The 57,671-nt window shown below is 45.7% G+C and carries 47 protein-coding genes, 6 rRNA genes and 1 riboswitch (1 of these 54 running past the window's edge); of the genes, 4 read left to right on the top strand and 49 right to left on the bottom strand.

Annotated features, from left to right (window positions below; genetic code table 11):
- The 4 genes from NYE35_RS00265 to pth all read right to left on the bottom strand — a co-directional run.
- Positions 1-309, bottom strand: partial view of a peptidylprolyl isomerase gene (locus NYE35_RS00265; RefSeq protein ID WP_036678785.1) — the beginning only. It extends 732 nt beyond the left edge of the window; 309 of the gene's 1,041 nt are visible here — the first part of the coding sequence; the start codon lies at positions 307-309; its stop codon lies beyond the left edge, outside the window.
- Positions 296-3,820, bottom strand: coding sequence for a transcription-repair coupling factor (gene mfd, locus NYE35_RS00260; RefSeq protein ID WP_341122413.1), 3,525 nt, complete (start codon positions 3,818-3,820; stop codon positions 296-298). Before mfd ends, NYE35_RS00265 begins: the two co-directional genes overlap by 14 nt.
- A gap of 131 nt (positions 3,821-3,951) precedes the next feature.
- Complete coding sequence (locus NYE35_RS00255; protein WP_036678789.1) at positions 3,952-4,182, bottom strand: anti-sigma-F factor Fin family protein; 231 nt, start codon at positions 4,180-4,182, stop codon at positions 3,952-3,954.
- Positions 4,183-4,266: 84 nt separating this feature from the next.
- Complete coding sequence (gene pth / locus NYE35_RS00250) at positions 4,267-4,827, bottom strand: aminoacyl-tRNA hydrolase (RefSeq protein WP_036678864.1); 561 nt, start codon at positions 4,825-4,827, stop codon at positions 4,267-4,269.
- A gap of 125 nt (positions 4,828-4,952) precedes the next feature.
- Here pth and NYE35_RS00245 point away from each other — a divergent pair, with 125 nt between their 5' ends.
- Positions 4,953-5,153: a hypothetical protein gene (locus NYE35_RS00245; RefSeq protein WP_341119875.1), complete on the top strand. Its 201-nt coding sequence runs from the start codon at positions 4,953-4,955 to the stop codon at positions 5,151-5,153.
- 88 nt (positions 5,154-5,241) lie between these two features.
- Here the strand turns inward: NYE35_RS00245 and NYE35_RS00240 are convergent, their stop codons facing one another.
- The 13 genes from NYE35_RS00240 to NYE35_RS00180 form a co-directional block, all read right to left on the bottom strand.
- A complete protein-coding gene (locus tag NYE35_RS00240; protein WP_036678796.1) occupies positions 5,242-6,195 on the bottom strand; it encodes a ribose-phosphate diphosphokinase in 954 nt (317 codons plus the stop codon).
- A gap of 87 nt (positions 6,196-6,282) precedes the next feature.
- Positions 6,283-7,683 carry a bifunctional UDP-N-acetylglucosamine diphosphorylase/glucosamine-1-phosphate N-acetyltransferase GlmU gene (gene glmU, locus NYE35_RS00235; RefSeq protein WP_036678799.1) on the bottom strand — a complete coding sequence of 467 codons (1,401 nt, stop codon included), beginning with the start codon at positions 7,681-7,683 and terminating at the stop codon, positions 6,283-6,285.
- A gap of 272 nt (positions 7,684-7,955) precedes the next feature.
- Positions 7,956-8,243: a septation regulator SpoVG gene (gene spoVG / locus NYE35_RS00230; protein WP_020425826.1), complete on the bottom strand. Its 288-nt coding sequence runs from the start codon at positions 8,241-8,243 to the stop codon at positions 7,956-7,958.
- A gap of 209 nt (positions 8,244-8,452) precedes the next feature.
- Entirely contained in the window at positions 8,453-9,280 is an 828-nt protein-coding gene (gene purR, locus NYE35_RS00225; protein WP_341119874.1) for a pur operon repressor, read from the bottom strand.
- A 75-nt stretch (positions 9,281-9,355) separates the two neighbouring features.
- Positions 9,356-10,210 (bottom strand): 4-(cytidine 5'-diphospho)-2-C-methyl-D-erythritol kinase, encoded by an 855-nt coding sequence (gene ispE, locus NYE35_RS00220; RefSeq protein WP_036678809.1) that lies wholly within the window; start codon positions 10,208-10,210, stop codon positions 9,356-9,358.
- A gap of 140 nt (positions 10,211-10,350) precedes the next feature.
- On the bottom strand, positions 10,351-10,527 hold the full coding sequence (locus NYE35_RS00215; protein ID WP_036678812.1) for a small, acid-soluble spore protein, alpha/beta type: 177 nt from the start codon (positions 10,525-10,527) through the stop codon (positions 10,351-10,353).
- Between the two features lie 143 nt (positions 10,528-10,670).
- Positions 10,671-10,946 (bottom strand): biofilm formation stimulator Veg, encoded by a 276-nt coding sequence (gene veg / locus NYE35_RS00210; protein WP_019914493.1) that lies wholly within the window; start codon positions 10,944-10,946, stop codon positions 10,671-10,673.
- Between the two features lie 276 nt (positions 10,947-11,222).
- The gene (gene yabG, locus NYE35_RS00205) at positions 11,223-12,125 is read right to left on the bottom strand and encodes a sporulation peptidase YabG (RefSeq protein WP_036678813.1); all 903 of its coding nucleotides are present in this window, start codon (positions 12,123-12,125) and stop codon (positions 11,223-11,225) included.
- 165 nt (positions 12,126-12,290) lie between these two features.
- Complete coding sequence (rsmA, locus tag NYE35_RS00200; RefSeq protein ID WP_036678815.1) at positions 12,291-13,175, bottom strand: 16S rRNA (adenine(1518)-N(6)/adenine(1519)-N(6))-dimethyltransferase RsmA; 885 nt, start codon at positions 13,173-13,175, stop codon at positions 12,291-12,293.
- On the bottom strand, positions 13,172-13,723 hold the full coding sequence (gene rnmV / locus NYE35_RS00195) for a ribonuclease M5 (protein ID WP_036678817.1): 552 nt from the start codon (positions 13,721-13,723) through the stop codon (positions 13,172-13,174). Before rnmV ends, rsmA begins: the two co-directional genes overlap by 4 nt.
- Before the next feature lie 175 nt (positions 13,724-13,898).
- Positions 13,899-15,065: a 3D domain-containing protein gene (locus NYE35_RS00190; protein ID WP_036678820.1), complete on the bottom strand. Its 1,167-nt coding sequence runs from the start codon at positions 15,063-15,065 to the stop codon at positions 13,899-13,901.
- A 285-nt stretch (positions 15,066-15,350) separates the two neighbouring features.
- Positions 15,351-15,580, bottom strand: a riboswitch (cyclic di-AMP (ydaO/yuaA leader).
- 198 nt (positions 15,581-15,778) lie between these two features.
- A complete protein-coding gene (locus NYE35_RS00185) occupies positions 15,779-16,549 on the bottom strand; it encodes a TatD family hydrolase (RefSeq protein ID WP_036678823.1) in 771 nt (256 codons plus the stop codon).
- Positions 16,550-16,600: 51 nt separating this feature from the next.
- Positions 16,601-17,884, bottom strand: coding sequence for an HD domain-containing protein (locus tag NYE35_RS00180; RefSeq protein WP_038568006.1), 1,284 nt, complete (start codon positions 17,882-17,884; stop codon positions 16,601-16,603).
- Positions 17,885-18,179: 295 nt separating this feature from the next.
- Between NYE35_RS00180 and NYE35_RS00175 the strand changes: the two genes are divergently transcribed.
- Positions 18,180-18,434: an AbrB/MazE/SpoVT family DNA-binding domain-containing protein gene (locus NYE35_RS00175; RefSeq protein ID WP_036678829.1), complete on the top strand. Its 255-nt coding sequence runs from the start codon at positions 18,180-18,182 to the stop codon at positions 18,432-18,434.
- A gap of 419 nt (positions 18,435-18,853) precedes the next feature.
- Here NYE35_RS00175 and rsmI read toward each other — a convergent pair whose 3' ends face one another.
- The 10 genes from rsmI to NYE35_RS00125 form a co-directional block, all read right to left on the bottom strand.
- Entirely contained in the window at positions 18,854-19,765 is a 912-nt protein-coding gene (gene rsmI / locus NYE35_RS00170; RefSeq protein ID WP_076147596.1) for a 16S rRNA (cytidine(1402)-2'-O)-methyltransferase, read from the bottom strand.
- Positions 19,762-20,535: a tRNA1(Val) (adenine(37)-N6)-methyltransferase gene (locus NYE35_RS00165; protein WP_036678833.1), complete on the bottom strand. Its 774-nt coding sequence runs from the start codon at positions 20,533-20,535 to the stop codon at positions 19,762-19,764. Before NYE35_RS00165 ends, rsmI begins: the two co-directional genes overlap by 4 nt.
- A gap of 109 nt (positions 20,536-20,644) precedes the next feature.
- A complete protein-coding gene (gene yabA, locus NYE35_RS00160) occupies positions 20,645-21,010 on the bottom strand; it encodes a DNA replication initiation control protein YabA (RefSeq protein ID WP_036678835.1) in 366 nt (121 codons plus the stop codon).
- A 30-nt stretch (positions 21,011-21,040) separates the two neighbouring features.
- Entirely contained in the window at positions 21,041-21,841 is an 801-nt protein-coding gene (locus tag NYE35_RS00155) for a PSP1 domain-containing protein (RefSeq protein ID WP_036678838.1), read from the bottom strand.
- 139 nt (positions 21,842-21,980) lie between these two features.
- On the bottom strand, positions 21,981-22,955 hold the full coding sequence (gene holB / locus NYE35_RS00150) for a DNA polymerase III subunit delta' (protein WP_076099912.1): 975 nt from the start codon (positions 22,953-22,955) through the stop codon (positions 21,981-21,983).
- A gap of 17 nt (positions 22,956-22,972) precedes the next feature.
- Positions 22,973-23,416 (bottom strand): YaaR family protein, encoded by a 444-nt coding sequence (locus tag NYE35_RS00145; protein WP_036678842.1) that lies wholly within the window; start codon positions 23,414-23,416, stop codon positions 22,973-22,975.
- A 51-nt stretch (positions 23,417-23,467) separates the two neighbouring features.
- Positions 23,468-23,797: a cyclic-di-AMP receptor gene (locus tag NYE35_RS00140; RefSeq protein ID WP_036678844.1), complete on the bottom strand. Its 330-nt coding sequence runs from the start codon at positions 23,795-23,797 to the stop codon at positions 23,468-23,470.
- Positions 23,798-23,923: 126 nt separating this feature from the next.
- Positions 23,924-24,565 carry a dTMP kinase gene (tmk, locus tag NYE35_RS00135; protein WP_076099910.1) on the bottom strand — a complete coding sequence of 214 codons (642 nt, stop codon included), beginning with the start codon at positions 24,563-24,565 and terminating at the stop codon, positions 23,924-23,926.
- A complete protein-coding gene (locus tag NYE35_RS00130) occupies positions 24,566-26,104 on the bottom strand; it encodes an aminotransferase class I/II-fold pyridoxal phosphate-dependent enzyme (protein ID WP_339824248.1) in 1,539 nt (512 codons plus the stop codon).
- A 208-nt stretch (positions 26,105-26,312) separates the two neighbouring features.
- The gene (locus tag NYE35_RS00125) at positions 26,313-26,498 is read right to left on the bottom strand and encodes a sigma factor G inhibitor Gin (protein WP_036678851.1); all 186 of its coding nucleotides are present in this window, start codon (positions 26,496-26,498) and stop codon (positions 26,313-26,315) included.
- A gap of 209 nt (positions 26,499-26,707) precedes the next feature.
- Here NYE35_RS00125 and NYE35_RS00120 point away from each other — a divergent pair, with 209 nt between their 5' ends.
- Positions 26,708-27,232 (top strand): hypothetical protein, encoded by a 525-nt coding sequence (locus NYE35_RS00120; protein ID WP_076105826.1) that lies wholly within the window; start codon positions 26,708-26,710, stop codon positions 27,230-27,232.
- A 60-nt stretch (positions 27,233-27,292) separates the two neighbouring features.
- On the opposite strand, the gene NYE35_RS00115 is transcribed toward NYE35_RS00120, so the two are convergent.
- The 16 genes from NYE35_RS00115 to gyrA form a co-directional block, all read right to left on the bottom strand.
- On the bottom strand, positions 27,293-27,706 hold the full coding sequence (locus NYE35_RS00115) for a hypothetical protein (protein ID WP_076225109.1): 414 nt from the start codon (positions 27,704-27,706) through the stop codon (positions 27,293-27,295).
- A gap of 258 nt (positions 27,707-27,964) precedes the next feature.
- A 5S ribosomal RNA gene (gene rrf, locus NYE35_RS00110) occupies positions 27,965-28,081 on the bottom strand.
- A gap of 128 nt (positions 28,082-28,209) precedes the next feature.
- A 23S ribosomal RNA gene (locus NYE35_RS00105) occupies positions 28,210-31,136 on the bottom strand.
- 262 nt (positions 31,137-31,398) lie between these two features.
- Positions 31,399-32,956, bottom strand: a 16S ribosomal RNA gene (locus tag NYE35_RS00100).
- The 16S, 23S and 5S rRNA genes sit together here, the layout of an rRNA operon.
- A gap of 425 nt (positions 32,957-33,381) precedes the next feature.
- Positions 33,382-34,533 carry an amidohydrolase family protein gene (locus tag NYE35_RS00095; RefSeq protein WP_094903847.1) on the bottom strand — a complete coding sequence of 384 codons (1,152 nt, stop codon included), beginning with the start codon at positions 34,531-34,533 and terminating at the stop codon, positions 33,382-33,384.
- A 2-nt stretch (positions 34,534-34,535) separates the two neighbouring features.
- Positions 34,536-35,594, bottom strand: a complete 1,059-nt coding sequence (locus NYE35_RS00090) for an aminotransferase class V-fold PLP-dependent enzyme (RefSeq protein WP_341119873.1) — start codon at positions 35,592-35,594, stop codon at positions 34,536-34,538.
- A gap of 21 nt (positions 35,595-35,615) precedes the next feature.
- Positions 35,616-36,365, bottom strand: a complete 750-nt coding sequence (locus NYE35_RS00085) for an ABC transporter ATP-binding protein (protein ID WP_341119872.1) — start codon at positions 36,363-36,365, stop codon at positions 35,616-35,618.
- The gene (locus NYE35_RS00080; RefSeq protein WP_341119871.1) at positions 36,356-37,120 is read right to left on the bottom strand and encodes an ABC transporter ATP-binding protein; all 765 of its coding nucleotides are present in this window, start codon (positions 37,118-37,120) and stop codon (positions 36,356-36,358) included. Before NYE35_RS00080 ends, NYE35_RS00085 begins: the two co-directional genes overlap by 10 nt.
- Positions 37,120-37,986: an ABC transporter permease gene (locus tag NYE35_RS00075; RefSeq protein WP_341119870.1), complete on the bottom strand. Its 867-nt coding sequence runs from the start codon at positions 37,984-37,986 to the stop codon at positions 37,120-37,122. Before NYE35_RS00075 ends, NYE35_RS00080 begins: the two co-directional genes overlap by 1 nt.
- Positions 37,983-38,972, bottom strand: a complete 990-nt coding sequence (locus NYE35_RS00070) for an ABC transporter permease (protein WP_063829812.1) — start codon at positions 38,970-38,972, stop codon at positions 37,983-37,985. The genes NYE35_RS00075 and NYE35_RS00070 overlap by 4 nt, the downstream gene beginning before the upstream one ends.
- A complete protein-coding gene (locus tag NYE35_RS00065; RefSeq protein ID WP_076101044.1) occupies positions 38,969-40,585 on the bottom strand; it encodes an ABC transporter substrate-binding protein in 1,617 nt (538 codons plus the stop codon). The genes NYE35_RS00070 and NYE35_RS00065 overlap by 4 nt, the downstream gene beginning before the upstream one ends.
- Before the next feature lie 154 nt (positions 40,586-40,739).
- A 5S ribosomal RNA gene (rrf, locus tag NYE35_RS00060) occupies positions 40,740-40,856 on the bottom strand.
- Between the two features lie 128 nt (positions 40,857-40,984).
- Positions 40,985-43,911 (bottom strand): 23S ribosomal RNA (locus NYE35_RS00055).
- A 262-nt stretch (positions 43,912-44,173) separates the two neighbouring features.
- A 16S ribosomal RNA gene (locus NYE35_RS00050) occupies positions 44,174-45,731 on the bottom strand.
- 380 nt (positions 45,732-46,111) lie between these two features.
- A complete protein-coding gene (locus tag NYE35_RS00045) occupies positions 46,112-47,209 on the bottom strand; it encodes an HD-GYP domain-containing protein (RefSeq protein WP_038567989.1) in 1,098 nt (365 codons plus the stop codon).
- A gap of 256 nt (positions 47,210-47,465) precedes the next feature.
- Positions 47,466-50,030 carry a DNA gyrase subunit A gene (gene gyrA, locus NYE35_RS00040; RefSeq protein WP_339824258.1) on the bottom strand — a complete coding sequence of 855 codons (2,565 nt, stop codon included), beginning with the start codon at positions 50,028-50,030 and terminating at the stop codon, positions 47,466-47,468.
- Between the two features lie 356 nt (positions 50,031-50,386).
- On the opposite strand from gyrA, the gene NYE35_RS00035 reads away from it, so the two are divergent.
- The gene (locus tag NYE35_RS00035; RefSeq protein WP_076282221.1) at positions 50,387-51,262 is read left to right on the top strand and encodes a YheC/YheD family protein; all 876 of its coding nucleotides are present in this window, start codon (positions 50,387-50,389) and stop codon (positions 51,260-51,262) included.
- Positions 51,263-51,342: 80 nt separating this feature from the next.
- Here NYE35_RS00035 and gyrB read toward each other — a convergent pair whose 3' ends face one another.
- From gyrB to dnaA, 6 genes are all read right to left on the bottom strand, one after another.
- Positions 51,343-53,253: a DNA topoisomerase (ATP-hydrolyzing) subunit B gene (gene gyrB, locus NYE35_RS00030; RefSeq protein WP_036677726.1), complete on the bottom strand. Its 1,911-nt coding sequence runs from the start codon at positions 53,251-53,253 to the stop codon at positions 51,343-51,345.
- Between the two features lie 47 nt (positions 53,254-53,300).
- On the bottom strand, positions 53,301-53,549 hold the full coding sequence (gene remB / locus NYE35_RS00025; RefSeq protein ID WP_036677731.1) for an extracellular matrix regulator RemB: 249 nt from the start codon (positions 53,547-53,549) through the stop codon (positions 53,301-53,303).
- A gap of 17 nt (positions 53,550-53,566) precedes the next feature.
- Complete coding sequence (gene recF, locus NYE35_RS00020; protein WP_036677733.1) at positions 53,567-54,685, bottom strand: DNA replication/repair protein RecF; 1,119 nt, start codon at positions 54,683-54,685, stop codon at positions 53,567-53,569.
- Between the two features lie 23 nt (positions 54,686-54,708).
- Positions 54,709-54,936: a S4 domain-containing protein YaaA gene (yaaA, locus tag NYE35_RS00015; RefSeq protein ID WP_036677736.1), complete on the bottom strand. Its 228-nt coding sequence runs from the start codon at positions 54,934-54,936 to the stop codon at positions 54,709-54,711.
- 48 nt (positions 54,937-54,984) lie between these two features.
- On the bottom strand, positions 54,985-56,127 hold the full coding sequence (dnaN, locus tag NYE35_RS00010; RefSeq protein WP_036677739.1) for a DNA polymerase III subunit beta: 1,143 nt from the start codon (positions 56,125-56,127) through the stop codon (positions 54,985-54,987).
- Between the two features lie 197 nt (positions 56,128-56,324).
- Positions 56,325-57,671: a chromosomal replication initiator protein DnaA gene (gene dnaA / locus NYE35_RS00005; protein ID WP_036677741.1), complete on the bottom strand. Its 1,347-nt coding sequence runs from the start codon at positions 57,669-57,671 to the stop codon at positions 56,325-56,327.

Genomic DNA, 57,671 nt, shown 5'->3' with positions numbered 1-57,671 from the left:
TTCTTTCTCCGCTTGCTTTTTCGCTTCATCCGTTGCTTGGGAAGCCAAATATTCAAAGCCCACTTCTTGCTTCAGAATGGACTCCTTAAACGCATCAATCTCTAAATATTGCGCTTGTTGTGGAGATAGGAATTTCATGATTTTTTGATCCATTGCAAATTCCTTTTGTGTAATCGTTCCACCTTTATAAGTGGCTACAGCTTGATTATCATCAGCACTATTTCCACATGCTGCTAGCATAGAAAAGGAAACTGCCGCTGCCAATGAAACGAGCAGCACTTTCCATGATTTTGTTTTATTTAACGACATTGTGTAGTTCTCCCTTCGATTTAAAAGACTGTTTAGCTTCCTTAAGAAACTGTTCAAGCAAGTCAAGCAGATGTTTATCACTTAAATCTTTCGATTTGACCCGGATACTGGCTTTCGCATCCCTATCAAATTGTACACGTCTTTCGAAGCTATTTCCAACTTTGGCGAGTTTCGCTGTGTCTAAAGCGCCGAGACTTCCCTCATAGAAATTCAAGGTAACATCATCTCCGCGTCTAATCATGGAATCAATTCCATACATTTTTCCATACACTTTCAAACGAGCAACCGATAGTAGATTCACCACGGCTTCAGGTAACTCACCGAACCGATCCAAGAGCTCATCTTCAAGCTCGGAAGCATCATCGAAGGAGGTTACTGCCGCAACTTTTTTATAAATTTCAATTTTTTGGATACTGTCGTAAATATACTCTGACGGCAGATACGCGTCAATCGACAAATCAATGACTGTATTGCCTTCTTTCAGGGATGTATCTTCCTCCCCAAGCACAGTAACCTTACGCTTACGAATTTCCTCCGCCAGCATTTGTGAGTACAGATCAAACCCCACGGATGCGATAAAGCCATGCTGCTCTGCACCCAGCAAGTTGCCTGCACCGCGAATAGACAGATCTCGCATCGCTATTTTGAAACCAGAGCCCAGCTCCGTAAATTCCTTAATAGACTGCAGACGTTTCTCTGCAACCTCTGTCAGAACCTTGTCCCGTTGATACGTGAAATAAGCGTAAGCGATCCGATTGGACCGGCCTACACGTCCACGCAGCTGATAGAGCTGAGACAAGCCCATTTTATCCGCATCATGCACAATAAGTGTATTAACGTTCGGAATATCTACGCCCGTCTCAATAATACTTGTGCTGACGAGCACATCGTATTCTCCGTCAAGGAAATCGAGAATGGTCTTCTCCAACTCAGATTCCGACATTTGACCATGTCCGATGCCAACTCTAGCCTCAGGAACAAGCATAGAGATTTGAGCAGCCATTTCTTGAATGCCCTGCACACGATTATAGAGATAATAGACTTGACCACCACGAGCTAATTCCCGCTCTACAGCTTCCCGCGTAAGGGTCTGGCTATGCTCCACTACATACGTCTGTACAGGGAATCTGTTCTCTGGCGGGGTCTCAATGACAGACAGATCCCGCACTCCGAGCATCGACATATGTAGCGTACGAGGAATTGGAGTTGCAGTCAGCGTAAGAACGTCTACATTCGTTTTCAGCTTTTTCAGCTTTTCTTTATGAGTTACGCCGAAACGCTGTTCTTCATCCACAATTAATAGCCCCAGATCCTTGAATACAAGGTCCTGAGATAACAGACGATGTGTACCGATAACTACGTCGACAGTTCCTGCCCTAACGCCTTTAATCGTCTCGTTCTGCTCTTTACGGCTGCGGAAACGACTTAAGACCTGAATATTAAGCGGGTAATTAGCGAAACGTTCCCGGAAGGTCTCATAATGCTGTTGAGCCAAAATCGTTGTCGGGACTAGCACCGCCACCTGTTTACCTTCAATCGCTGATTTAAAAGCCGCCCGAATAGCCACTTCAGTCTTACCATATCCAACATCACCGCAAAGCAATCGGTCCATTGGCCGGTTTTGTTCCATATCCTTCTTAATCTCTTCGATAGCCCGAAGCTGATCTCGGGTCTCTTCGTAAGGGAACATTTCTTCAAATTCATGCTGTTCCTGTGTATCCTTTTCAAAACCATATCCTGCGGCACTTTGGCGCTCAGCATATAGTTTTATCAAATCATCAGCAATATTCTGAACGGAGGAACGAACCTTATTGGTGACTCGTGTCCATTCATTGCCGCCTAGCTTATATACTTTCGGCTCTTTATCTTCGGAACCGACATATTTCTGAATCAGGTCAATCTGCTCAATCGGAACTGAGAGCTTATCGCCGCCAGCATACAGAATATGCATGTAATCACGGTGAATACCGCTGACCTCAAGCGTGCCGATTCCCATATATTTTCCGATACCATGGTTCTGGTGGACGACATAATCACCGATTTTCAGCTCTGTGTAACTCTTGATCCGTTCAGCATTATCTATTCCTTTGGAAATCTTCCGTGCCTTCCGCTGCTTCTGAGAGAACATTTCCCCCTCAGTTATAACTGCTAGATGAATAGAGGGCAGCTCAAAACCAGAACCCAGATTTCCTTGTACAATCATCGGCTCGTTAATGCCGTAATCATAAAGAACTCTGCGCACTCGTTCAATCCGTTCCTCACTGCTCGCAAGCATCATTACCTTAACACCGGACTTCTGCCAACGCTCCATCTCCGATTTCAGCACATTCATCTGGCCATGGAAATCCTGCATTCCACGACTGATAAATCCAAGAATGTTCTGAGGCTGAATATGCGGAACCTGACGTAAAAAGATTGACATAAACAGACTTTGGAACGGGCGCTGATACATAACAACATCCGTATCGACAGAGAGATCTAGATCCGGTAAAGATTTGCCGTTTTGCAGCAAATGCAGGTTCCATTCCGATTCATCTCGTTCAAGCTGTCTCGCCGTTTCGAGCAGTCTTGTCGGCTCATCTAGAATAAGAATGGTATCCTGGGCCATGTAATCAAATAAATGAGAGCGTTCAGGATATAAAAGACTGATATATTTATAGATCTCCGGGAAATAAGTACCTTCCCGCAGCATTTCCAGCTCACGGCCAATTTCTTCCCGCAGCCTGAGCTTCGCCTGGCGATCCGCCATCTTCTCCAACTGTCGCTCCATCATAGCTGAGGCTTCAGCAGAAGCAGATTCCTGGCGCAATCTACTAGCTATAATCTCTTTAGCCGGTGTAATCTTCACACTACGTACCTTATCAATAGAACGCTGATCCACTGGATCAAAAGTTCTTATGGAATCAACCTCATCGTCAAATAACTCAACCCGATAAGCCAAAGGAGATGTCATTGGATAAAAATCAATTATTCCACCCCGTACGCTCAGTTCACCACGATTTTCAACCCGCTCTACTCTTTCATAGCCCATTTCAATCATGGACATCAAAAATTCATCCAGAGCAAGCGTTCCATCTTGGGAAACGGTGACTTGTGCCTCTGCCATAACCTCTGGGGCTGGCAGCAATCTACGCACTCCTGAGTAAGGAACTACAACAATACCACGGAAGCCCTGAGCACATTTGGTCAGCACATCTATACGCTGAGCCAGTGTCTCTGGGCTTGATACAGCCGCTTCTGCAGCCACTAGTTCATTGGCGGGATAGAGCAGAACCCGGTCAGGAGAAAGCGCTTCCTGCAAATCATCGGCCATCTTCTGGGCCGAAAACATATTATGAGTCACTACAAGTAAGGGACGAGTTGTCTCTTCATGTAATGCTGCAAGCATAATCTGTCTAGCAGAACCTGTAAGCCCCGATATGAGCTGCTCTTTCATACCTGCAGCAACACCATGGGTGATAGACTGGAAATCGGGATCCTTGGAAAAAGCTTCTATAAGACCTTGTAACAACAGGCGCACCTCTCTTACTAAACAGGCTAACGGTGGCATAACCACCGTCACCTATTATGATTGGAATCGAAAAGAAGCCTCAGCTGTAACGCCAAGGCTTGCGGATGACGATAGAGACAGGCGCTTCCACCTTACTGAAGCGGACTTGTCAGCAGGCTAAGCTCCGGATTGTTCTCTAAAGCCTCCTTGCAATAGTCGCAAGTAACCTTTACCGTGATTTCACCTTCTGAATTATACGCTATTATATCTCTGCGCTCCGCAGGGGTCAAGGAATGAAGGCCCAACTGCATTTCTGTAACATCACTTCTATTAATACTGCCTAGAGATGTCTTACAGTGCCTACAAACATAGTTTATTGCCATCTATATGCCTCCTGAAGGTACTATATACCTTCAGTATGTCCGGGCAGCTTCATCTTTAGCCTTAAAAACAACAGGGTTTACAGATTAACCATTGAACTTAGCCATCGTCTGCTCGAATGAATGCTGTAAGCTGTATTCCAGTGCATCACAAGTATTAAGGATCATTTGCTTAAGCGGATCGCTTTCCTTCTTAGGAAAAGTAGAAAGTACATAATCGACAATAGCAAAACCTGGCTCAGGACGAGAAATACCCATTCGTACCCGATTGAAATTCTGTGTTCCTACATGCTGGATGATGGATTTAATTCCATTATGTCCACCAGCGCTTCCTTGATAACGCAAACGGATTTTTCCGATTTCTGTATCCAAATCATCATAAACGACGATCATATCTTCAAGTTGAACTTTGTAATAATCCATATAAGCGCGAACGGCTTCACCGGACAAGTTCATAAAGGTCATGGGCTTAATCAATACGGTTTTGACGCCACCAATGACCCCTTCACCGATGACGGATTTACATTTGCTCTGGTTGAAGGCAATTCCGTTCTGGGCGGCAAGCTCATCCAAAGCCATAAAGCCAACATTATGCCTTGTTTTCGCGTACTGTGTTCCGGGATTTCCCAATCCGACAATCCATTTCATTATCGAACCTTTCCTTTCCATTCGGGCTCTCCGGCAAGAGGAGTCCGTTTTTGGTACAATAGATCTAATCTACATATCTCTGTGCAACCAGAGCGAAATTATACTCCGAAGACAGGTGATAACCCATGCCGCACAAAGGCGAATTATTGACACATCAACGCCATTTTCAGTACCACATCCAATATGCTGTGCCCGTGGAAATATATAAGGGCGACGTGCATATTGATGTCGGTGTATTAACAGCGGTAGACGAAGCTTTCGTGGAGCTACAAGGGACACTCTATAACCGCAGTTTATTCACCTTTGTCTCCCGCCCCGGATATTGAATCCAGTAGTTCTACCTGTAGCACGCCGATAAGGGTTACATCTCCGAGAACGGAGGTGTAACCCTTTTGTACTATTCATTCGTTATATTTATTCAATCTCGAACAATTTACTAATCGACAACTCTTCATGAACGCGGATAATTGCCTCACCCATAAGTGGAGCCACGGACAACACCTTGAGCTTAGAGGTTGGATTCGCGCTGCGAATTGGAATGGTATCCGTCACGATAATTTCTTTGATTGGAGAATTCTCCAGACGCTCGTGTGCAGGACCAGACAATACTGGGTGTGTACAGCATGCGTATACTTCCTTCACGCCGCCTTCCATCAAAGCATTAGCACCAAGTACGATAGTTCCAGCGGTATCGATGATATCATCGATCAGGATGGCTGTTTTGCCTTCGATATTACCGATGATGTTCATAACTTCGCTGACGTTAGGTTCTGGACGACGCTTGTCTATAATAGCCAGCGGAGCGTTCAGGAAATCAGCAAGCTTTCTTGCACGTACTACCCCGCCATGATCCGGCGATACGACAACTGGGTTCTCGATTTGCTTGGAACGGAAATACTGAGCCAGAATCGGTACACCAAGCAAGTGATCCACTGGAATATCGAAGAATCCTTGAATCTGCATGGCATGAAGATCCATCGTGATTACACGGTGAGCGCCAGCCTTTTCAATTAGATTCGCTACCAGCTTAGCGGTAATGGGGTCACGGGAACGGGCTTTACGATCTTGACGGGCATATCCGTAGTAAGGGATAACCACGTTGATGCTTTTTGCAGAGGCACGTTTAAGCGCATCTACCATAACCAAAAGCTCCATCAGGTTATCATTTACAGGGCCACAAGTGGATTGAACAATATAAACATGACATCCCCGAACGCTTTCTGACAGCTTGACCTGAATTTCTCCATCGCTGAAACTTGTGGTGTGTGATTCACCCATCGGAATCCCGATGTAATCAGCAATTTGACTAGCTAGCTTAGGATTGGAGTTACAGGTGAAAATCTTTAACTTGGAATCACAATAAGTCATAAAATATAAACCCTCCGTGACGGAATTTAGCTTTCCAAAGGCGCCGGCGCGGAAATATAAGTCCGTCCGGCGCTTCTTAGCAACGCTTTACGATGGACTCGAGTGGTCTTTCTTCGCTTTAGCACGGGAACGGATCTTCTCTGCATATCCCGGTTTGTTCTCTTGTCTTACTCTAGCTACAGCCAGATCGTTCTCGGAAACGGAACGTGTAATTGTCGAACCTGCTACAACAAAAGCCCCTTTACCCACAGTGACTGGAGCAATAAGATTAACATTACTGCCAATAAAGGCATCGTCTGCGATTGTTGTCTTGAATTTATTATACCCGTCGTAGTTAACGGTAATCGCACCGCACCCGACGTTTACATTCTTACCTACAGATGCGTCGCCGACATAACTAAGATGTGACACTTTTGAACCGTCACCAATAGTAGCATTCTTGATCTCGACGAAATCTCCAACCTTAACTTCTTCTCCAAGCACAGAGCCTGGACGCAAATAGGCAAAAGGCCCAACGGTTGTCCGTGCGCCGACTTGAGCTTGATTCAATACGGACTGCTTAATCGTCGCATCATCCATAATCTGACAGTCTTCGATTTCACTAGCCGGTCCGATCACACAATTGTCCCCGATTACAGTCTTCCCTTTCAGGATGGTTCCTGGATAAAGCGTTGTATCTGATCCGATAACTACATCTGCTCCGATATAAGTGGAGGCTGGATCAATGATGGTTACACCACCGAGCATGTGTTTACGATTAATACGTTGACGCATAAAGGCTTCCGCTTCAGACAAAGCTAAACGATCATTAACGCCGATAGACTCAGCTGCGTCATGGGTCTGATATCCTAGTACGGTATCCCCTTGTGAACGAAGAATCCCAATCACATCAGTCAAATAATACTCCTGCTGGTTATTACTGTTCGTTACCTTTTCGAGTGCAGCAAATAATTTAGCATTATCAAAACAATAAGTGCCTGTATTGATTTCCTGAACCGCATCTTCTTCCGTAGTGCAATCCTTCTGCTCTACAATCTTCAGAACGCCGCCATCTTCACCACGAATAATTCTTCCGTAGCCTGTAGGCTTTTCCATAACTGCTGTCAATACGGTTGCAGCCGCATTACGCTGTTCATGAAGCGCCATGAGTCCTTCCAGGGTCTCCGTGGTTACGAGTGGTGTGTCTCCACAAATAACTATAGTTGTTCCTTCTTCGCCAGCAAGTAAATCCTTTGCTTGTTTGACAGCATGGCCAGTGCCGAGCTGAGTTTCCTGCAGAACGTATTCCGCTCCATCACCTACATAGGCCTTAACTTTCTCTGCGCCATGCCCAACAACAACAACGGTGCGCTGGCATCCGGTCGCTTTTACTGTATCAAGCACGTGCCCTACCATCGGCTTACCGCAAACGGGGTGCAGCACCTTATATAATTTAGATTTCATTCGCTTGCCTTGACCTGCGGCAAGTACTACAGCCATTCTTTTCAAGAATGCCAACCTCCTACTCTTGAACTCACTACTGAATATATCTCATTCCGGGCAAAAAGAAAAGAGAACCATGAAGTCATGGTTCTCTTTTCTATAAACCCCAAGTTAGAAAAGCATTTATCGCTGCCTTTCGAAGATGTCGTCAAATCCTTCACCAGCAATAGCTTTTCTTGCAAGATCAGGCTGCTAATTCATGAAGTGTATGTCGGTGTGATCTTATCAAAAACGGCGGATCCTACGCCACCCAAAAGGTAGCAGTCTTCCGAGGAAGCCTAAGCTCCCTCTTCAATAACTTCTTCTTCTTCCGTAGCGGCGCGATCGTACTCGGCCAGAACCGCGGATTGAATCTTCTCGCGTGTTCCCGAAGAGATCGGGTGCGCGATATCGCGGAATTCGCCGTCCGGTGTACGCTTGCTGGGCATTGCAACAAACATCCCATTATTGCCATCGATGACGCGAATGTCATGAACAACAAACTCGTTATCGATGGTAATGGATGCGATTGCTTTCATTCTCCCCTCAGAGTTAACGCGGCGGAGTCTGACATCCGTAATTTGCATGTGTGTGTTCACCACCTTTTTCCATCAGAGACTTGGTGTATAATTCCACACAGCAAAGCGAATTCCTTCTTTTTCATTCCATAAAATACCTAAAAAAGAAATATATTTTTTGGGATATGTTGTTTTCGACATACATCGAGTAGTTTTCTTAATATTCCTTACGTTTTCGACAATTTCCACGCTTTTTGAAAATGTAAGAGAATGGCTAATCAAGAGGAAAAGTAGTTGCCCGGATGCGCCGAAATTCTCCGCTCTTTGGAGTCTACTTCACTTAGTTTTACCAAAGACACGTAATCGTGCAACAGACGCTCTTCCGTCTCTACAGCGCCTGATTCCACTAAAACGCCTACCCCAGCAACCTCGGCATTAAATTCACCGAGCAGATCGACCATACCACGTACAGTCCCTCCCGCCTTCATGAAGTCATCTACGATAAGTACTCGCGATTTCTCCTTGAGTGCCCGTCTGGAGAGAGACATTGTGTGTATGCTTTTATGAGATCCTGATACGTAGTTAATACTTACTGCTGATCCCTCTGTAACCTGATGGTCACGTCGCACAAGCACTACCGGCAAGCCTAGCTGTGCTGCTGTTGCATAGGCTAGTGGAATGCCTTTCGTTTCAACGGTCATCACCACATCGATTTCCGATCCGTAAAAGGCCGTTGCGATGATCTTACCCGCCTGTTCCATCAAAGACGGCAACCCAAGTAGATCCGACATATACAAATAACCGCCAGGCAATATCCGGTCAGTCTGCTCTAGCTGCACACATAAGCGCTGCACAAAGATTAGCGCCATATCTTTAGGCATAACTGGGATATAACGAACTCCACCCGCTGCACCAGCTAAAGTCTGCAGCTCTCCGATGCCTTCACCTTCAAATACTTCTTTTATGATTGCCAAATCTTCACTGATGGAGGACTTAGCCGCTCCATAGCGATCGGCAAATATAGACAGCGGCAGTAGTTCATGCGGCCGCTCAAGTAAAAACTGAGTCATGTCTACCAAACGTTGGCTTCTTTTTAATTTCTTCACGGAATGCTCCTCGCCAAAACCGAATATTTTAGAAAAATATATCACTTTTGTACGGGTTTACACAAGAGAAGCAGACTAATTCAGTGATCTCACTGCGTAGACTTCCTTGCAGAACCCTCGCAGTCCGTTGTAAATCCTTGCTACTTTAGACTGCTTGGACACTAAACCGAATACGGTAGGTCCGCTGCCTGACATCAACACCCCATCTGCTCCGAGCTTTATCATCGCTTCCTTGAGCTGCTGAACCTCTGGATGCAGCCTTAGGGTAACATCTTCAAGCACGTTGCCTAGATGGTTGCATACGCCCCCAAAGTCTCCTGCTTCAATCGCTTGCTGCATCTTTCGAGCAGAAGGATGCACAGCTATATTATTGCTCCGAACGCGTCCATACACTTCTGCAGTCGATACATTGATCGGTGGTTTCGCCAACACAACCCAACATTGTGGCGGGTTGTTGATTGGCGTAAGCTTTTCGCCTCGTCCTGTAGCTAAGGCTGTGCCGCCTGTGACGCAGAAAGGCACATCTGAACCCAGCTCAGCGCCAAGCTCCTGTAGCTCCTGCGCAGGAATACCGAGACGCCACAGACGGTTTAGACCGCGTAGCGTAGCTGCGGCATCACTGCTGCCGCCAGCTAGGCCAGCCGCAACCGGAATTCTTTTATCCAGATGGATATGTACCCCACTCTTCACGTTATAACGGTCTTTAATAAGCCTTGCCGCCTGGAAAGCTAAATTTTTCTCGTCCAGGGGAATATAACCAGCCTGACTTGATATTATAATAGTATCCCTTGGCAGCTCAGACAGCTCTAAGCGGTCTGCTAAATCTACCATGGTCATAATCATTTCCACCTCATGAAAACCGTCAGCACGTTTGTGCAGCACATCCAGCATCAAATTAATTTTAGCTGGTGCCTTTTCATACATTTTCAAGGCGTTCACCCACCTTCAGCTTTTCCCGTAAAAACAACTTAACATATTATATGAGAAACTTCTAATGAAGTCCAATAATAAAAGGGTGTCGCCTTTTAGACGCACCCTTTTTCAGTAATATTCACTTTATAGCCTAAAATTTAAGATTTCCGCGCGGCCTGTTCAGCAAGCTGTATCGCTTTTTTCACCATGTTGCCAGCGTCTTGAGTTGTAATTCCACCCCAGCCCTCACGTTCTACGGTTTCATAAAAACCCAGCTCCTTGGCTAACTCTGTCTTCAGTTCCTCCGACATCATGCCTCGTTTTCTGCGGCTCATTACGGAATTCCTCCCTTATGAAAATAAATGATTAACCCGTTGCCCAATTAGTATGCTTGCTTAGAACACGGATCATGCACCAAATATTTGTCCCAAAAAACGCAAACAAAAAACAGCCTCCAAAGGAGACTGTTCGTGAAACATTAAGCTTTAATATACATAATCCGCATCTGCCCATCGTCTTCACAAACTGTGATTTCCACAGATTCAGTAAGTATATCGGCATAGCTATAGGAGACTCGCTTAAAAGTTTGCTGCTCCTGATCCAGTTTGACAATAAATACAGAAGGGTACGTTTCTTCCAGGACACCTGTGCGTTCAACGGTTTTACGACGACCTCCGTTTGCACGCAATGTGATCTTATGACCGACGTGAGCTTCAAGACTGCGTTTGATTTCCAACAGCGCGTTATTAGCCATTACCTGACGACCACCTCTTTTCTTGTCCATTATACAACTTTTTCAGGACAATGTCAAAGCAAATAAATAATTAATTATAGTTGATGCATATTTCGTTGTCAACGGAATTTTTTTGCGAGAAATCAGCGCCGGACTAATATCCTTGTTATCTGTAATATAGGCATCACAAAGAAAAAAAGAAAGGGTTAAGCTCAGCGCTCACCCTTTCTTTTGGATATTCTATTCAGCCCATTCAAATTACCTATATTCCTGAAACCATAGACCTATCTCTGCCGCTTAAATGGCTGATGGTGTCACTTTTAGCGCCGACAGATTCTGCAGCCGCGGCATTCCGATACGGAAGCTGCCACGGGTCTCAACACCACCAATACCCTGATTACCGCTGATGGTATTATTCAGAACATCACTAAGATTTACAGTATCCCTGATGGAAGTAAAGGATGATTTTGCTGCTACATAAACGGGATCCAGAGCATGGATCAAAATTCGACCAGGTGAACTGGCAAAATTAGCCCCAGCTCCAAGTAATGCCTCGAAATGAGATTGGCAAGCACCGGCAACAATAGTCAACGCATCAAAATTCCGCTCATACTCCCTAGCTACCCTAATAGCAGCTATAAAGTTTTGCGAATTTTTGTAGCTATTCAGACTATATAGATCGTAAGTATGCTGTTGCTTCAGTACCCCATCATGACCAGTGATCACTACAATGTCTGGGCGTACACGGGGCAACAGCCGGTATAACGTATCAGCCATTGCAGATTCATGAACATGATGCCCTTCAGCGGGAATCCGCAGTTGCTCGTATAAGCTAAGGCTCTTATTCAAATATGCCGGATCGCCATCCAGATGCAGTACTTTACCCGGCACTTCAAAATAAGGAGCTTCCTTAGACGGTGGAGCCCATGTCCCCTCTGTTAGGGTTCCCCCGCTCCGCTGACTTTGCTCCTGACGGTCCTTCCGCAGCTGTGTCAGTGATTCCTTCGCTTTGATCTGTGCTTGCTGTCCCCGTTCCGTTATTCGGGTAGGAGGCACTTGAACCAGGTCATCCAGAGGAGAATCCGCCAACAGGCGGAAATCTGTGCCTTTAATGACGGCTCTATCCTGCACGATATTATCTACACGAAATGTTAAATCACCGCCATAAGATTTGCGAACGACCAAGTCTCCTAAATTCATTACAACCACCACCTCTACCCCATCGTATGGGCAAAGGCCTCAGTTGGTTCATAACTCGCCATATTTTTATAATATAAGAATGTATAATGCTCCACCAGAATAACATCCTTATATTTCTACGAGAAACGGTTGTCGTCCTTTAAGACAACAACCGTTTCTTATTGCTTATTCAATTCCAGCGGCTAGCAAAACACCGCTTAAGCGGGCGTATTCTTCAAGACTGAGTGTTTCTCCGCGACGGGTCGGTTCAATACCCGCTTCTGCGAGTAAAGCCTCCAGCTGCTCACGTCCTTGTTCAGGGAAGTAACGAGCCTTCAGATTGTTAGCAATCGTCTTGCGGCGCTGTGTGAAAGAAGCGTGAACCACTTCAAAGAAATGCTTCTCACTCTCCACCTTTACCGGAGGATGCTCTCTAACCTTCAGACGGATAACAGCAGACTCCACATTAGGTTGAGGGATGAATACCGTACGCGGCACGATACAGACGAGCTCAGGCTCGCTGTAGTACTGCACGGCAATGCTAAGACTTCCGTATTCCTTTCCACCTGGAGATGCAGCCATACGCTCCGCAACCTCCTTCTGAATCATTACAACGATGTTATCAAGGGGAAGCTTCTCTTCAAGCAGCTTCATCAGAATCGGAGTAGTCACATAATAAGGCAGGTTAGCAACCACACTGACCTTGTTCACAGTGGTGAAATCTTCCTTGAACATTTCCTGCAAGTTCACATTGAGGACATCATCGTTACGAACCTTAACATGGGGATAAGGGGAAAGTACGTCTTTTAATATTGGAATCAGTCTACGGTCAATCTCTACGGCAGTTACAGCACCGGCTGTTAGTGCCAGACGTTCCGTCAGCGCTCCAATTCCCGGCCCGATCTCCAGCGCCCCAGAATCGCTATCTAGTCCAGCAGCGTCTACAATCTTGTCCAAAATATTTTGATCAATCAAAAAATTCTGTCCCAGGCTTTTCTTAAACTTGAATCCATAACGTTGAATAATCTCTTTGGTCCGTTTTGGAGTCGAAATTTCCTCTCTACCACTCATGAAGTAATGCCTCCCTGATCAATTTGGGCGAGAGCCCCGGCAAATTCCTCCCGCGTAATCCCAAACATCGCCAGCCGCTTGTACAGCTGTTTGCCGTTACAATATCCGATTCCAAGCAAATTACCAAGCGCCATACGTCTTTCAGCAGCCCGAGGGTGTACAAGCATTCCAGCGGCCATAAGGTCATCAATACCAATCAAAGCAGGTGCTCCTTCAAAAGAGGTATGTACATTACGCAGCGCATGACGAATCGCCTCTGGCGATGCATTCTCTACACCGATATCCCCTTTTCGAGTTGCGTCCTTCTCCGGAATAAAAGCATGCTTGCAGCCCGGCACCTTCGCTGAAACGATTTTACGAATTCGCTCCCCGGCATGGTCCGGGTCCGTAAGAATAATAACCCCTCTGCGTTCCATAGCTAGCGCAATCTTCGCAATTACAGTCCGGTTTACAGCAGAGCCGCCTGTCTCAATCGTATCTGCTTCCACAGCACGCTTAATGGCTACGGTATCGCTTTTGCCTTCAACGACGATTAATTCCTTAATCATATTTCTTGACTCCTTCCAAAAAAAGCAAAAAGAAGAGGATTCGCTCCTCTTCTTTTGGTTAAAGAATGTATAAGTGATGAGCGGTTGCTCTGCGATCAACGAAATGATCATCCAGCGTTCCTTACGGTTATCATCACTATAGCTTATCAAAGGATTTTTTGCAAAAGCTTCAGTTCTAGTTAAGCTCTGGTTTCACAGGTCCAATCACATATACGGTACGTGATTTACGGCCGAAATTACGAGCATGGCTCAGGGAATCATAATAGACATCCACTTTATTGCCTTTAATGGCACCGCCAGTATCCTCTGCACGGCGGAATCCAAGCCCATCGATATAAACCCACCAGCCAATAGGAATTACATTCGGATCTACTGCAATTGTACGACCTTCCGTTACGCGTGTTCCGGAGGCAGTTTTAGTACCTATTCCTGGCTCTTCTGACGAATAAGCTGTCATGGAGACGTTCTTAATCATCTTCTTGTACTCAAAGTCTACGCCAGCCTTGCTTGTGACGTTCTTAGTCTTAGCGCTAACTTTAGTCGTTTTGGAGGTAGTGCTTGATTTGGAAGTTGTTGTAGCTTTAGCAACTACAGTAGGCTTAGGAAGTGCTTTAGTACCAACGGCAATGATCTTATCTTTTGTTACCGTTTGTACTTCCTTGCCGATCATGCGCATAGAGGCCAGTTCTCCGTCTTGATAGATCTTTTCAATATGCTGAACCATGACGCCTGGTTTGCCTGCCTGTGCCACTCTAACTGTTCCCACAGTAAGGGAGGGATCTGCTGTCTTAATAACACGGAAAGGTAAGTTAGTTGTTCGCTGTACCGTTTGCTTGTTGATACGAACGATCTTAATCTCCATGTCAGCAGAGATGGTGGTGTCTAACGAAGGAAAAATCTTATCATAGCCTTCTAGGTTGATACCCAGTTTGTCAATCGCCTGACCGATAGTGTCTTCGGTCGTATATAACGTTTTTGTTGCTCCGTCCGCAGTAAGGCTAAATTTCTGCGCACGATTGATAACGACACGGTCACCGTCTTTTATTTCATCACTCAGACCTAAAGATAATTCATCATGCGGCTGCAGCGAAATTTGCTCTTTCTCCAACACATCACCAAGAAGTGCTTCTCGCGTTTCAAGTGTCTGTGTTTGCCCGTCTATTACTAAAACAAATTGTTTGTTACTTTGACCGTGTACGTACAGCAGAATTAACAGCGCGATTGCGATTGAAATCACACCTGCAAGTAAAAGTACGCGAGTATTTACTTGCTCCCACCGTAATGCGAAAGACCTGCTGGATGACTGCGAATCATGGGATACCTCTGGTTGGAATAAGCCCATTCTCTCCATCCTCCTTACATAGCCTCGTCGTCAATTTGTATATCATGAGGACTGAATTTCTTTGACGAAACTATTTGAGATTGTCACAGGATACGCACGTATTAACTTAGCGTCTCCTGCTCATGGATCGCCTGCTCGGCACAGCTACTCCCACACCTGTTATATAACAGTATGCGGGCAACATTCAGTTTATTCAAAAATAAAGAAGCCTAAAAAGAGTTCTCTTGAGGACTCTTTCGTGGCTTCTCCGATGTCAGAATACGCGGGAATGTTTGTGCACGAGGTTGCCTCTCTTACTTGCGCTTACGGGGTTAGCTGTCGGGTTCGGACGAAAGAGAGACGCCCTATTTCAGGTCACCCGCTCACGGCGGTTGCCCTTAAATTCACCCCAAAGACCACGTGAAGAAATCAAATATTGTTCTGCGGCAATTCCTAGTCGTATTCAAGATACAGGCATGCGGCAGTTCAATATTGGTTCCCCCGTTCTCCATACGGAGACTCAGCGAGACGATCCATGAATCAATGGCTGTCACAATAACAACAGCTCACATCACTGAAAAGATGATATCCTGTTTTGATGCATGTTGTAAAGGACGATTCAACCACGTTTAAGCAAATATATGGTTAAAATATTGTAATAATCAGCCGTTTTTATATTAAAAAAGTTTAATATATCGGCTATTCTCTATTTTTCACCCGTTTTACTCCTGTTTTCAGACAATCCCAAATCGTTCCAGTGCGTTCGCATACGTAATTTTAGCCAATTCTTCCCATGTTAACCCTTTAATTTCAGCCGCAGCCTCTGCTACTAACTTCACATGAGCACTCTCATTTCGCTTGCCACGGAAGGGGTGTGGAGTCAAATATGGAGCGTCTGTTTCGATCAATAATCGGTCCAATGGCGTCTGTGCAAGCACCTCTTTAGGCACTCTGGCATTTTTGAACGTTATCGGTCCTCCAAATGACAAATGAAATCCAAGGTCTAGACACATTTTTGCTGTTTCCCAGCTGCCTGAGAACGAATGCATCACGCCACCAATTTCATTTGCTTTTTCCTCCCGTAAAATCCGTACAACATCTTCATGAGCATCACGGTCATGTATACAGATTGGCATTTTTAGTTCACGGGCTAGTCCGATTTGTTTGCGGAAGACCTCCTGCTGCACATCCTTGGGAGAGGTATCCCAATAATAATCCAATCCAATCTCTCCGATGGCCACCACTTTTTCATGGCTGCAAAGAGAGGCGATCCAATCGAGGTCCCCCTCTTTCATATCAATCGCATCCTGTGGATGCCAGCCCACCGCTGCATAAATATAATCATAAGATTCAGCCAGCTTCATCGTTGAAGGGATCGTTTCCCGATTAAATCCAATATTGATCATCTTGCTAACTCCGGCCTCTACTGCACGAGCAATAACTTCCTCGCGATCCTCGTCGAATTGAGGCGCATCTAGATGTGTATGTGTGTCGAACAGATACATTTTAAAGCTCACTCCTTGTTGTTTTTATCAATAGTTCCATAAATATTTGTATTATTTTGCAAAAATCTCTGCTACAGAAGAGGGCAAGCGTGTAAGGGCTTTTTTCAGCTTGTCCTGTGGGAAATATAGATGATATCTGCCACGATGAATTCCGCTTATTGAGCGCACAATATCCGATACCTCTGAAATTTCCCGCAATTGCTCATTCCGATCAAGCAGTAAAATTTGATTATTGTCGAAGGCTGCTCCTGGACGGAACACATCATAAGGCAAATCTGTCGGATAATCAATCTCTAGGTCATATTCTGGGTTAAGTCCCACTCCCGCAAAACTGCTGCGGATTTCCGTAATCATATCTGTATCCAAATTCTCGATCTCTACATATTTATACAGTTTACGATGAATAAAACGGGTACACAAGTCGCTTAATAACTCATCTTCTTCAAGTGTCCATTGCATAAAAGCAGTCTGTACCAGTGCCTCATCAAGCATTAAATATTGCTTCACTGTTACTTCTCCTCGAAAGAGATCTTCCAGCGGAGCGATCATAAAGCGAAATTTGTATCCCTCTTGGAACAATTCTTTAGCTCTACGGAAGATTTGACGCAAAATAATTTCAGAGCTGCGCGTCACCGGATGAAAATATACCTGCCAGTACATTTGATAACGTGACATTAAATAATCTTCAATGGCATGCATACCTGATTCTTTTACTACAATCCGCCCATTATAAGGACGAAGCATTCTCAAAATCCGATCAATGTCGATGGTTCCATAGTTTACACCTGTATAGTACGCATCACGCAGCAAATAATCCATACGATCAGCATCCAGCGGACTGGAAACCAAATTGACAACAATTTCATGCTCATAAGTCTTAGAGATAACTGAAGCTACTTTACGAGGAAAATCTTCCTCCACATCACGCAATATTTCGGTAATCTCCGTGTCCTCCAAAATAATCCGGCAGGTCCAATCCTCATGGTTCATTTCAAAAGCTTCTTCTATAGAATGGGAAAATGGGCCATGCCCTAAATCATGCAGCAAAGCCGCACACAAAGTAAGCAAACTTTCTTCCGGAATCCAATCCTTATACCCGCTGCGCTCAAATTGCGAAATGATTCTTCGTGTAATTTCATATACTCCTAAAGAATGAGAAAATCGACTATGCTCTGCACCATGAAAAGTGAGATATGAGGTACCTAACTGGCGAATCCGGCGTAAACGCTGAAATTCTTTTGTATTAATTAGTCGCCAAATAATCGTGTCCTGTACATGAATATAATTATGAACGGGATCCTTGAAAACCTTTTCTTCCGTGAGCGGCTGCTTCATGAGATCAACTCCTTCTAATAATTTAATATGATTTTAACTAATATCAGTATATAATAAGTAATTATGTCGTACTTTGTCGAAAAGTATCATTTTTGGTCTTGGTAAATCGACAAAATGCTTTCAGGGTAATTCTTAATTTTTATAGGGACATTCAAAGTTCTTATGGAAATTTTCTTATTCAGCCTATGAAAAAAGGTTGACTGATTTGGGAATCGTTGGTATTATAAGTATCATAAAACAGTGAACAATGTCGAATAATGACGTTTTTGGAACATTGAGAGGAGTAACGATTGTTATGATGAAATCAACAGGAATTGTAAGAAAAGTAGACGAACTTGGACGGGTTGTTATTCCTATTGAATTACGCCGTACACTTGGCATTGGCGAAAAGGACGCACTGGAAATTTACGTTGATGGCGAACGGATTATGCTTAAAAAGTATGAGCCTGCCTGCATTTTCTGTGGCAACGCTGAGAACGTAACTTACTTTAAAGGAAAAATAGTTTGTCATGAATGCATTTCTTCCATCCCTACCCCTGTGACAAACTAAATTAAATAGTATATAATAGAACTAATCAAATTGTTAATTCTAACCTTTTCATATCTCCTTGACCTCCCGTGACCGCGGGAGGTATTTTTTATGTCTGGGTTTGCCCTCCCGGTTATCCCCTCCCTAAGGGCAATGTGCTTCAAGACGGAACCAGTAATACTTAGTTGTATTTCTTACAGTAATTTTAAATGATTTTTACCATTAAACGAATTAATTGTATTTTGTACACTTATATTCCCTATATCTCCGTGAAATCAATCATTTCCACCTTTATAACTGTATGAAGTACAACTAAACGAACAAATACATAAAAAAATTCAAAAATAACTGTACAAAGTACATTTAACCCACAGATAAATCATTCAAGCTCGGGCCGTTTCCAAGAATCCTTAGTTATTCTAAGAGTTCGTCTACAACACTTACTCTTCTGCTCTATCAAGCAACGCATTATAAATATCCCGTTTGGCTACACCCCGGTCTGATGCCGCTTTTTTCATAGCCTCTTTACGTGGCACATCCTGTGCTTCGTAATGAGCTACATGTTCTTCAATGCTTAACTGACGCCACCACGCCGATTCTGCGATTTCAGCATCTTCCTTGCTCTCCCCTTCTACGACAATAACATATTCGCCTAGCGGAGGATGTTCAGTAAGCCAAAGTGTACATTCCTCAATTGAACCGCGTAGAAACTCCTCATATCTTTTCGTTAATTCACGTGCCAACACAATCTGGCGATTGCCGAATGCTTCTTGAAGATGAGCAAGTGTCTTAACTACGCGATGGGGAGATTCGTAGAACAACAAAGTTCCTTGAGCCGAACGAAGTGGACTTAATACTGCTCGGATGTCCTTACGCTCTCGGGGAAGAAAGCCGATAAAAGTGAACGTATTCGTAGATAGACCAGAAGCGATCAAAGCTGACAACGCTGCGTTAGCTCCAGGGATAGGAATCACCGGAATTCCATGACTTATAGCAAGGGCTACAAGATCCGCTCCAGGGTCAGAAATCGCTGGTAAACCGGCATCGCTGACGAGTGCCAAATTTTTTCCTTCTATTATATAGCGTACAAGCTCAGGTCCACTGGCGGCCTTATTATGCTCATGATAACTAAACAACATCGAAGGTGAAATCTCAAAGTGGCTGAGTAATTTCCGGGTCTGTCTCGTATCTTCCGCGGCAATAATATCACATTCCTGTAAAGTGCGGACTGCACGATAGGTCATATCCTCCAGATTACCGATAGGTGTAGCCACCAGAAAAAGCGACCCTGTTGTCTCCTGAGTACTGGTATTGGTCTTGTTTTGAAAACTGCTTTGGCATGATATCGTCATGATTTACCCTCTTTAGCACCATAGTAGATGTCCATAATCTCTGGACAGTATTGATTGTCCTCATTATATACGATGAGCGGTGGTTGTAAACGAACCTCAGGCTTTCCATCACGTGCAGCTTCGATTAATACCATATTAGCCTCTAGATGGGCACGTGGATGCACAAACCGAATAATCTTTGGCTCGAGTCTATATTGTCTCATAAGACTGATAATATCAACCAACCGTTGTGGTTTATGAACCATACTTACCTTTCCGCCCGTCCGAACCAATCGCACACAAGCCTGAATAACCTCCTCCAGAGTACAGCCTATCTCATGACGAGCCATAGCCTGATGGTTGTTCAGCTTCAGATCACTGCCATTAAGCGGCATATAAGGAGGGTTCACCGTTATTGCATCATACACACCATGTCCTGCGGTAGTATATAACTCGCGTAAATCACCTTCATGAATTACAACCTGATCCTGAAGGCCATTGAGAGCCACACTACGACGAGCCATATCAGCTAAACGAGGTTGTATTTCAATACCTTCTATAGAAGCTTTTGTCCGGGTAGTCATTAAAATCGGTATTACACCATTTCCCGTACAAAGATCGAGGACTCTTCCACGTGGCGGAACACTGGCGAAACGAGCAAGCAATACAGCATCCATAGAAAAGCTAAATACTTCATCACTTTGAATAATGCGCAGGTCATGCGTTAGTAAATCATCCACCCGCTCCGTCGGTAACAAGGGGACAGATATATCATTAAAAGAATTCGTCATGTAATAATCTCCTAAAGGTTTTGTTGAAAAAAACTTGCTTCAAATGCATATGCCTATTGGCCAAAATTCAAAAAAAACCGTAGGATTAATCTCCTACGGCTGGATATCCTCATTTATTAAGAAAAGAAAGACAGAACAGACAGTCACCTTCCGTGCGTAAATGTCCAAAATAAACATTACAGATGTGAAAGCCTTCGTGGTAAAGTCGAGCCAAGTTGTCATAACCTTCCCCGACAACCTCTTCTGTTCCCTCTCCGGTAGCTAAAAGAGCTTCCGCCTCCGCAGAATCTACGGTAGGATCCAAAGGTGCATCCCGCTTTAAAATTTTGCGAAGCTGTTCATTCTCCAGAGTTAACCTCTGGTTAGCTTCCATCAGTTCTTTTACCGTCTGTTTCCATTCTCCAAGATTGGCGCGCATCGTTTCCATCTGCGCTTCCATATCCTGCATGTGTGCAAATATATTTTTCTTCTCCAAGTTTCCACCCCGAAAGTAACCTTATATGGTTTACTTGACGACAACATCATCCATTGGAAGTTCCTTAACTTTGCCCACTTCAAACAACTGTACATGAACCGTACGGTTTCCGGCATTGATTCCTACTACTTTGCCATCCCCCAATGAGGTCACGACAATCTTGCCGACCGCTGGCATTTCTTCCTTTACACTCTCATAATTGTCATGCTCAAATTTCAAACAACACATCAGACGTCCACAAAGTCCGGAAATCTTGGTCGGATTAAGTGAAAGGTTCTGATCCTTGGCCATTTTTATGGATACGGGTTCAAAATCCCCTAACCAAGAGGAGCAGCAAAGCACTCGTCCACAAGGTCCAAGTCCACCTAGCATCTTTGCTTCATCACGTACCCCAATTTGCCGAAGCTCAATGCGGGTCCGAAAAATACTTGCCAGATCCTTAACCAATTCTCTAAAATCAACGCGTCCTTCGGCCGTAAAGTAAAATATAATCTTATTACGGTCAAAAGTAAACTCTACATCTACGAGCTTCATTTTGAGACCGTGGTCGCGTATTTTATTTAAACAGGTGGTAAAAGCCTCCTTAGCGGCGCTTTTGTTCTCCTCAACTACGCGTGCGTCGGTTTCTCCGGCAATACGCATCACTTTTTTGAGGGGTAGTACAACATCGGACTCCTCCACCTCTTTTTTGCCTACGACAACCTTACCGTATTCCACCCCACGTGCTGTCTCAACAATAACACATTGATCTCGTTCAATCGGAAAATCAAGTGGATCAAAATAATATATTTTACCCGCTTTTTTAAAACGGACACCTACTACGCTGTACAAAAATTAACCCCCTTGTTTGCCGGTAAAAGGAACCTATGGGCATGTCCGCTCCCTGATGATCCATGCTTGTCCTTCCTCGTCTGTTAAAACGATACTTCCAGGTAAAGCGACATCCGGAGGATATATCATTGCTAATCCTTTAACTTTCCAGTCGGATTAAGAACTGCTCCAGACACAACTGGGCATTGGCATTGGAACGCAGCTTCTTAGTACTCTCTGCTGCATATCCCATATAAGCCACCCATTGTTCCGCACTGCGCCCACGGGCATGCCTGGAAATAAAGTCTAACTGATCTATAAAAACGATACTTTCATGCTTGCGGTACAGGAAGTAGAGCATATCTTTAAACCATAGATGGAACATGCTGAAAAGGATATCCAAATGTTCAGCGAGCCCAGTCTTGAACAGCTTCTGCCCGGCAGTTGCTACCGTGGAGCTGCCCTTGCTTAAGGACTCCTTAGCTAATTGTAACACTAGATTTCTCATTTCTGCAAACCAATTCTGTTCCAAAAGTTCCCTGCAACCATCAAGTCCCGAACTAAGTGATACTGCACATCGAGCTAAGGGGATCGGCACACCCTCACTTGCTAGCGCTTGAAGCATAATATCCGGATTTAACGGACTAAATGGAATCCGCTGAGTCCGTGACTGAATCGTCGGCAATAAAGAACGACTATTATCAGATATTAGGATTCCTACTGCCGGAGCTGGCGGTTCTTCCAGAAACTTCAACAAACTATTGGCAGCTTGTACCGTCATTTTGTCTGCCCCATCTATAATATAAACCTTTGGATTCACACCCTCAGATCGATAGGAAAAGACACGCTGCAGCTCACGGATCTGATCTATTTTTATGCTTGCACCGTCGGGCTGCAGCAATGACAAATCAGGATGGTTTCCATGCTCAACCTTTCGGCACTCTAGACATTCGCCACAGGCGTCATCCTTGCTTTCAGTGCAAAAAATTGCTTGGGCAAACATCAGCGCCGTCTTCATTTGTCCACTGCCTGCTGGTCCTGTAAATAAATAAGCATGGCTCACAGCGTCCTTGCGCAAGGCATTTTGGAGTAGCCGTTTAGCATGCTCCTGGCCTACTATATCATGAAAAGGCATAATTTCCTCCCAAAACTTTAAAAAGAAAGGTTGATTAACAACCCGCGAATTTCTCCAACACGTCCCAACAGATCTATTCGGCCCTGCTCACTATTCAGCAGATCGTCTGCCATAGATAGCAAAGCCGCATCAATTTCCTCAAGCAGCTTGTAACGCTTGCCCCGCCCACGTCTATCCCATCCACGTGTCTCTTTCAGTATAACGCCTCTACGAGCGGTTTCTTCCAGAAACCTTTTGATCATCATCCGGTAAATGGTGAGTTCACGAATGGTCATAGACTTAGATAAACGGTCGCCTTGTGACTGTATTTCTTTGATCTGGCGGTTTAGTTCATCTTTGGTTTTCTGTTCACCTTGCTGCTGAAAAACGTCAGAGAACGATTTCTGCTGAACAGGCTTATTAGCCCCTTCTGCATTTGGAAGCTCACTCTTTAAGGGCCTATATCCCGGATTGATCTTCAAAGGTTATCTACCGCCCCTTTTTTGTAAATGACTTGCTCATTTATATTATACTTAATAATGTTCGAAACGATCTACAGGAAGCACGAATACAGTAGCGCCACCGACCTGTACTTCAACAGGGAGCGGTAAATAGGAATCCGTCGTGCCACTCATCGGAGTTACTGGAGTGACTAGTTGTTCACGCACTTTACAGCTGTTACGGATAACGTTTAGTACAGCTTCGATCTGACTGTCTTCTACCCCAATCATAAATGTCGTATTTCCCGCCCGCAGAAATCCACCTGTACTTGCGAGTTTGGTAGCACGGAAATTGGCTTTTACTAGCTCACTGGATAACCGGTTACTGTCTTTATCCTGGATAATTGCAATGATCAACTTCATCTTCGCATTCCCTCCCAAAAAAGTTTTATGGAGTATTACTACTTAATGTGTTCTTAGTAGTAACCTCACTTCATAAGCAAACGCTTAGTTATATGCCACTTCTCTTATTATATTAGACAAAACACCCTAAAAACCCTTTAATACTCTCTCTTCAAGAGTTCTCACGATATCTTGTTCTACCAGATGAATAGGGCGGTTTGCATCAAGAACTACTATTCTCTCCGGATTCGCCTTAATTAATAAATGATATCCTTCACGAACCTTCTGATGAAAGGCAAGACTCTCCATATCCAGACGATTGACTTCGCGATCTTGATTGGCCGCAATCCGTGATAATCCAATCTCAGGTTCTACATCCAGATAAAAGGTTAGATCGGGCATGCGATTTCCAATAGCAAAGCGGTTAATACTCCACACCTCTTCCATACCTAATCCTCTTGCATGTCCTTGATAAACGAGACTACTGTCTACAAAGCGGTCACAGAGGACTGTAAGCCCTTCTCTAAGAGCCGGCTCTACTACTTCAGCGAGATGTTGGCTTCTTGATGCAGCGTACAGCAATGCCTCTGTACGTGCATCCATTGCAGTATGGGCAGGATCCAGAATAATAGAGCGAATTTTTTCGGCGATTTCAATGCCTCCAGGTTCACGTGTAATTCGATAGGGCATGGACCGATTCTGCAAATATGCTGCTACTCTGCCCAGTACCGTTGTTTTTCCGGAGCCTTCGCCCCCTTCTAATGTTATGAAGAAACCTTCTTTGCCCACTTATACTTCTCCGCCCTTCTGAATGTTGTATACCTTAATACGCTGCAAGACCGGATCAGCACAAGCCTGGAACTTCGCGCCTCCATAAGCTAAACCAGTCAGTCTTTGCTGTATCTGATCTGTGATGACCTCACCCGGATATAATAATGGAATGCCTGGTGGATAGGGAATTACCATCTCTGCAGCTACTCTCCCCACGCTGTGTTCAAGATTAATACTTTCTACCTCATTGGCTGTCACCGGCTTCAAAGAGAAGGGAACGGGTGCTGAGATTTGTAAAACATTCAAATTGTTCCACGTGGAAATATTTCGAGATTCTGAAATGGCAGCGGTGTGCGGTGATTCGGATGTATCCTCCGACTCTATTTCCCGCAGCGCCTGCAATAACCTTGCTGCATCTTCAGCCTTCGAACCGAGGCTGAACAGCAGCACTACGTGCCGGTCGTCACTCATCTCCGGCACACAGCCCTTAGCTTCGAGCCTGCGCTGCAGCTCGAAACCGCCTAGGACCCCGGTGGCGTCATAAATGACGACTTTGAAGGGGTCCTGCATCTCGTACGCCGCCTTATGCAGCGGCGTACCGTCGTGCAGCGGCTCTGCCGGCTGCACCAATCCATAGCGCGGCAGCTCGGCAAGGCCGCGCCGCAGGACATCCACGGCGGCCAGCCCCGCCGTGAAAGCATCGCTGCCCCGGCTGTGCAGCAGCCGCCGGGCAAGATCAAGCGACGCCATCATAGGATATGATGGGCTGGAGCTCTGCACCATGGCGAGCCGCTGCGAGAGCAGGGCGCGGTCGAGCCGCTGCCCTTGAACATGCAGCATAGCGCCCATGGTCATTGCTGTGAGCATCTTATGCGTGGACTGCACTACGCCATCCGCGCCACAAGCAAGCGCCCCGGCAGGTAGTGCCGGGTGCTGCCCGTAATGCGCCCCATGCGCTTCATCGACAAGCAGCGGTACTCCGCTGTCGTGGCAGATACGCGCGAGGGGCGCGAGGTCACTGCCCATGCCGTAGTAATTGGGCATGGTGACAAATACAGCGGCGGCTTCAGGATAGGCTGCAAGTGCAGCCTCAACAGCTTCTGCCGCCGGCGCTACTGCCAAGCCGCTGAGTGGATCAATCAGCGGCTCGACGAAAACAGCCCGCACTCCAGCTAACATAAGACCATGAATCACTGATTTATGCACATTTCGTTGAAGGATCAGAATCATTCCAGGCTCGGGGCAAGCCGTTAGAATCAGCGCTAGGTTGCCCGCCGTACTTCCGCCAACTAGAAAAAAGCTCTCCTCTGCTCCAAAGCAATCAGCAGCCAACTCCTGTGCTTCCTTAATGACTCCCTCAGGATGATGAAGATCATCCGTGCCGGTAATCTCCGTAACATCGTACTTCATAACCTCATCTAGATACCCAGCGCCTTCTACGCCGTCATATGCTGCTCCATTTTTATGTCCCGGCACATGATAAGATATATTACCCACAATTCTATATTGCTCCAGCATTTCGTATACAGGCGCCCTACATCGTTGTAATTTATTCATATTAAATTCCTTCCCATAGGGTTCCTTCTATTTTAACGTAAATATTCAAAAACTCCTATGTTTCCTCATAAAAGCATCTGACTGAACAGCAAAACGGCTCCCCCCGCTTAAACAACGAGGAAGCCGTATATGAATATCTCTAATGCAGCCCTTATATCTTTCATCCAGACCGCTCTCTTATCCGCATCAATTAACAGAGTTACTCTACTTAAGCGTTCTTTTGCAATCCGATCTTTTTCATCTGGCCAATAAAAAAACGGTACTTAGCATCTTCTGCCTCGGTACGGATCATTTCTGCCTCACAGTCCTCACAAATAAAATGCGAGACAATCACAATACCTTCTTCTTTTTCCTGTCCACAAATGATACAAGCTTGCCCGGTTTGCTGTTCCATAACCATCCCACCTTGACTCTTTTAAGAACAGTATGATACACCTTCTATCATTTTAAACCTTTTCATAGTTTTTTCATATCCTTCGTTTCGTGTATTATATATATTCCGCTGCCCCCATATCGGTGAATATTCGCCCATAGTTTAATAAAATGCTTTCATTCGCCGATATTAAGAACATATGAATCTGTGAGGAGGTTAGTCTATTTTATATGGAATCCAACACCAAAGGCGCTGCTACATTCTATCAATATAAATTAATCAAAAAAATTAATCTAACGGCACCTCTGCTGCGTGTTTATATTTTGCTCCCTCTTTTGGTCCTTGTGCTCGAGACAGTCTTTCTTTCTTGGTGGAGTATTCTCTACTTAATTATAGCTGCTCCGGTTATGTTCTGGGTTCAATATGTTATTTCACGCTCAGTACTTCTAATCTCCGGGCATCCTATTTCAAAAAGATGGTCCATCTCATTTAAAATCCCGTGGCTTGGCTTCATGCCAGATCAACACATTAGTTACCGCATTTTCCGTAAAGTACAGTTACATAATTTTTATATTGGTCTTTGTATTGCAGCTCTCTTTATTTTTTGGTCACCACCGGCATTTACAGTATCCCTGATTATTTGCCACTTGTGGCTTTTACTACCCCGTCTCTATACACTGTTCAAAATAAATCAACGCAACAAGGAAGGCATGCTGAAGTTTAATCCAACCGATGCCTCCTATTACTCTCAATAGAGTACGGTTAACCTGTATTCGCATATAAATAAATCGCCATCCATAAAGGACGGCGATTATTTATTTTGTCTTAAGACCTTTAATTAAGGCCTTCTTTTCTTTAGGAATCATAACTATAAAATAATCATCATGTACTGTTAAATGAACCGTTACTCCATCCTTCTGAAAAACACCAGATGAATCGGCATTCCCCTCTTCCTGTTCAACCCATCCCCAGGCCTTAATAGTATCCATATACTCCTCTGGGATACCATTCTTCTCCTTTAATCCAGGTAAAGAATAACGTACATAATCCATAGCAACGTTTGTCGTAGTCTGGTCTGGTGAGTACGCCTCTTGGGGTACAGGGAAATTCTTCTCGTTTAGCGCACCCTCAAAAGCATCCCAGCTGGGCGCTTTCGTACCGCAGCCTGCCAGTATTAAAGCTACTATACACGAAAAAATTAATATCTTAATAATTCTTGTTTGTTTCATGCCTTAAATCCTCCTTACCTCCACAATGCATCTAAAGACACAAGAAAATTCAAAGTTAGAATTTATGAGTAGTTCCTTCGTATTAGAGATGTTGCTTATTATTTGCACTTATCTATTATACTTGTATCGACCTCAGCGTCGGTAACAAAAATGTCACTCAATTACAGCCCCTTCAGATGTTGTACTCCCCTTCAAATATCACTCTTGTCCAAAAAAAACAAAAAAGCCACTGCTGATAAATCAACAATGGCTTAATGTGCTTGGCAACGTCCTACTCTCCCAGGACCCTTCGGTCCAAGTACCATCGGCGCTGGAGGGCTTAACGGTCGTGTTCGGGATGGGTACGCGTGGAACCCCTCCGCTATCGCCACCAAACATGCGTCTGTGAAACAGACGCTGCCGCGTGAAATTCAGTTCATCACCAGAAGTGACAATGAATTTCTAAGCGTATTTCAGGCTTGATGCCTGAAAACTGAATCCGAAACGAATCTGCATTCTAAGTATAGGATAAGCCCTCGACCGATTAGTATTGGTCAGCTCCATGCATTGCTGCACTTCCACCTCCAACCTATCTACCTCGTCGTCTTCAAGGGGTCTTACTAATTGGGAAATCTCATCTTGAGGGGGGCTTCACGCTTAGATGCTTTCAGCGCTTATCCCGTCCGTACGTAGCTACCCAGCCATGCTCCTGGCGGAACAACTGGTGCACCAGCGGTACGTCCATCCCGGTCCTCTCGTACTAAGGACAGCTCCTCTCAAATTTCCTGCGCCCACGACAGATAGGGACCGAACTGTCTCACGACGTTCTGAACCCAGCTCGCGTACCGCTTTAATGGGCGAACAGCCCAACCCTTGGGACCTACTTCAGCCCCAGGATGCGATGAGCCGACATCGAGGTGCCAAACCTCCCCGTCGATGTGGACTCTTGGGGGAGATAAGCCTGTTATCCCCAGGGTAGCTTTTATCCGTTGAGCGATGGCCCTTCCATGCGGTACCACCGGATCACTAAGTCCGACTTTCGTCCCTGCTCGACTTGTAGGTCTCGCAGTCAAGCTCCCTTATGCCTTTGCACTCTGCGAATGATTTCCAACCATTCTGAGGGAACCTTGGAACGCCTCCGTTACTCTTTAGGAGGCGACCGCCCCAGTCAAACTGCCCGCCTGACACGGTCCCCGTACCCGGTAAGGGTACTAGGTTAGAACCTAGATACGATCAGGGTGGTATCCCAACGGCGCCTCCACCGAAGCTTGCGCTCCGATTTCTACGGCTCCCACCTATCCTGTACAGATCGTACCCAAATTCAATATCAAGCTGCAGTAAAGCTCCATGGGGTCTTTCCGTCTTGTCGCGGGTAACCTGCATCTTCACAGGTATTAAAATTTCACCGGATCTCTCGTTGAGACAGCGCCCAAGTCGTTACGCCATTCGTGCGGGTCAGAATTTACCTGACAAGGAATTTCGCTACCTTAGGACCGTTATAGTTACGGCCGCCGTTTACTGGGGCTTCGGTTCATAGCTTCGGGTTACCCCTAACCACTCCCCTTAACCTTCCAGCACCGGGCAGGCGTCAGCCCGTATACTTCGCCTTGCGGCTTCGCACAGACCTGTGTTTTTGCTAAACAGTCGCTTGGGCCTTTTCACTGCGGCCCCCTCGTGCTATTCACACTACCGGGGCACCCCTTCTCCCGAAGTTACGGGGTCATTTTGCCGAGTTCCTTAACGAGAGTTCTTCCGCGCGCCTTAGAATTCTCTTCTCGCCTACCTGTGTCGGTTTGCGGTACGGGCACCTTCTCCTGGCTAGAGGCTTTTCTTGGCAGTGTGAGATCATGACCTTCGCTACTATAATTTTCGCTCCCCATCACAGCCCAGCCTTAATGATGTGCGGATTTGCCTACACATCAGCCTCACTGCTTAGACGGACATCCATCAGTCCGCGTCACTACCCTCCTGCGTCACCCCATCGCTCATAGCGGATTACGGTGGTACAGTAATTTCAAACTGTTGTCCTTCGACTACGCCTTTCGGCCTCGCCTTAGGTCCCGACTTACCCTGAGCGGACGAGCCTTCCTCAGGAAACCTTGGGCTTTCGGCGGATCAGATTCTCACTGATCTTTTCGTTACTCATACCGGCATTCTCACTTGTGTAGTGTCCAGCGCTCTTTTCAGTACACCTTCAACCCCTACACAACGCTCCCCTACCCCAGATACATACGTATCTAGCCATAGCTTCGGTGGTGTGTTTAGCCCCGTTACATTTTCGGCGCAGAGTCACTCGACCAGTGAGCTATTACGCACTCTTTCAATGGTGGCTGCTTCTAAGCCAACATCCTGGTTGTCTGTGCAACTCCACATCCTTTCCCACTTAACACACACTTGGGGACCTTAGCTGATGGTCTGGGCTGTTTCCCTTTTGACAATGGATCTTAGCACTCACTGTCTGACTCCCGGCAATAAGTATATGGCATTCGGAGTTTGACTGAGCTTGGTAATCCTTGCGGACCCCGCACCCAATCAGTGCTCTACCTCCACTACTCTTATACCGAGGCTAGCCCTAAAGCTATTTCGGGGAGAACCAGCTATCTCCGAGTTCGATTGGAATTTCTCCGCTACCCCCACCTCATCCCCGCACTTTTCAACGTACGTGGGTTCGGGCCTCCAGTGCGTGTTACCGCACCTTCACCCTGGACAGGGGTAGATCACACGGTTTCGGGTCTACGTCCACATACTAAATCGCCCTATTCAGACTCGCTTTCGCTGCGGCTCCACCTTCTCGGCTTAACCTTGCATGTTAAACGTAACTCGCCGGTTCATTCTACAAAAGGCACGCCATCACCCATTAATAGGGCTCTGACTTTTTGTAAGCACACGGTTTCAGGTTCTATTTCACTCCCCTTCCGGGGTGCTTTTCACCTTTCCCTCACGGTACTGTTTCACTATCGGTCGCCAGGTAGTATTTAGCCTTAGCAGATGGTCCTGCTGGATTCATACGGGGTTTCACGTGCCCCGCACTACTCGGGATCCGTCTCGGAGAGAACACAGTTTAGGTTACAGGGCTTTTACCTCTATCGCGGGCCTTTCCAGACCTCTTCACCTACCATATTCCTTTGTAACTCCATGTGAGACGTCCCACAACCCCAAGAGGCAAGCCCCTTGGTTTAGGCTGTTCCGCGTTCGCTCGCCGCTACTGACGGAATCACTATTGTTTTCTCTTCCTCAGGGTACTTAGATGTTTCAGTTCCCCTGGTCTGCCTCTACACACCCTATGTATTCAGGTATGAGTAACTGCGAATTACCACAGCTGGGTTTCCCCATTCGGACACCCCCGGATCAAAGCTTGCTTACAGCTCCCCGAGGCAGTTTCGTTGTTCGCCACGTCCTTCGTCGGCTCCTGGCGCCTAGGCATCCTCCGTGTGCTCTTATTAGCTTAACCTTGATTTTTCCGCAGGAAAATATCATACGATGACATTCTCTTTTGGAATCATCTCACTAATAACATTTACTTGTTTACACAAGTTGCTAAAAGATGTTCTAAAACGCAAATTCGTTTCGGTATCCAGTTTTCAAGGATCAAGTCTTACTGAGAGCTTAAACTCTCAAAACTGAGCAACGAGTGAGTAACAGGCCTAAACCTGAGTTTTGGAAGCTGAGCTTCCGATTTGAATGTTCTCATTGCAGAGAACGATTCTCCATAGAAAGGAGGTGATCCAGCCGCACCTTCCGATACGGCTACCTTGTTACGACTTCACCCCAATCATCTACCCCACCTTCGGCGGCTGGCTCCCTTGCGGGTTACCCCACCGACTTCGGGTGTTGTAAACTCTCGTGGTGTGACGGGCGGTGTGTACAAGACCCGGGAACGTATTCACCGCGGCATGCTGATCCGCGATTACTAGCAATTCCGACTTCATGCAGGCGAGTTGCAGCCTGCAATCCGAACTGAGACCGGCTTTGATGGGATTGGCTCCACCTCGCGGCTTCGCTTCCCGTTGTACCGGCCATTGTAGTACGTGTGTAGCCCAGGTCATAAGGGGCATGATGATTTGACGTCATCCCCACCTTCCTCCGGTTTGTCACCGGCAGTCACTCTAGAGTGCCCAGCATTACCTGCTGGCAACTAAAGTTAAGGGTTGCGCTCGTTGCGGGACTTAACCCAACATCTCACGACACGAGCTGACGACAACCATGCACCACCTGTCTCCTCTGTCCCGAAGGCCGCTGCTATCTCTAGCAGATTCAGAGGGATGTCAAGACCTGGTAAGGTTCTTCGCGTTGCTTCGAATTAAACCACATACTCCACTGCTTGTGCGGGTCCCCGTCAATTCCTTTGAGTTTCAGTCTTGCGACCGTACTCCCCAGGCGGAGTGCTTACTGTGTTAACTTCGGCACCAAGGGTATCGAAACCCCTAACACCTAGCACTCATCGTTTACGGCGTGGACTACCAGGGTATCTAATCCTGTTTGCTCCCCACGCTTTCGCGCCTCAGCGTCAGTTACAGCCCAGAAAGTCGCCTTCGCCACTGGTGTTCCTCCACATATCTACGCATTTCACCGCTACACGTGGAATTCCACTTTCCTCTTCTGTACTCAAGCCACCCAGTTTCCAGTGCGACCTCAGGTTGAGCCCAAGGTTTAAACACCAGACTTAAATAGCCGCCTGCGCGCGCTTTACGCCCAATAATTCCGGACAACGCTTGCCCCCTACGTATTACCGCGGCTGCTGGCACGTAGTTAGCCGGGGCTTTCTTCTCAGGTACCGTCACTCCGATAGCAGTTACTCTACCGGACGTTCTTCCCTGGCAACAGAGCTTTACGATCCGAAAACCTTCATCACTCACGCGGCGTTGCTCCGTCAGGCTTTCGCCCATTGCGGAAGATTCCCTACTGCTGCCTCCCGTAGGAGTCTGGGCCGTGTCTCAGTCCCAGTGTGGCCGTTCACCCTCTCAGGTCGGCTACGCATCGTCGCCTTGGTGGGCCGTTACCCCACCAACTAGCTAATGCGCCGCAGGCCCATCCCTCAGTGACAGATTGCTCCGTCTTTCATTCTTCTCTCAGGAGAAAAAAGAAATTATCCGGTATTAGCTACCGTTTCCGGTAGTTATCCCAGTCTGAAGGGCAGGTTGCCTACGTGTTACTCACCCGTCCGCCGCTAAGTTATTTTGAAAGCAAGCTTTCAAAATAACTCCGCTCGACTTGCATGTATTAGGCACGCCGCCAGCGTTCGTCCTGAGCCAGGATCAAACTCTCCAATTAGTATTGAAAAGAGCGATATGCTCATTTTGAAACATCTGACGAGAAAATTAATTCTCTAATTTTGGATATCACTTACGTGATTTCCTACTCACTCGTTGTTCAGTTTTCAAAGATCAAGTTCTCGTTGGCGCCGTTTAATGTCTCAGCAGCAACTCTTATACTATATCATGTTCGGCTATTTAATGTCAAGCTCTTTTTTCAATTTCTTTTTCGAGCTCGGCATGTGTATTTCTTGGCCGGACTTAGAATATATCATGTATGGAGAAGCATTGCAAGAGTTTTTTTATATAAAATCAAAAGCATAAAACATCATCTATGTATTATCGTATTATACTAACTACCTCCACTTATCATCTAATTATCTAGAAAGTAAAAAACAACTGCAGAAGATAACAGTTGTTTTTTTAGAAGAAGCTTAGACGATTCTAGATTAATTCCGCTTCCTTCGCTCCAGTAATTACGGCAACGATATTGTTTCGAAGGGCATCTGCATCGTGCGCTTCGTATGGATCCACTTTGAAAACAACAGCATCTGCAATAAAGCCTTCTGCAATTTGCCCCAGCTCGTTACCGCTCCCCAGAATATCAGCAGCACTTTTAGTCGCAGCCTGCCACGCTTCTCTCCGAGTTAAGCCATAATCAATCAATGTATCCAGTTCTTGAAGGTTATAGCCATGTAGTGCAGGTGTGGCATAATCTGTACCGAATCCAATACGAACGCCTTCTCTTTTTGCATAATGAATGGCCTTGGAATGACATTCGGCAGCGCGGGCAGCTCGGTCGCAAATGATCGGGTTTAACGCTAGAACGCCTTTTGGGTCTGCAGCAATACGATAAATTGATGTGGTGGGCACAAACGCTACCCCCGAGTTAGCAAGTCTTCCTGCCTGATCCTCAGTTAAAAACATCCCATGCTCTATTGATTCCACGCCGGCCTGGATGGACCAGTCTATCGTCACTCCACCCCAGGTATGAACCAGTACCTTCTTATCATGGGCATGTGCATTACGAACAATGAACGCGAACTCTTCTTCGGAAAAGATCGGGTCAACGACTTTCTCGGTAGGTGCTCCAAGCCCGCCTGTGGCCATGATTTTTATCCAACCCGCTCCTGTAGCAAAGATTTCCGCCATTCGTTGTTCTAAATGCTTGAGACCACGGGCATCTGCTGCTCCAATCATATCGCTACTGGTCTGCACTCTTAATGGATGCTGATATTGCTGAACAAGATGCTGCACTGTGCTCGGCAGAATCCCACCTGCATCACGGGCAGTCGTTACACCCGTCCTAAGAGTAGCTTCAAAAGCTTGTGCCTGCATAATTTCGATTTGGTTGGCATCGCGCTTCAATTGATCAGAGTGGTCAAAATCTGTCCAAGCTAAATGCGTATGAAGATCAATAATACCCGGACTTAGCCACAGATCTGTTCCTGCAAGATTTGACTCCACTTGATGCGGCTCCGCTTCAGTAATGGATGAAAAACGACCATCCTTTATCACGACATCAAAACGTCTGCCTTCGATACCTGCTATAAAAATATCATTGAACGTTTGCAGCTCTGGATGCTTAAGGATCATCTTCATTCCCCCCATGCCAGCCGAACAGCTGCTAATGCCTGAACAGGGTCTTGTTTCAACAGTTCGGCAAGCGTGGATATAGCCTTCTCCACACTTTGCCGCTCAGCATTCGTTCCAAAATGGTTGATCCGCAGAAGATGGCCAAATAATTCTCCGTCTCCGGGAGCCACAATGCCTATAGGCTGCTCAATCCGCAACTCTTGCTTTTCAGAAGTCCGCACCGTTGTAGTCAGCGTAGAATAATGTCTGCTGTCCTTTTGCCAAGGCTCAAGCCCCAAGGATTTAATACCAGCTACAGCAGCTGCTGCGGCTCGCTCATGGCGTTTGATTACTTGATCCAATCCTTCTTCTTCAATTCGTGTCAAAGCTTGAATCAAGGCTCTAGCCTCCAGCGTAGGAATGTTTGGGGCAACCCGCAGTGGCGCGGCGTCTCCCAGTGATGGTTTCAGATCCAGCAAGGATAAAATAGAATTGCGTGGAGCATTTTCATTCGACTCAAGAAATTCCCAGCCACGTGGAGAAATACTTACGGCACTAACACCGTTGGGTCCAGCTAAGGCTTTTTGCGCACCTATAACTGCAAAATCAACGGACCATTCATCCACCAGCAGGGCCTCTCCCCCAACCGCAGATACGGAGTCCGACACAGTAATAAGATTGAATTCTTTTGCAATTTCAAATATTTCTTTAGCAGGATTAGAGCCTCCAGTAACCACTTCAGCTTGAACAAAAGAAAGGGCACAGGGTTTAAACTCCTTAATCGCGGAAGCAACTTGGTCGCTAATGACCACTTCATCAAAAGGAACCTTTACTTCAACAACCGTTGCTCCACCCCGCTCAAGCCATTTTCCAAATAAACTTCCATAGGGACCTGTTACTATATTTACAATGGTTCGACCAGGTGCAGCTATTCCGGCGGCTACCGCCTCGATTCCCAGAATTGCCTCAGCCGGGATGATAACCGGAGGGTGCTCAGTAAACAAGACTTTGGAAATCAAATGTGTTAGCTTATTGTACTCAGCCAGTGAAAGTGGCACATATCCTTTATGTTCTCGGTTCATAAGAAAACCTCCTGATGTACTTTATTTTGGCATTTTCGGAACCGCCGACAACAGCTCATAACTGTATTCATGTTTAGGACGGATGAAGAATTGGTCCCGCGGACTCTGCTCCACGAGCTTTCCTTGCCGCATAACTGCTACCGTATCACTAATTGCATTGATTACCCCTAGATCATGAGAAATAAAAAGCATGGTGAGATTAAGCTCAGCCTTCAGCGTATTGAATAGTTCGAGCACGCTAAGCTGCACAGATACATCCAACGCACTTGTAGGTTCATCCGCGATCAGGATGCTTGGCTCAACACTTAATGCACGAGCGATCGCTATCCGTTGACGCTGGCCGCCGGAAAATTCATGTGGGAATTTGTCTAAGACCTTCTGTTCTAAATGAACTTGATTCAAAAGCTCTTTGCATCTTTGTTCAACACCTGCACGCCCCACTATTTTATGAAACAATAAGGGCTCGGAAAGAATTTGCCTAATCGAATGTTTAGGATTTAGCGAAGCATCTGGATTTTGGAATATCATCTGGATTGTTTTGTGCTGCTCACGGCTTCTTTTCTTTTTTAATTCTTGGGTACCCAACAGAATCTGCCCCTCATTTGGGGCAATCAGTCCAGTAATTACTCGCGCCAGCGTAGATTTCCCTGATCCGGATTCTCCAACAAGCCCAAGGGTGGTGTGCTGCTCAAGATTCAGATTGATACGATCCAGTGCAGTAAAGCCGCCATAATGAACAGTTAAATCTTTTATTTGCAAGGCTAATTCCATGAGTCTCTACTCCCTTCAAGCTCTGGCAAAGGAAGCACCGAATCAATCAGCATCTGTGTGTAAGGGTCTTTTGGATTTTGCAAAATATCAAGGGTATTGCCCTGCTCAACAATCTGTCCCTGTTTCATTACACATAGCCGTGAACACAAGTTTGCTGCAATCGCTAGGTTATGCGTAACAAATACCATGGCAAAACTGAGCTCATGCTGGAGGCTCGTGATCGTCTCAATAATTTGCCGTTGAACCGTGACGTCCAGCGCCGTTGTCGGCTCATCACAGAGAAGTATGCCTGGCTTGCACGCCAGTGCCAGAGCGATGACTACCCGTTGACACTGACCGCCTGACAGCTGACTCGGATACCTGTCCTTTTTCTTCAATGAATCGGGGAGACCAAGCCTTTCGAGCAGTTCCAGTGCAATTACCCGCGAGGTCTTACGGCTTACTCTCTGTCTGTAATGCACAACTTCAGCCAGTTGTTTGACAACCGTACAGAGCGGATCAAGCGCACCTCTTGGATCTTGAAATACCATTGCACTGCTTACGGCACTTTTAATGGTGCCACCAGTCTGTTCAACACCATTTGGAAGCAAGCCTAAAATTGCACGCAGCGTAAGCGATTTTCCTGATCCCGATTCACCTACTAATCCCAGACTCTCCCCTTTACCCAGCGAAAAACTAACATTATTGACCAATCTCTCATTTGACTTAGCTGCCAGCGATAGCGCCTCTATTTCTAAAATGGGTTGTATAGACATCATTTTTTCCTCCATATGTCTGCCAAACCATCACCTAGGAGCGACAAAGCTATCCCCGTATACACCACTGCAAATCCCGGCACGGCCGAGAGCCACCAAGCTGTAGTGATGAAGGGCTGTCCATCTGAAATCATTGTCCCCCAGTCAGGAGTTGGCGGTGTAATGCCGATACCAAGATACCCGAGCGTAACAATGGCAACAAGCAATCCAATCATATCTGTCATAAGGACGACCACGGCTTGCGGAAGTACATTAGGCAGGAGATGACGCAAAATAATTTTCACTCCAGGTAGCCCTAAGGTTTGAGCGGATGCCACCCATTCCTGATTGCGAAAAGAAGCACTAAGACCTCTGACGACACGGGCAAAGACAATCCATCCTACAAAGATAAAAGTAATATAAATGCCTCGTTCTCCTGCTCCACTAGCAAAAGCAACGATAATAACGATCAGATAAAAAGGAAAGGCGATGAATGTATCTGACAACAGCGTAATAACTGTATCGATCCATTTGCCGTAATATCCTGCCAGCATTCCTAGAAATACACCTGTGCAAAAGGGAATGATTTCTGCCAAGACCATGATTTTCAAATCAGTCCTCGCTGCATAGATCAGTCTAGTAAACAAATCACGCCCTAACTGATCAGTTCCCAACCAATGTTCGGCTGACGGAGGCTGTAAAAAGGCACTCAAATTTTGCTCAGAGGGGTCATAAGGACTTATATAAGGTATAAACACAGTCAAGAGAATAAGAGCTGCAAACATAATAATTCCCACTAAAAGTGAAGGGGTATTCCATATTCGCTTTGAGCCGCTTGTTATCTTACCGTCTTCATACAATCGCGAGTCTAGTCTTATAGTTTTCATTGTTTTCCTTTCGTTCTGGGATCAAGCCACCAGGAAATGATTTCAATCAAGAGACTGATGATCACAACAGATAGCGCACAGTAAAGTGCTATTCCTTGAATAACCGGAAAGTCCCGTTTCGAAATTGAAGTGAACAATAAGCTGCCAATTCCCTTAATTCCAAATACCTGCTCAACGACCAAGGTGCCTCCGATTAAATAAGAAATATTCACACCCAGCAGCATTAGCGTAGGAAGAGCAGAGTTGCGCAGCACATGTTTAAATAAAATAACCCTGTTTGGTATGCCCGCAGCCTTAAGGGTGACTACAAAATCCGATTCTAACACTTCAAGCATCTGCGCTCTTAATGAACGAACAAGCGTAGGAACCTGTGAAAAAGCAACAGTGATTGCTGGAAGTGCAAGACTATGCAAGGTTCCGACCCACCCTTCACTTACTCCCCCAACAGGGAACCAGCCAAGCCGGACACTAAAGAGCAAAATTAAAAGTAAGCCAACCCAGAAGATTGGCATACCTAGAGTAATTGTAGGAAAAATACGTATCAAATGGTCCAGCAGTTTATCCTTATGCGTAGCGGCTACCGTAGCGAGCAGAAGAGATACAAAAATCGCCAACACACAAGCCATCACGATGAGCAGCAAAGTAACAGGGGCCCGTTGTGTAATCAACTCTCTTGTTGATGTCCCCATAATAATGGAGTTTCCAGTATCTCCTCGAGTAAACAGCGTCTTCACAAATCGGATGAATTGCTCCCATAAAGGGAGGTCCAGCCCAAGAGTATGATGCATACTCTTGAGCGCCTCAGGGGTGCTGTATTCTCCCAAAATCATTTTTGCTGGATCTCCCGGCACGATTCGAATGATGAAAAAGACTGCTATCATTACACAGAAGATCACTGCCAATGCTTTTATAAGAGATATCACAAGCCAGTTATAAGAACCCTTGCTTCCTTTCGGTTGATTTAACGCCTGCTTAAGATTCATCATTGGCTGATGCGGACATCTTCGAAACGGGCACTGCCGTTCGGTAGAACAACGAGACCGTCAACTGAAGAACGAATACCTTTTAAAACATCTGGATAGTAAAGCGGAATATACGGAACTTCATCAGCAAGGGTCTGCAGCAGCTTAGTATAGATTTGTGCACGTTCATCGCCATCCGCAGTTTTTTGTCCCTCATATAGAAGCTTCGTAACTTCATTATTTGTATAATGCGTCCAATATGATTTGCTGAAGCCTTCCGGATCAGTTTGGAAAGCAATAATTGAGTTCGCTTCAGGGGAATCCGCCTGACCGCTGTTCAGCATTGCCGCAAAATCATATGCGAAGAAACGTTCACGGAAAGTGGCAAGTTCAATCGATTCAATCTCAATCTTAATCCCGATCGTTTGACCCGCTGCCTGAATAATTTGTGCCTCTTGAGCTCTTGTGCTATTACCGGATGCTACAAGTAATTTGGTAGTGAAGCCATTAGGGAAGGCAGATTTTGCAAGCTCCTCCTTGGCTGCTTCGATATTAAAGTTCAGTGCTTTGATTGTATCATTTGCGTTATAAGGAATCGTTGTTGGCAGCAATGAGTTTGCTGTTTGTGCATAACCAAAGGTTAGCGCCTTGGTCAAGCCCTCACGATCAAGCGCCAGCGCCAGAGCGCGACGGACATGCACATCAGAAAAATGTTCATCCAACGTATTAAAGAACAATTGCTCTGTCACCCAACTACCGTTAGTAACTACTTTAGTGTCAGCCCCATCTTTAATCTCATTGGCATTTTGCAGAGCCAAAGATTCAATAGCATTAACTTCTCCAGCCTTCAGCTGGTTAATCGCTTGGCTGTCATCTTCAATCAGCTTATAAACAAGCTTATCAATATAGGGTTTACCTTCTTGCCAGTAGAATGTATTCTTAGTGAAGGTCAGATCACCTGCAGTGTCCCATGTTTCAACAACAAAAGGTCCCGTACCGATTGGTTTCTTGAAGAATTCTTCTTCGGATACTCCACCGAAATTGTTAGGAAGGATACCATTTGAGAAATTAGATAGCTCCGAGATAAATGGTGTATAAGGCTCTTTAAGTGTAATAACAAGCGTTTTGTTATCTTGCGCTTTGATTGTGTCGACCTTTGCAGATATTGCCAGCGGGCCGCCTACCTTCAAGTGCCGCTCAAGAGAGAAAACAGCATCTTCTGCAGTCACATCCGTACCATTTGAAAACTTCAAACCATCACGAAGCTCGAATGTATACGTCAGACCATCTTCACTGATAGTATGTGACTTAGCAAGCCAATCTACAATTTCACCTTCGCTGTCAAAAGCGACTAATGATTCAAAGACTTTGTCGATTGCAAAAGCATTGTTGGACGTAATCTGATTATGCAAATCCAGCGAAGTTACAGAAGCAGGTCGTCCATAGACGAAAGTCCCTCCCGTTGCAGGCTCTGCAGTTTGAGGACTTTGAGTTGCCGGACTCGCACTTTCCTGTGCCTCTTTATTTGAATCAGCCTTATTATTAGACCCCGAGCACCCTGCAATTAACATCAATAGCAAAACTGCTATTGCCCCCAACAGAATCGGTTTCTTAATAGATACACTAAAGTATGACATAATTTGCTCCCCCTATAATTCTTATATGTTTAGTATGAATTGTATTATGGGTTAAACACTGTAGTCTGTCAAACATAATTTAATTTGCAACAATCCTAAAGTAAATATACATAACAAAAAGACCACTGTCGATTACTCAACAGTGGTCTTGTGTGCTTGGCAACGTCCTACTCTCCCAGGACCCTTCGGTCCAAGTACCATCGGCGCTGGAGGGCTTAACGGTCGTGTTCGGGATGGGTACGCGTGGAACCCCTCCGCTATCGCCACCAAACATGCGTCTGTGAAACAGACGCTGCCGCGTGAAATTCGGTTCATCACTAGAAGTGACAATGAATTTCTAAGCGTATTTCAGGCTTGATGCCTGAAAACTGAATCCGAAACGAATCTGCATTCTAAGTATAGGATAAGCCCTCGACCGATTAGTATTGGTCAGCTCCATGCATTGCTGCACTTCCACCTCCAACCTATCTACCTCGTCGTCTTCAAGGGGTCTTACTAATTGGGAAATCTCATCTTGAGGGGGGCTTCACGCTTAGATGCTTTCAGCGCTTATCCCGTCCGTACGTAGCTACCCAGCCATGCTCCTGGCGGAACAACTGGTGCACCAGCGGTACGTCCATCCCGGTCCTCTCGTACTAAGGACAGCTCCTCTCAAATTTCCTGCGCCCACGACAGATAGGGACCGAACTGTCTCACGACGTTCTGAACCCAGCTCGCGTACCGCTTTAATGGGCGAACAGCCCAACCCTTGGGACCTACTTCAGCCCCAGGATGCGATGAGCCGACATCGAGGTGCCAAACCTCCCCGTCGATGTGGACTCTTGGGGGAGATAAGCCTGTTATCCCCAGGGTAGCTTTTATCCGTTGAGCGATGGCCCTTCCATGCGGTACCACCGGATCACTAAGTCCGACTTTCGTCCCTGCTCGACTTGTAGGTCTCGCAGTCAAGCTCCCTTATGCCTTTGCACTCTGCGAATGATTTCCAACCATTCTGAGGGAACCTTGGAACGCCTCCGTTACTCTTTAGGAGGCGACCGCCCCAGTCAAACTGCCCGCCTGACACGGTCCCCGTACCCGATAAGGGTACTAGGTTAGAACCTAGATACGATCAGGGTGGTATCCCAACGGCGCCTCCACCGAAGCTTGCGCTCCGATTTCTACGGCTCCCACCTATCCTGTACAGATCGTACCCAAATTCAATATCAAGCTGCAGTAAAGCTCCATGGGGTCTTTCCGTCTTGTCGCGGGTAACCTGCATCTTCACAGGTATTAAAATTTCACCGGATCTCTCGTTGAGACAGCGCCCAAGTCGTTACGCCATTCGTGCGGGTCAGAATTTACCTGACAAGGAATTTCGCTACCTTAGGACCGTTATAGTTACGGCCGCCGTTTACTGGGGCTTCGGTTCATAGCTTCGGGTTACCCCTAACCACTCCCCTTAACCTTCCAGCACCGGGCAGGCGTCAGCCCGTATACTTCGCCTTGCGGCTTCGCACAGACCTGTGTTTTTGCTAAACAGTCGCTTGGGCCTTTTCACTGCGGCCCCCTCGTGCTATTCACACTACCGGGGCACCCCTTCTCCCGAAGTTACGGGGTCATTTTGCCGAGTTCCTTAACGAGAGTTCTTCCGCGCGCCTTAGAATTCTCTTCTCGCCTACCTGTGTCGGTTTGCGGTACGGGCACCTTCTCCTGGCTAGAGGCTTTTCTTGGCAGTGTGAGATCATGACCTTCGCTACTATAATTTTCGCTCCCCATCACAGCCCAGCCTTAATGATGTGCGGATTTGCCTACACATCAGCCTCACTGCTTAGACGGACATCCATCAGTCCGCGTCACTACCCTCCTGCGTCACCCCATCGCTCATAGCGGATTACGGTGGTACAGTAATTTCAAACTGTTGTCCTTCGACTACGCCTTTCGGCCTCGCCTTAGGTCCCGACTTACCCTGAGCGGACGAGCCTTCCTCAGGAAACCTTGGGCTTTCGGCGGATCAGATTCTCACTGATCTTTTCGTTACTCATACCGGCATTCTCACTTGTGTAGTGTCCAGCGCTCTTTTCAGTACACCTTCAACCCCTACACAACGCTCCCCTACCCCAGATACATACGTATCTAGCCATAGCTTCGGTGGTGTGTTTAGCCCCGTTACATTTTCGGCGCAGAGTCACTCGACCAGTGAGCTATTACGCACTCTTTCAATGGTGGCTGCTTCTAAGCCAACATCCTGGTTGTCTGTGCAACTCCACATCCTTTCCCACTTAACACACACTTGGGGACCTTAGCTGATGGTCTGGGCTGTTTCCCTTTTGACAATGGATCTTAGCACTCACTGTCTGACTCCCGGCAATAAGTATATGGCATTCGGAGTTTGACTGAGCTTGGTAATCCTTGCGGACCCCGCACCCAATCAGTGCTCTACCTCCACTACTCTTATACCGAGGCTAGCCCTAAAGCTATTTCGGGGAGAACCAGCTATCTCCGAGTTCGATTGGAATTTCTCCGCTACCCCCACCTCATCCCCGCACTTTTCAACGTACGTGGGTTCGGGCCTCCAGTGCGTGTTACCGCACCTTCACCCTGGACAGGGGTAGATCACACGGTTTCGGGTCTACGTCCACATACTAAATCGCCCTATTCAGACTCGCTTTCGCTGCGGCTCCACCTTCTCGGCTTAACCTTGCATGTTAAACGTAACTCGCCGGTTCATTCTACAAAAGGCACGCCATCACCCATTAATAGGGCTCTGACTTTTTGTAAGCACACGGTTTCAGGTTCTATTTCACTCCCCTTCCGGGGTGCTTTTCACCTTTCCCTCACGGTACTGTTTCACTATCGGTCGCCAGGTAGTATTTAGCCTTAGCAGATGGTCCTGCTGGATTCATACGGGGTTTCACGTGCCCCGCACTACTCGGGATCCGTCTCGGAGAGAACACAGTTTAGGTTACAGGGCTTTTACCTCTATCGCGGGCCTTTCCAGACCTCTTCACCTACCATATTCCTTTGTAACTCCATGTGAGACGTCCCACAACCCCAAGAGGCAAGCCCCTTGGTTTAGGCTGTTCCGCGTTCGCTCGCCGCTACTGACGGAATCACTATTGTTTTCTCTTCCTCAGGGTACTTAGATGTTTCAGTTCCCCTGGTCTGCCTCTACACACCCTATGTATTCAGGTATGAGTAACTGCGAATTACCACAGCTGGGTTTCCCCATTCGGACACCCCCGGATCAAAGCTTGCTTACAGCTCCCCGAGGCAGTTTCGTTGTTCGCCACGTCCTTCGTCGGCTCCTGGCGCCTAGGCATCCTCCGTGTGCTCTTATTAGCTTAACCTTGATTTTTCCGCAGGAAAATATCATACGATGACATTCTCTTTTGGAATCATCTCACTAATAACATTTACTTGTTTACACAAGTTGCTAAAAGATGTTCTAAAACGCAAATTCGTTTCGGTATCCAGTTTTCAAGGATCAAGTCTTACTGAGAGCTTAAACTCTCAAAACTGAGCAACGAGTGAGTAACAGGCCTAAACCTGAGTTTTGGAAGCTGAGCTTCCGATTTGAATGTTCTCATTGCAGAGAACGATTCTCCATAGAAAGGAGGTGATCCAGCCGCACCTTCCGATACGGCTACCTTGTTACGACTTCACCCCAATCATCTACCCCACCTTCGGCGGCTGGCTCCCTTGCGGGTTACCCCACCGACTTCGGGTGTTGTAAACTCTCGTGGTGTGACGGGCGGTGTGTACAAGACCCGGGAACGTATTCACCGCGGCATGCTGATCCGCGATTACTAGCAATTCCGACTTCATGCAGGCGAGTTGCAGCCTGCAATCCGAACTGAGACCGGCTTTGATGGGATTGGCTCCACCTCGCGGCTTCGCTTCCCGTTGTACCGGCCATTGTAGTACGTGTGTAGCCCAGGTCATAAGGGGCATGATGATTTGACGTCATCCCCACCTTCCTCCGGTTTGTCACCGGCAGTCACTCTAGAGTGCCCAGCATTACCTGCTGGCAACTAAAGTTAAGGGTTGCGCTCGTTGCGGGACTTAACCCAACATCTCACGACACGAGCTGACGACAACCATGCACCACCTGTCTCCTCTGTCCCGAAGGCCGCTGCTATCTCTAGCAGATTCAGAGGGATGTCAAGACCTGGTAAGGTTCTTCGCGTTGCTTCGAATTAAACCACATACTCCACTGCTTGTGCGGGTCCCCGTCAATTCCTTTGAGTTTCAGTCTTGCGACCGTACTCCCCAGGCGGAGTGCTTACTGTGTTAACTTCGGCACCAAGGGTATCGAAACCCCTAACACCTAGCACTCATCGTTTACGGCGTGGACTACCAGGGTATCTAATCCTGTTTGCTCCCCACGCTTTCGCGCCTCAGCGTCAGTTACAGCCCAGAAAGTCGCCTTCGCCACTGGTGTTCCTCCACATATCTACGCATTTCACCGCTACACGTGGAATTCCACTTTCCTCTTCTGTACTCAAGCCACCCAGTTTCCAGTGCGACCTCAGGTTGAGCCCAAGGTTTAAACACCAGACTTAAATAGCCGCCTGCGCGCGCTTTACGCCCAATAATTCCGGACAACGCTTGCCCCCTACGTATTACCGCGGCTGCTGGCACGTAGTTAGCCGGGGCTTTCTTCTCAGGTACCGTCACTCCGGTAGCAGTTACTCTACCGGACGTTCTTCCCTGGCAACAGAGCTTTACGATCCGAAAACCTTCATCACTCACGCGGCGTTGCTCCGTCAGGCTTTCGCCCATTGCGGAAGATTCCCTACTGCTGCCTCCCGTAGGAGTCTGGGCCGTGTCTCAGTCCCAGTGTGGCCGTTCACCCTCTCAGGTCGGCTACGCATCGTCGCCTTGGTGGGCCGTTACCCCACCAACTAGCTAATGCGCCGCAGGCCCATCCCTCAGTGACAGATTGCTCCGTCTTTCATTCTTCTCTCAGGAGAAAAAAGAAATTATCCGGTATTAGCTACCGTTTCCGGTAGTTATCCCAGTCTGAAGGGCAGGTTGCCTACGTGTTACTCACCCGTCCGCCGCTAAGTTATTTTGAAAGCAAGCTTTCAAAATAACTCCGCTCGACTTGCATGTATTAGGCACGCCGCCAGCGTTCGTCCTGAGCCAGGATCAAACTCTCCAATTAGTATTGAAAAGAGCGATATGCTCATTTTGAAACATCTGACGAGAAAATTAATTCTCTAATTTTGGATATCACTTGCGTGATTTCCCACTCACTCGTTGTTCAGTTTTCAAAGATCAAGTTCTCGTTGACGCCGTTTAATGTCTCAGCAGCAACTCTTATACTATATCATGTTCGGCTATTTAATGTCAAGCTCTTTTTTTAACTTCTTTTTCGAGCTCGGCATGTGTATTTCTTGGCCGGACTTAGAATATATCATGTATAGAGATTCATTACAAGTCTTTTTTTGAAATATAATAGATAAATGAGAGACTGTGCTGCCATAAGCCTCAATACTGCGATATATAATGGCTAGCACAGCCTTATTCCCTTGTAACTACACCCTAAGCAATGATCTCTTGAATATACAATTCACGTTCCAACATCAAGTTAACTATCGTATCTTCAATTTTAACCATCGGACGTGTAGGGTTTGCGCGATCAGTGAAGATAATCTCCCCATGACGGCCATCACTTAATTTGATTCTAGTGCCATTAAAGAGATCAGTGCTCTTCTGTATAAACGTCTGCACAATCACTGGGTCAAGCTTACCGAAGCTTTCTGTCAGAATCTGCTCTAGTACCAAATAAGGAGACTGTGCTCTTCTGTAGGCTCTTTCTAAGGTCATAGCATGGAATATATCTGCTACTGCGACTACTTTAGCGTAGAAATGAATCTGACTGCCATCCAGCTTCAATGGATAACCAGAGCCATCAACCTTCTCATGATGCTGCAAGGCGGCAAGTCTTACCCCTTCATTAATCGCTGTAACATTGCGTAATAATTGATAACCATATGTAGTGTGTCGGCGAACCTCTTCTATTTCACTATTGTTAAGCGACTCCGGTTTCTGTAAAAGTGAGCTGTCTACTTTTGCATTGCCGATATCATGTAATAATCCTGCAAAAGCAATCTGCATCCAATCCTTTTGTGGGTACCCACACCACTGAGCGATTTTATAGGAGGTCAACGCGGACAACACAGCATTGTGATAGTTGTAATCCTCATATTTTAAAGTGCGCGGTGTAAACTTCAAGACATGATAATCCTTCAAATAACCTATTAGTGTCTCTAACTGACTGCGCAGCTCAAAAATAGGAAGTGAAGCTGCCGTTACCGATCGATAGCTGTTCTTAATAAGAGTGAGCAGTTTATCGTATTCATCATGTAGAGGAGAATTAGTCTTGGCCAACATCGATTCGTTGATAATGGCTCCAGCTTTAGGGGAAGCTTGCTTAGCTGTTGTTTTGGCTCCATCCGAACTCGCCTCACCTTGGTCACCTTCGATTTCCACTTGCCCTATCAAAAAAGCCTGTAAAATATCTAAATCACGAGGGAGCAATATTTTTCCCTTAGTGAATAAAGTCCCCCCTAAAGGTGTAATTACATCCTTTATTATCTTTGAGCCTGCTTTAACTTCTCCAACCAATATATTTGGCATATACTCAGCCCCTTAATTTCTATAAGCCGTACACCCAGCATTACCTCACATTGATAAGACAGATAATTTCTGAGAAATTAGTACTTTATAGGATTCTATTGGCTAATTATAGTACGGAAAAATGGAAGACACTAGTGCAGTGAAAACTATTCTTTCAAAATATTTATTTTATTTTATGAAGCATCGCTCATTCAAAAAGCAACAAAAAGAGCAAGAACTTCTGGAATAGAAGCCCTTGCTCATTTTTGAATTCAACCTATTCTAAGTCAGTGTCTTCGTCCTCAGTCAGAGTCTCAGGCTGATCAATATCGCCAGATTCCTCGACTGTATCTTGCCCATCCAGGCCTTCTTGCCCTTCCAAGCCTTCCAGACCTTCCACTTCCTCAGATTCATCCTCTTCGTTCTTGTCAGCTCTACACAGGGTAGCTACTGCGTCATCCTCGCGGATGTTAATCAGCTTAACCCCTTGAGCGTAACGGCCCATAGTAGAGATTCCATCCATGCTGGTACGAATCAGGGTACCGCTAGTCGTAATGATCATTAAGTCTTCATCCTTCTTAACGACCTTAAGACCCACTACAGGACCATTCTTATCGGTGAGATTAATGGTCTTGATCCCTTTACCACCACGAGTCTGGGAACGATAATCACCGGCTGGTGTCCGTTTACCATAACCCTTGGTAGTAACAATCAGAACCTCAAGCTCTTTATCTACACAGTCCATACCAATGACATGGTCATTACCGTCAAGCGTAATGCCCTTAACGCCAGTCGCGCTACGTCCCATAGAACGCACATCATTCTCTGAGAACGTAATCGACATTCCGCGAGCTGTACCGATAATGAGATTTTGCTGTCCATCAGTCAGCTTAACCTCGATCAGGGAATCTTCTTCACGAAGATTAATAGCAATAAGACCGCCTTTACGGATGTTATTATAATCCCCAAGAGGCGTCTTCTTCACGATACCCTCGCGGGTAGCAAAGAACAAATATTTGTCGCTATCGCCATCTTCCACTTGGATTACCGCACTAATCTTCTCACCTTGTTCGATTTGAATCAGGTTGATGATTGGTGTCCCCCGGGCTGTACGACCCAATTCTGGGATCTCATAAGCTTTAATCCGGTATACTTTACCCTTATCGGTAAAGAACATCAGATAGTTATGAGAGTTACTCACGAAGAGATGCTCCACAAAATCCTGGTCCTTGGTGTCCATCCCCATGACTCCGCGACCACCACGCTTCTGACTGCGGTAGGTGCTGACAGGTAGACGTTTGATATATCCTGTATGTGTAATAGTGATAACAACCTCTTCACGTGGAATAAGGTCTTCATCCAGGATACTTTCTTCACCAACCGTAATCTCTGTCCGGCGTTCATCAGAATATCTATCACGGATATCCTGCAGCTCGTTGCTGATGATTTCCAGTACAAGATGCTCGTTAGCCAGAATTTCACGGTACTCTGCAATTTTAACGATCAATTCGTTATATTCATTCTCGATCTTTTCCCGTTCCAGACCGGTCAGACGTTGCATCCGCATATCGAGGATAGCCTGAGCCTGCTCTAAACTGAGGCTAAAGGTGCTCATTAATCCTTCGCGGGCTATATCAGTTGTCCGCGAAGCACGGATTAACGCAATCACTTCATCCAGATGATCAAGCGCAATGCGCAGACCTTCTAAGATATGAGCGCGTGCTTCAGCTTTTTTAAGATCAAATATAGTACGACGACGAATAACTTCAATCTGGTGCTGCAAATAATGATAAAGTACATCACGCAGATTAAGAATTTTCGGCTCGTTATTTACGATGGCAAGCATGTTGATCCCAAATGTGGATTGCATAGAAGTATGTTTATATAGATTGTTTAATACTACATTTGGATTAACATCGCGTCTCATCTCAACAACTACACGCATACCATTACGGTCAGACTCATCTCGAAGATCCGTTATACCTTCGATCCGTTTCTCACGTACTAATTCTGCGATTTTTTCAACCAATCTTGCTTTGTTAACCTGGTATGGAAGCTCATGCACAATGATGCGAGCCTTGCCGTTGTTCTCTTCGATCGTTGCCTTCGCACGCATGGTTACTGAACCACGACCCGTACGATAAGCCTGACGAATGCCCTCACGACCCAAAATATATCCAGCCGTAGGGAAATCCGGACCTTGGATAAACTCCATCAATTCCATTGGCGTGATATCAGGATTCTTAATCATCGCCTGCACACCATCGATAACTTCACCAAGGTTATGCGGTGGAATATTAGTAGCCATACCTACAGCAATACCAGATACCCCATTTACGAGCAGATTCGGATAACGGGCTGGCAGTACAACCGGCTCATTCTCTTCACCATCATAGTTGGGTGCGAAGTCAACTGTCTCTTTGTTCAAATCACGAAGCATTTCGCCTGCAATCTTGGAAAGACGGGCTTCTGTGTACCGCATCGCCGCGGCCATATCACCATCAATCGAACCAAAGTTCCCGTGACCGTCTACAAGCATATAGCGCATCGAGAAATCCTGAGCCATCCGTACCATTGTTTCATAGACAGCTGAGTCACCGTGAGGGTGGTACTTACCGATAACCTCACCGACGATTCTTGCAGATTTCTTATGAGGCTTATCCGCAGACATTCCAAGCTCCGACATCGCAAACAAAATGCGTCGGTGAACCGGCTTGAGTCCGTCCCGCACATCTGGCAAAGCCCGGCTAACAATGATGCTCATTGCGTAATCCATAAAGGATTCACGCATTTCCACGCCAATGTCCCGATCTTTGACTTGTGGGTTATTTTGTTCAGCCATGAGTTGCTGGACCTCCTTCAGTTAAAAAACCGCTACCCTTAATTATATTACTTTCACAAAAGTAGCACAATTAAACATGATAGCCTTTTATCTTCTAATATTGATTTCTTTTTGCGCTTATCAGGGTATTTGCCCTTTCCGCAAATATCTTTACTACATAGACTGTAAAGACAAGAAACACGGTTTTATTATCCTAATATCGTTCGATAAGGCATAACCCCATATCCTTATATTATACCATTGTTTAGGTAGCTTGTCCTGATTTTCAGCTGTCAAAGATTATGCTGCCACTGCATTTTTTACAACAAGGAACCCAAAGGACCTATTCCTGCACAAAACTCATAAGGAGGAAGATAATGAAGATTCAACGCGTCCCAAGCAAATGGGCTAAAACGAAAGTCATCCTTCAAAATCACTCTCTATTGCAATATGTGCCTGATACCCGTAAATTCGATGTCAATGCTCTTAAGGAAATGCTTGCGTTATATACAATGGTCTATATTAAGCCTGATCGAGGAAGTTATGGTATCGGTGTAATGAGAGCTGAGCAGCGTACTGTAACTCTTAGCACTAGCAAACAGAAAGCTGAACACGGTACCGACCTCGATAACGTCAATAAAGAAGAGCCCGAAGAACAGATCTTGTATATTTTAAGATATGGGAAGACTGCGGAAGTGTTTTTCTCACCAGAAGAGCTGTATGAGAACTTACAGAAACGAATTCAGAATCGAACCTATTTGATTCAAAAAGGGATTGACCTTCTGCGTCATCAAGACCGCCCTTTTGATCTTCGGGTTCTTACCCAAAAGACTCCATCAGGAGTATGGGAAACAACAGGAATGCTTGGAAGAGTAGCTGCCCCTCAAAAAATCGTCACCAATTATCACAGTGGAGGCAGTATCCTTTCCGTAAGTACTCTACTAAAAAATTATATGCCGCCCTCTGAAGTCCTAGTTACGATCAATCACTTAAAAGCTTTGGGTATACAAATCGCGACACAGCTTCAATCTGCCTATCCAGGAATCAAAGAGATTGGTCTGGATATTGCCATGGATCAACATCTGGATATGTGGCTGCTGGAAGTCAACACTCTTCCGTCCATTGCTGTATTCAAATTATTTCCTGATAAATCAATCTATCGTAAAATACATCGCTATGCCGTAGCCTATGGACGTGTAAAAGCAAGAAAATCCCCTTATTCGACCCGCAATAAACAATCTACAAGAGCCTAAAAAGAAGCTTGAAATCAAAGAACCTCCAGCGTTCTCATTCCGTTAGGAATAGAAGCCGGAGGTTGTATTAAATATTGTTCTTACACATCAAGGTATCTAACGTTCTTGGCATGCTCATGGATAAAGTCACGTCTTGGTTCAACATTGTCACCCATAAGTGTATCAAAAATACTATCTGCCAGCATCGCATCTTCAATCGTAACCTGGAGCATCATACGGGTCTCTGGGTCCATCGTTGTGTCCCAAAGTTGGGTTGCATTCATCTCTCCCAAACCTTTGTAACGTTGGACGTTAACCTTCGCATTTTCTCCAAAAGAAGCGATAATATCATCACGTTCCTTCTCGCTGCCTGCGTAGCGGATAACCTTATTGCGCTCAATCTTAAAGAGAGGAGGCTGTGCAATATAGATATAACCCGCGTCTACTAGCTTCCGCATGTAACGATAGAAGAACGTTAGTAATAGCGTTCTAATATGGGCTCCATCGACGTCGGCATCGGTCATAATAACGACTTTATGGTAGCGAGCCTTCGATAAGTCAAAGTCATCGCTGATCCCTGTGCCCAAAGCCGTAATGATGGCGCGAATCTCGGCGTTAGATAAAATACGGTCAAGCCGAGCTTTTTCAACGTTTAGGATCTTACCACGCAACGGTAGAATCGCTTGGAAATGGCGATCCCGGCCTTGCTTAGCCGATCCACCCGCTGAGTCACCTTCGACGATGTATAGTTCACTGATCGAGGCATCCTTGGATGAACAGTCGGCGAGTTTACCAGGCAGAGCACTGACTTCAAGCGCACTCTTCCGACGGGTTAACTCACGTGCCTTACGGGCAGCTTCTCGTGCGCGTGAAGCGGAAAGTGATTTCTCAAGAACGCGACGTGATACTGCTGGGTTTTCTTCCAGGAACTCTTGTAATTTCTCTCCGAACAGTGATTCTACGATACCCCGCACTTCACTATTTCCGAGCTTAGTTTTCGTTTGACCTTCGAATTGTGGATCTGGAATTTTGACAGAAATAATGGCTGTCAATCCTTCACGCACGTCATCACCAGTCAGATTCGAATTGCTATCCTTCAGTACTCCCGCTTTACGAGCATAATCGTTGATGATACGGGTCAGCGCACTTTTAAAGCCGGATTCATGCGTTCCGCCCTCATGCGTATTAATATTATTCGCAAAAGAGTAGATGTTCTCAGTATACGAATCGTTATATTGGAGAGCCACTTCAACTTGGATCATATCGCGTGAGCCTTCCACGTAGATCGGATCCTCATGTAGTGCTTCTTTTTTCTCATTCAAATATTTCACATATTCAACGATACCACCCTCGTATTTGAACACGTTGGTGACATCCGTCCGCTCATCATGAAGCGAAAGCTCGATTCCTTTGTTAAGAAAAGCTAGCTCCCGAATACGAGTAAGCAGTGTCGAATATTCAAAAACTGTGGTTTCCGTAAATATTTCAGGATCCGGATGAAAGGTTGTAGTCGTTCCTGTCTCATCTGAATCGCCAACAATTTTGATATCATACTGCGGTGCACCGCGTCTATATTCCTGTTGGTAGATATGACCGTCACGTTTGACCTTAACAAGGACCTTTTCAGACAAGGCATTTACTACAGAGATACCCACACCATGCAAACCACCGGAAACTTTATATCCGCCACCGCCGAATTTACCGCCTGCATGCAGCACGGTCATTACGACTTCAAGCGTCGACTTCTTAAGCTTTACATTCTCACCTACAGGTATGCCACGTCCATTATCGATAACAGTGATCGCGTTATCCTCATGTATAATCACTTGAATCCGGTCACAATAACCTGCGAGTGCCTCATCGATACTATTATCGACGACCTCCCATACCAAGTGATGGAGACCTTTAGAACTAGTCGAACCAATATACATGCCCGGACGTTTCCGAACCGCTTCCAGCCCTTCCAGTACCTGAATCTGGCTCTCATCATATGTCGGTTGATTCATTGACATGCCTTCACCTACTTCTTTCTGATTATCTCTTTGTTACCAAATGCAAGTTATATTTCGAGCAAAATTTTGGCTCTTTTTTTAAGAGTGGAGGAGGAAATGGGGGAGTAATACACGATATTTTTAGTTACGACAATAGATTTTGCTTCCTCTTCGCCAATCCGCTCAAGCTTCTTATCCTGCTCAGAGTGAATAACGAATTGCTTAGATACCTTGGAAGATTTCTCAATCGAAATATCAAATATAGCAATTAACTCCGAAGACCTAATGATCTTCTCCCCGCCCAAATGAATATACATGATCGTCCTCCGCTCTTTTATAACTCAACTTTTCCATCATGAACATGAAATAGGCTGGCGCCCTTTAATTTATCGGCATTCAGACCCTCAATTCCGGTAGCGGTAATGAATGTCTGTACCTTGCTTTGAAAGGTTTCAATAAGCTGGGTCTGGCGGTAAGGATCAAGCTCGGATAAAACATCATCAAGAAGCAGCACAGGATATTCTCCGATTTCTTCATGGATCAGCTCGATTTCCGCCAGCTTAAGCGATAAAGCCGTGGTACGCTGCTGTCCTTGAGAACCGTAGACCTGAGCTTCCCTTCCGTTGATAAAAAAGGACAGGTCATCCCGATGGGGACCCGTCAGCGTCATGCCGCGCCTGATTTCTTGTTCTCTCGTTTGTGATAACTTTAACATAAAATTGTCTAATAAGACAGCTTCATCTTCCTCATCCCGATCGCCGAAAGAGGGGACATAGAGCAATTTCAGTTCTTCTCCGCCGTTCGTAATCCCCCGGTGAATGCTTTCAGCCCATATTTGCAGCTTCTTTATGAATTGTTTCCTTTTTTTGACGATTTTAACACCATGCTCTACAAGTTGAGCATCCCAGATTTCCAAAAGCTCTTTCCCTGCAGCCTCTTTTCCCCATAATTGCTTTAAGAGATTACCTCTTTGCAAGAGAATTTTTTGATACTGCTGTAGGTGAAATAGATAACTAGGCTGGACTTGGCCGATCTCCATATCAAGAAAACGCCGTCTGATACCAGGGGTCCCTTTTACAATCTCTAAATCTTCCGGTGCAAACATGACCACATTCAGAGATCCAACAAACTCACTAAGGCGCCGCTGCTCCAAGCCATTGATCTTGGCTTTTTTACCTTTGGCAGATAGGGTGAGCTCCAGCTTGAGATCGCCATACTTTCGTTCTACCTCGGCAACGATCTGAGCTGCATCTCCGGGGGCATCGAAGGAGATAAGTTCGCGGTCCTTAGAGGTACGGTGGCTTTTGGTCATCGCCAGGACGAACAATGCCTCCATGAGGTTTGTTTTGCCTTGGGCGTTCTGACCCAGAATCAGATTCACATCGCCCAGGCTCTCCAGACGCAGCAGCCCGTAATTCCGATAATGCTGCAGACCGATATTTTTAACAAACACGAAATGGTTCCTCCCCTAGCGTACTACTCTTTTACTCCTCCGCCTTCAACCTCAAAGGTCCCGTTATCCTGCACTTCGATTTTGTCACCCGGATAAAGTTTTCTGCCGCGCCGTTCCTCTACCTCTCCGTTGACCAGAACGTGACCTTCCTGCAATAACGCTTTGGCCATTCCACCTGTGGATACACAATCTGCGAGTTTCAGAAATTGGTCCAGCTTAATGTATCCACTGTGGATAAGTATTTTTTTCATGGTTTTTATCCTTTCAGCCACTTATCCACATGTTCATGAATGTTGGCATTAATTTGTTGTACGGTAAGGCAAAATGATATACAAGCTATTGGTTTGGTCAAGTGGTTTCAAAATGATTGGACTCATCATCCCTGTAAATGCAATAACGAGCTGTTCACTCTCTATGACCTTTAATACATCAAGCATATATTTCGAGTTAAAAGATATTTTGAGAGGTTCACCTTTGAAATCAATGACTTCAAGTTCCTCGCGAACTTTACCCAGCTCTGATGAGCTTGAAGAAATTTCAATACCGCCTTGATCAAGCGTCTGCATACGAACAATATTTGTTTTCTCTTCCCGGGACAGCAAATAAGCACGATCAATCGATTCGCTTAATTTTTTTGTATCTAAAGTTAGTTCTGTTTTGTAGGTTGTTGGAATAATTCTAGAAGTATCAGGATAAATCCCATCAAGGATCCGTGAATAAAACAGTACTTTGTCGATTTTGAAGAGAACTTGATTATCCGCAACGACAATATCAACCAGCATATTTTGGTCAGGGATAATTTTGCTGAGCTCATTAAGGGTTTTACCGGCAATAACAATATTTCCGAAATTGACATTTTCCGTGCCTTCAAGTTTAGCAGCTCTTGTTGCCAAGCGGTGACGGTCAGTCGCTGTAAACTTAAACTCATTGTCGCTCAGATTCCATAGTATACCCGTTAATATCGGAGTTGTCTCTTGGGTAGAAATAGAAAAGGCTGTTTGTTTAATCATATTTTTCAGCAAATCACCTGGTAGAGAGATCGTGTCATTCTCTTCAATGCTCGGCAACACTGGGAATTCTTCAGGGTCTAAACCTACCATCTGAATCTCAGTGGATCCGGAAGAAATGTACGTTTGGAATCCTTCTTTTACTTCCATGTGGATTTCTTTGGAGGGCAGCTTCTTAATAATCTCGACGAAAAATTTAGCGGGAAGAACAACACTTCCTGGCTGATCTATCTTCACGATGGTGTGGCTGTCATTCTCTGCTGGAATAAACGATTGAATAGAAATATCGGTATCACTTGCAGTTAATGTGACGCCTTGATGGCTAACTTCCAGTTTAATACCGGTCAAAATAGGGATTGTTGTTCTGCTGGATATAGCTTTGGATACGTGTTGAATGGATTCGTTGAGCTCATTTTTAAGAATGCTTATTTTCATGATTTCACTCCTAGCTGAAAAATTGGGAATTTCGATGGATTTGAGTCTGTTAATTACGCGTCTTTACATGATGAATTATTATAGTTATTTAATAGTATTAGTAGTAGGGGCGACGAATATGTGGATAACCCCACCAAACAGCATAAAATTAAGCCTACCCACATGTGTATAGATTGTGTATAGGCTCTTTGTTCCTCTTAGGAAGGATTTTTAATTTTCTCCGCAAGATTATTTACCACTTTGTACAACTCCTGATCGACCTTTAATGCCTGTGTAATTTTATCGTGCGCATGAATTACGGTCGTATGGTCACGTCCTCCGAAAGCCTCACCAATCTTAGGCAGTGAGTAATCCGTTAGTTCACGGGATAGATACATTGCGATTTGACGTGGAAACGCTACGGCTTTGGTTCTTTTGCGTGCTTTGAAGTCTTCAAGGCGCAAATTGTAGTATTCTCCGACTTTTTGCTGAATATCAGCGATGGTGATCATCTTGGGACGACTGGAAGGAATAATATCCTTGAGCGCTTCAGCTGCCAAATGAGTGGTTACATCCTGGTTGGTAAGCGAAGAATAAGCAACTACCCGGATTAATGCACCCTCAAGCTCACGAATATTGGTGTCAATCTGGTTGGCAATATACATCATGGCCTCATTAGGGATATCAAGGTTCTCTGCCTTAGCCTTTTTGCGTAAAATCGCAATCCGGGTCTCCAGATCTGGTGGTTGAATATCCGTAATCAAGCCCCATTCGAACCGGGAACGCAGCCGTTCTTCCAGTGTGGGAATTTCCTTTGGTGGTCGGTCGCTGGAGATGATAATTTGCTTGCGTTCTTCGTGGAGCGCATTGAAAGTATGGAAAAACTCCTCCTGTGTAGACTCTTTTCCAGCGAGGAATTGAATGTCGTCGATAAGCAAAATGTCAACATTACGATACTTGTTACGGAAGCTTTCACCGCGGTTATCACGGATCGAATTGATAAATTCATTCGTGAATTTCTCAGACGAGATGTAAATTACCTTGTTATTTGGGTTATGTTCCAGGACATAGTGCCCAATTGCGTGCATCAAATGGGTTTTGCCCAGACCTACTCCACCGTATAAAAACAAGGGATTGTATGCTTTGGCTGGTGCTTCGGCCACTGCCAGTGAGGCTGCATGCGCAAAGCGGTTCCCAGAGCCGATTACAAAGGTGTCAAAAGTGTACTTTGGATTAAGCAGATGCGTTTGTGCTTCTTCTCTTGATACTACGGGAGTCGGAGCGGATTGCTGAACCACAAGCTCAGGCGGCTTGCTTTCTTCAATCACGAATTTTACATCCACTTGTTTCCCTGTGACTTCGTAGACGGTTGCTCCTACCAGTTTGGTGTAACGACTTTCCAGCCATTCTACAGCAAACGTTGTAGGTGCCGAGATAATGAGAACCTGGGAGTTGAAGGTTATCGCTTTAGTAGCCTTAAACCAGGTATCAAAGCTCGGCTTGCTTAATTTGGTTTGAATAATCGATAAAATTTGCTGCCATAATTCGGAAGTATGGCTGTCCAC

Origin of the sequence: Paenibacillus sp. FSL L8-0494, from assembly GCF_038003695.1 — a bacterium.
Lineage (GTDB): Bacteria > Bacillota > Bacilli > Paenibacillales > Paenibacillaceae > Paenibacillus_AQ > Paenibacillus_AQ odorifer.
The sequence above is the reverse complement of the archived record's forward strand: the minus strand, read 5'-3'. Positions and strand labels throughout refer to the sequence as shown.

What these genes read in the sequence shown, in the direction of transcription:
- NYE35_RS00255 (WP_036678789.1), bottom strand. Translation starts at nt 4,182, where the DNA reads ATGGCAATAAACTATGTTTGTAGGCACTGTAAGACATCTCTAGGCAGT.
- pth (WP_036678864.1), bottom strand. Translation starts at nt 4,827, where the DNA reads ATGAAATGGATTGTCGGATTGGGAAATCCCGGAACACAGTACGCGAAA.
- NYE35_RS00245 (WP_341119875.1), top strand. Translation starts at nt 4,953, where the DNA reads ATGCCGCACAAAGGCGAATTATTGACACATCAACGCCATTTTCAGTAC.
- NYE35_RS00240 (WP_036678796.1), bottom strand. Translation starts at nt 6,195, where the DNA reads ATGACTTATTGTGATTCCAAGTTAAAGATTTTCACCTGTAACTCCAAT.
- spoVG (WP_020425826.1), bottom strand. Translation starts at nt 8,243, where the DNA reads ATGCAAATTACGGATGTCAGACTCCGCCGCGTTAACTCTGAGGGGAGA.
- NYE35_RS00215 (WP_036678812.1), bottom strand. Translation starts at nt 10,527, where the DNA reads ATGAGCCGCAGAAAACGAGGCATGATGTCGGAGGAACTGAAGACAGAG.
- veg (WP_019914493.1), bottom strand. Translation starts at nt 10,946, where the DNA reads ATGGCTAATAACGCGCTGTTGGAAATCAAACGCAGTCTTGAAGCTCAC.
- yabG (WP_036678813.1), bottom strand. Translation starts at nt 12,125, where the DNA reads ATGAATTTAGGAGACTTGGTCGTTCGCAAATCTTATGGCGGTGATTTA.
- rsmA (WP_036678815.1), bottom strand. Translation starts at nt 13,175, where the DNA reads ATGAGTGGTAGAGAGGAAATTTCGACTCCAAAACGGACCAAAGAGATT.
- rnmV (WP_036678817.1), bottom strand. Translation starts at nt 13,723, where the DNA reads ATGATTAAGGAATTAATCGTCGTTGAAGGCAAAAGCGATACCGTAGCC.
- NYE35_RS00190 (WP_036678820.1), bottom strand. Translation starts at nt 15,065, where the DNA reads ATGGGCTTATTCCAACCAGAGGTATCCCATGATTCGCAGTCATCCAGC.
- NYE35_RS00185 (WP_036678823.1), bottom strand. Translation starts at nt 16,549, where the DNA reads ATGTATCTGTTCGACACACATACACATCTAGATGCGCCTCAATTCGAC.
- NYE35_RS00180 (WP_038568006.1), bottom strand. Translation starts at nt 17,884, where the DNA reads ATGAAGCAGCCGCTCACGGAAGAAAAGGTTTTCAAGGATCCCGTTCAT.
- NYE35_RS00175 (WP_036678829.1), top strand. Translation starts at nt 18,180, where the DNA reads ATGATGAAATCAACAGGAATTGTAAGAAAAGTAGACGAACTTGGACGG.
- rsmI (WP_076147596.1), bottom strand. Translation starts at nt 19,765, where the DNA reads ATGACGATATCATGCCAAAGCAGTTTTCAAAACAAGACCAATACCAGT.
- NYE35_RS00165 (WP_036678833.1), bottom strand. Translation starts at nt 20,535, where the DNA reads ATGACGAATTCTTTTAATGATATATCTGTCCCCTTGTTACCGACGGAG.
- holB (WP_076099912.1), bottom strand. Translation starts at nt 22,955, where the DNA reads ATGCCTTTTCATGATATAGTAGGCCAGGAGCATGCTAAACGGCTACTC.
- NYE35_RS00140 (WP_036678844.1), bottom strand. Translation starts at nt 23,797, where the DNA reads ATGAAGTTGATCATTGCAATTATCCAGGATAAAGACAGTAACCGGTTA.
- NYE35_RS00130 (WP_339824248.1), bottom strand. Translation starts at nt 26,104, where the DNA reads ATGAATAAATTACAACGATGTAGGGCGCCTGTATACGAAATGCTGGAG.
- NYE35_RS00125 (WP_036678851.1), bottom strand. Translation starts at nt 26,498, where the DNA reads ATGGAACAGCAAACCGGGCAAGCTTGTATCATTTGTGGACAGGAAAAA.
- NYE35_RS00120 (WP_076105826.1), top strand. Translation starts at nt 26,708, where the DNA reads ATGGAATCCAACACCAAAGGCGCTGCTACATTCTATCAATATAAATTA.
- NYE35_RS00115 (WP_076225109.1), bottom strand. Translation starts at nt 27,706, where the DNA reads ATGAAACAAACAAGAATTATTAAGATATTAATTTTTTCGTGTATAGTA.
- NYE35_RS00095 (WP_094903847.1), bottom strand. Translation starts at nt 34,533, where the DNA reads ATGATCCTTAAGCATCCAGAGCTGCAAACGTTCAATGATATTTTTATA.
- NYE35_RS00090 (WP_341119873.1), bottom strand. Translation starts at nt 35,594, where the DNA reads ATGAACCGAGAACATAAAGGATATGTGCCACTTTCACTGGCTGAGTAC.
- NYE35_RS00085 (WP_341119872.1), bottom strand. Translation starts at nt 36,365, where the DNA reads ATGGAATTAGCCTTGCAAATAAAAGATTTAACTGTTCATTATGGCGGC.
- NYE35_RS00080 (WP_341119871.1), bottom strand. Translation starts at nt 37,120, where the DNA reads ATGTCTATACAACCCATTTTAGAAATAGAGGCGCTATCGCTGGCAGCT.
- NYE35_RS00075 (WP_341119870.1), bottom strand. Translation starts at nt 37,986, where the DNA reads ATGAAAACTATAAGACTAGACTCGCGATTGTATGAAGACGGTAAGATA.
- NYE35_RS00070 (WP_063829812.1), bottom strand. Translation starts at nt 38,972, where the DNA reads ATGATGAATCTTAAGCAGGCGTTAAATCAACCGAAAGGAAGCAAGGGT.
- NYE35_RS00065 (WP_076101044.1), bottom strand. Translation starts at nt 40,585, where the DNA reads ATGTCATACTTTAGTGTATCTATTAAGAAACCGATTCTGTTGGGGGCA.
- NYE35_RS00045 (WP_038567989.1), bottom strand. Translation starts at nt 47,209, where the DNA reads ATGCCAAATATATTGGTTGGAGAAGTTAAAGCAGGCTCAAAGATAATA.
- gyrA (WP_339824258.1), bottom strand. Translation starts at nt 50,030, where the DNA reads ATGGCTGAACAAAATAACCCACAAGTCAAAGATCGGGACATTGGCGTG.
- NYE35_RS00035 (WP_076282221.1), top strand. Translation starts at nt 50,387, where the DNA reads ATGAAGATTCAACGCGTCCCAAGCAAATGGGCTAAAACGAAAGTCATC.
- gyrB (WP_036677726.1), bottom strand. Translation starts at nt 53,253, where the DNA reads ATGTCAATGAATCAACCGACATATGATGAGAGCCAGATTCAGGTACTG.
- remB (WP_036677731.1), bottom strand. Translation starts at nt 53,549, where the DNA reads ATGTATATTCATTTGGGCGGGGAGAAGATCATTAGGTCTTCGGAGTTA.
- yaaA (WP_036677736.1), bottom strand. Translation starts at nt 54,936, where the DNA reads ATGAAAAAAATACTTATCCACAGTGGATACATTAAGCTGGACCAATTT.
- dnaN (WP_036677739.1), bottom strand. Translation starts at nt 56,127, where the DNA reads ATGAAAATAAGCATTCTTAAAAATGAGCTCAACGAATCCATTCAACAC.